The sequence below is a fragment of the Bifidobacterium [indicum] DSM 20214 = LMG 11587 genome, from assembly GCF_000706765.1.
Lineage (GTDB): Bacteria > Actinomycetota > Actinomycetes > Actinomycetales > Bifidobacteriaceae > Bombiscardovia > Bombiscardovia coryneformis.
Genome location: NZ_CP006018.1, coordinates 1,496,114 through 1,553,784, shown reverse-complemented (window position 1 = coordinate 1,553,784; position 57,671 = coordinate 1,496,114). Strand labels below are relative to the sequence as shown.

Below are 57,671 nucleotides of genomic sequence, written 5' to 3'. Positions count from 1 at the left end.
TGGGCGGCGGTCTTCTATTTCCTGGGAACCCTGATCGTGAAAAGGGTCGATATCAGCTGACCAATCCGCCGATTGGCGACGATCGGTTTGGGGACATGACACTGCAATTGGGTCTCTGTATCCGCGACCGATGAGGTGGCCTCCCGGGCGTCTGGACCGTTGCACGACCAGGCTTGGATCACCTCCCGAATGCCGACCCCTTCGTGTCACACAGCACCAATATGATGGTGGTATGCCAACTTTTACACGTGAAGAGATCAAGCATCTGGGCGATCTGGCCCGTATCGCTCTGACCGATGATGAGGCGGACCGTCTCAAAGGCGAACTCAACGTCATCGCCGAATCCATCGCCAAGGTCCAGGAAGTGGCCGGGGATGATGTGCCTCCCACGGCCAATCCCATACCCCTGGAGGCATACCTGCGCCCTGATGAGGCGGAGGAACCCCTGACCCAGGAGGAGGCCCTGTCGGGGGCTCCCGCCACCGAGTCGGGCATGTTCGTGGCACCGCGCATCCTGGGTGAGGAGTGAGTGAAGCAATGAGCACTACAGAATTGGTCAAGGAATCCGCCTCCGAGATGGCCCGGCAGCTGCGGGCCAAGGAGATCTCCAGCCGTGAATTGGTCCAGGCCCAGCTTGATGTGATCGAGGCTGCGGAGCCCAGCATCGATGCCTTCCTGCATGTCTCCGCCGACCAGGCACTGGAACAGGCCGATGCCATCGATAAGCGTCTTGCCGCCGGTGAAACCGAGGGCATGTCTGAATTGGCCGGCGTTCCAATCGCCATCAAGGACATGATTGTCACCAAGGGCATCCCCACCACAGCCGCCTCACGGATTCTCGAAGGCTGGGTGCCTCCCTACGATGCCACGGTCATCGAGAAGATCAAGGCCGCAGGTCTACCCATTCTGGGCAAGACCAACCTGGACGAGTTCGCTCAGGGGTCGTCCACCGAGCACTCAGCCTACAAGTCCACGCACAATCCCTGGGACACCGAGAGGGTGCCCGGCGGTTCCGGAGGCGGCTCCGCCTCTGCCGTTGCCGCCTTCGAGGCCCCTCTGGCTCTGGGCACCGACACCGGTGGCTCCATTCGCCAGCCCGGAGCCCTTACCGGCACGGTCGGTGTCAAGCCCACCTATGGTGGCGTCTCCCGCTTCGGAGCCATTGCCATGGCCTCTTCCCTGGACCAGATCGGTCCGGTGTCCCGGTCGGTCCTGGACTCCGCACTCCTGCAGGAGCTGATTGGCGGTTACGACCGTCGCGACTCCACCTCCATCCCCAAGCCGGTTCCGCCCCTGGCTGCCGCTGCCCGCGAGGGCATGAAGCGCGACCTGAAAGGCATGAAGGTCGGTCTGGTCAAGGAGCTGGGCGGTGAGGGTTACCAGCCTGGTGTCGAGGCCCGGTTCAATGAGGGAGTAAGACTCCTGGAGGACATGGGTGCCGAGGTGGTTGAGGTCTCCTGCCCCCACTTCCCCTATGCCCTGGCGGCCTATTACATCATCATGCCTTCCGAGGTGTCCTCCAACCTGGCCAGGTATGACGGCATGCGCTACGGCATGCGGGTCATGCCTCCGGAAGGGGTTGAACGGACCGCGGCCAACATGATGTCGGCAACCCGCGAGGCCGGGTTCGGTGATGAGGTCAAGCGACGCATCATCCTGGGTATCTACGCCCTTTCCGCCGGTTACTACGATGCCTGGTACGGGTCGGCGCAGAAGGTGCGCACCCTGATTATCAGGGACTTCGAACAGGCCTTCGAGAAGGCCGATGTCCTGGTCTCGCCCACCTCGCCCACAACCGCCTTCAAGTTCGGCGATAAGATGGACGACCCCCTGGCCATGTATCTGAACGATGTGGCCACCATCCCGGCCAACATGGCAGGCTCGCCCGCCATGTCGATCCCGGCCGGACTCAGTGATGACGGTCTGCCGGTGGGCTTCCAGTTCTTCGCCCCCCAGATGCGTGACGAGGTCATGTACAAGCCCGCTGCGGCCTTGGAGGCGGCTCTCCAGGAGCAGTGGGGCGGCCCGGTCTTCAAGGACCTCAAGGCCCCGTGGCTGGACGGCCTCACCAACGGATCTGCCAAGTAGGCATCGGAAGGAAACGGAATCACAATGGCTGAAAAACTCATGAAGTACGCCGATGCCGTGGCCAAGTACGACCCGGTGTTCGGCCTGGAGGTGCATGTCGAGCTCTCCACCAACACCAAGCTCTTCTGCCCGGCCCATATCGAGTTCGGCGGTGAGCCCAACTCCCAGCTGACCCCGGTGTCCCTAGGTCTGCCCGGCAGCCTGCCGGTGGTCAACAAGACCGCCATGGACTATGCCGTCAAGCTCGGTCTGGCCCTGCACTGCCAGATCAACGAGTGGAGCCAGTTCGCCAGGAAGAACTACTTCTACCCGGACATGCCCCGCGACTATCAGATATCCCAGTACGACAAGCCCCTGAACGGGGAGGGATACCTGGATGTGGAGCTGGACGATGGGTCCATCTTCCGCGTGCCCATCGAGCGTGCCCACGTTGAGGACGATGCCGGCAAGAACACCCATCTCGGTGGTGCCGACGGCCGTATCGAGGGCGCCGATCACTCCCTGGTCGACTACAACCGTGCCGGTGTGCCCCTGGTCGAGATCGTCACCAAGCCCATCGAGGGCGCCGGGGATCGCGCCCCCGAGGTTGCCGGGGCCTATGTGCGCGCCATCAGGGACATCGTGCGGTCCCTGGGCATCTCGCACGCCCGGATGGAGCAGGGCAATATGAGGGCGGACGTCAACGTCTCCCTTCATGCCGGTCCCGATACTCCGCTGGGTACCAGGTCCGAGACCAAGAACGTCAACACCTTCAAGGGCATCGAGAAGACCCTGACCTACGAGATTCGTCGTCAGGCAGCCCTGCTTGAATCCGGTGGGGAGGTCCTCCAGGAGACCCGCCACTGGGATGAGTCCACCCAGACCACGGCCGGTGGTCGCGTCAAGACCGACGCCAATGACTACCGTTACTTCCCCGATCCCGACCTGGTCATGGTTCATGTGACCAAGGACCATATCGAGGAGCTCAAGGCCGAGATGCCTGAGATGCCTCGTGAGCGCAGGGCCCGACTGAAGCAGGAGTGGGACTTCACCGATCGGCAGATGCAGGATGCGGTCAACGCTGATGCCGTGGACCTGATTGAGGAGACCGTCAAGGCCGGTGCCACGGCCGCCGGTGCACGCAAGTGGTGGCTTGGCGAGATTTCCCGTGAGGCCAATTCCCGCGGGGTCACCCTCCAGGAACTGCCCATTTCGGCTCAGGACGTCGCCGATGTGGAGCAGCTGATTGCGGAAGGGAAACTCAACGACAAGCTGGCCAAGCAGACCGTTTCCGGCGTGCTTGCAGGCGAAGGCGGCCCTGCCGAGGTCGTCAAGAAGCACGGATACCAGGTGGTTTCGGATGATGGTGCCTTGGATGCGGCCGTCGACCAGGCCCTCAAGGACAACCCCGATATCGTGGCCAAGCTCAAGAGCGGCAATATGAAGCCCATGGGCGCCATCATCGGTGCCGTCATGCGTGCCACCAAGGGCCAGGCCGATGCCAAGGCGGTCAACAAGATCGTCATGCAGCGCATCGCCCAGTGACCAATGTTTCGCGTCCCGGGGATTTTCATGGTTTTCCCAGGGGCGCGGGATATGATTAACTGTCATCGCGAGGTGGCGGTCATGGAGGTGACGTGATGTCGACAAGCGGCAGCGGTAATGAGGGACCGCAGACGGAACGTGGGGAATCAGATAATGTCGAAGGCAGACGGCTGCCTGACCGTATAGAGATTCCTGTCATTCGCGGCGAAATGGTGCATCTGCGCCCTGCGGCGATATCCGATTTGACCGCCATGGACCATCTGGAGGCCTTCTACAATTCGACGGGCATCACCGGCAAGGGGCCTGAGGCCGAGCGGGCGGTAGTCAATGCCTGGGTGCGCAGATCCGTGGCCTGGTCCAAGGGTCTGGCCCCCAAGGAGTCTGGTGTGGGGGACCCTGAGTCCAGGCGTACGCTGGCTTGGGCCATGGTGAGCGATGCCGACCCCAGCCAGAGCGGCGCACCCGATACCAGCAAAACCGGCGGTGTCATCGGCATGATATTTCTCATCGATGTTGACGGTTGGTCCCGTTCCGCGCGGATCCAGGTGGTTCTGGGGAAGGACTTCCGGGGGCGCGGATACTCCCGTGACGCCATGCCCAGGGTTATGACCTACGGGTATGCCGCAGCTCCTACTGGACTTGGGCTCCACCGTATCTGGGTGGCCGTGCCCGAGAAGAACACCAGGTCCATATCCGTATACCAATCACTGGGCTTCATGGTCTCGGGAACCTCCCGCGATGCGCTTTGGGACATCGAGAATGGCAAGTACCAGGATCAGATCGTCATGGATGCCCTGGCCGACGAGTACGACCCCATCCAATCCCTGAACGCGTTCGGAATGCATGTCATCGATGAGAACCCCGGTGTTGCCCAAACCTTGATTGCCCGTGGGTATACCACCGAGGACGGAAGGCGAATGACCGCTGCGGAAGCCCAGCGACATGCCTCCGAGATCGAAGCCGGCCTGGCGGGGAAGGCCGCAGACCGCGACGGTGCCCGAGGGACCGGAGAATCTGCTGATTCCAAAGTGGCGATACCCTCCTCGCCCTCCCCGTCCGAGGGCGCACCACAGATCGGGCCCCACGCGGGCGCCGATAAGTCAGAGGCGGAACACGGCGAAGAGGGCCAGACCCAGGAGGGCGGGGGTCACAATTCCTCCGACTGGGCCTACGGGTCCTCCAAGGCCAAGCGGTCCAAGCGGGCCTGGTGGCGAAACCTTGGTCACGGTCGTGACCGTTCCAACGGAGGTGGCCGATGAGCGCCGAGGATCTCGACAACTACGAAACCGATGCCGAGCTGGCCCTGTATAGGGAGTACCGCGATGTCATCAAGCTCTTCACCTATGTGGTCGAGACCGAGCGTCGCTTCTACCTGGCCAACAAGGTCGACTTCAACGTGCGCTCGGCCGGTCAGGATGTCTACTTCGACGTATGCCTCACCGATGCCTGGGTCTGGGATGTCTACCGTTCCAGCCGTTTCGTAAAGAATGTACGTATCGTCACGTTCAAGGATGTCAATGTGGAGGAGGTCCAGAAGACGGACATCGACATCCCCGACTCCCTATCCTGAGCCAAGGGTCGCCTCACTTGGCCCTGTATCGTACCCGGGCTTTCCGGGTCAGAGGGGCAGGGTGGTTGGTGCCTTGACCGCAGTTGATCCGATTGTCCCAGCAAAGGGATTGTATGGCTTCTGCGGATTCATCTCCGCGGTTGAGCGGGAAGGTTCCGGAATGGCTGGGAATCGTGAGGGAAGTGGTCAAATGATCCGCGGTTCCAGAGCCCTGGGTAGAATGAACATGAATTATCCGGTTTTCAGGAGGTTGGCAAGGTGAGCAAGCAGTCTGTGGTTATCGTCGGCGGAGGTCCTGCTGGACTGACGGCGGCATGGGAGCTGGTCAAGGACGGCGGAAACAACAAGTACGACGTCACGGTCCTTGAGTCCACCAATACCTTCGGCGGTATCTCGCGTACCGTCAAGCACAACGGGAACCGTATGGACATCGGCGGCCATCGCTTCTTCTCCAAGGACGATCGGATCATGGACTGGTGGAAGGAGGTGCTTCCCCTCCAGGGAGCCCCCTCCTACGACGACAAGAAGTTGGGTCGTCACCACGACCTGGAACCGGGTGGTCCCGACCCCGAGCAGACCGACAGGGTCATGCTCAAGCGCCACCGTGTCTCAAGAATCTACTGGAACCACCATTTCCTGGACTACCCCATCTCCCTTTCGCCCCAGACCTTGCAGGCAATGGGTTTCAAGCTGACCATGCAGGCCGGTTTCAGCTATCTGAAGTCCTTGATTCACAAGCTGCCTGAAGATAACCTGGAGAACTTCTACATCAACCGCTTCGGGCGCAAGCTCTATTCCATGTTCTTCGAGGGGTATACCGAGAAGCTCTGGGGCCGTCACCCCCGCGAGATCAGTGCCGACTGGGGTGCCCAGAGGGTCAAGGGACTGAGCATCATGGGCGTGCTCAAGAACGCCTTCCAGAAGCTCCTCCCCAAGAAGCGTGATTCCCGCGAGGTCGAGACCAGCCTGATTGAGGAATTCTGGTACCCCAAGCTGGGGCCCGGTCAGCTCTGGGAGACCGTGGAGCGCCGCAACGTCGAGCATGGTGTCCATGTCATCACCGAAGCCGAGGTGGTGGGACTGAACCAGGAGGATGGGCGTATCTCCTCCGTGGTCTACCGGGATGCCGACGGTCAGGAGGTCACCCTCAAGGCCGATCAGGTCATCTCGTCCATGCCGGTCAAGGACCTGGTCGAGGCCATCGCCCGTGAGGATCCCTCAGCCGACAAGGAGATGGTCCGCGTCGCAGACGGGCTGCCGTATCGTGACTTCGTTACAGTCGGTCTGCTCATCCGTCATCTGCGTATCCGCAACACCACAAAGATGAAGACCCTCGGCGATCCTCCCATTGTTCCGGATTGCTGGATTTACGTGCAGGACCCGGGCTACAAGATGGGCCGCATTCAGATTTTCAACAACTGGAGTCCCTACATGGTCGAGAAGGCGGACGACACCGTCTGGATCGGACTCGAGTATTTCTGCGAAGAGGGTGATGACTTCTGGAATATGAGCGACAAGGAAGCCACGGACTTCGCCATTAAGGAACTGACCAGGATGGGAATCATCAACGGTCCCACCGACGTGATGGACTCCCACCGTGAGCGGGTGGCCAAGGCCTACCCCGCATACTTCGACACCTACGACGAGATGCCCGGACTGGTCGAGTGGCTGGATTCCTTCGGAAACCTCTACTGCGTGGGCCGCAATGGGCAGCACCACTACAACAATCAGGACCACTCGATGGCCACTTCCATGGAGGCCGTCAAGAACATCAAGTCCGGTAGGACGGACAAGGCCAACGTCTGGAACGTCAACACCGAGCAGTCATATCACGAAGAGAAGTAATCGCCTGGGGCATCTTCAGGGGCCGTCCCAGCAGCTGGGAGAGGAAGGCCACGGCCCCCTCGAAGAGAACTGCGTACATCTCGTCCTCATTTGACGTGTCCAGGGCCATTTTCCTGTTGTCGATCACCGATGACATCCCATCACTGATCAGCCAGGCCAGTGTTTCGGTGTCGATTGCATCGGTCAGCACGGTCCGGGGCAATTTCCCCTGCTCCAACCAGCGGCTCAGGGCCTGGGCGAGGTGGGAGATTATCTTCGTCATGAACCCGTTTACCAGATTCGCGTTTGAACCCAGGTAGTTGTACCAGTTCTCGTTGTCGGCGAACGCCTCGCTCAGTTTCTGGATCCCGGCGATGAGCGGGATGGCAACACCGTCAAGGACATCCTGCACATCAAGGGAGGGGTCGTCCAGGATTTCGATGGCATCCTGGGCCTGGCGGTCGAAGTATGTACTCAGACAAGCATTGACCAGGTCGTCCTTGGACTCGAAGTAGTAATAGAAAACGCTCATGCCGACACCCTTGCCGTCGTTCATGGCCTTGATGATATCGCGTAGCGAGGTGGTGGTTACACCGTTTTGGGTGAAGAGCCGCATTGCGGTCTCCACGAATTCACGACGGCGGTCTGTGCGAGCTCTGCTTTTCTTGTCCACAATGGACAGTTTACGGCCTTAATGACACGCTGGGCCCGTGCTTGCGGGAATCCGGGCCTCGTTGTATTCTTTATTTAAGTTCGAACGGTTGAATCAGTATCGATCTTTCATTAGCGGTTTACCCGCATATTCTCAAGCTATTTGCCTGGTTTTATTCGGCATGGCGTAGGAAAGGCAATATAACAGTGGCAACAAGCCAAGATTTACATTCTATGAAACTGCCTGAGCTCAAAGAACTGGCCAGACAGTTGGGTTTGCGTGGCATCTCCACCATGCGTAAACCGGTCCTGATCGAGACCATAGAGGCCGCCCGTTCCGGTGGCGAGGCTCCGGCAGGCGTTACCGTCAGGACTCCGGAGTCCGCGCCCCAGGCCAGGAAAGATACAACCAGGTCCGATGCGGAAGTGTCCGTCAAGGAAATGGATCTGGATGGTTCCGACGAGGGGACCTCCGGCACGGAAAACCGGACGCAGAAGAGCTCGGACCGCCAGGACGGAAAGAAGATCGGTGATCTCTTCGATGTTCTGGGCATTGACGAGAACGCTGCTGCCCATAAGGACGGGCATGACAGCAGAGAGGGCAGGTTCCCCCACACCGTGGCCGATGAGGAGAACGTGATCATCTCCCGCCGCCGCCATCGTTCCACTGATTCGACGCGTGGCAATAGGGCCACCCGTTCCCGTAACGAGCGCGACCATGAGCGTGAGCCCGAGGGCAACGAAGAACACGGCAACGGAAGCGTGCGTAATCTGGACGATATCCTGGCCGCCCTGCCCGCGCGCAACGACCACTCCCGCAAGCGTTCCTACGAGGAAGGACGTGAGGAGGGCCGCGAGTACCGGCACAACTCCTTCGATCGCCGCAACCGCAATGAACGCAACGATCGTACCGATCGGAACGACCGGCACAACAGTCGCAACAACCGCCGCAACTCCCGTGACTTCGAGCCCAGGGAGGAGAGGCGAGAGAGCTTCAAGGCAGAGGACATGGTCCCTGTGGCGGGCATCATCGATGTGCTGGATTCCTATGCCTTCGTGCGCACCTCCGGGTACCTGCCCGGCCCCAACGACGTCTATGTTTCCATGGGTCAGGTCAAGAAGTATGGCCTGCGCAAGGGCGACGCCGTCCACGGCTCCATCCGCCCCCCGCGTGAGGGTGACCACCGTAATCAGAGGCAGAAGTTCGTTCCCCTGCAGGCCATCGACACCATCAACGGGATGAGCGTCGAGGATGCCGGTGACCGTCCCCACTTCAACAAGCTGACCCCCCTCTATCCGCAGGAGCGCATGCGGATGGAATCCCAGCCCACGAACATCACCGGTCGTCTGATCGACATCGTTGCCCCCATCGGCAAGGGCCAGCGAGGTCTTATCGTTTCGCCCCCCAAGGCAGGCAAGACCCTGACCCTCCAGTCCATCGCCAACTCCATCAGCGCCAACAATCCCGAGGTTCACCTGATGGTGGTCCTGGTCGACGAGCGCCCGGAAGAGGTCACCGACATGGAGCGCACGGTCCAGGGTGAAGTCATCTCCTCCACCTTCGACCGCCCGGCGACCGACCATACGACAGTCGCCGAGCTGGCCATCGAGCGCGCCAAGCGCCTGGTGGAGCTGGGCCAGGATGTGGTGGTCCTCCTTGACTCCATGACCAGACTGGCCCGGGCCTACAACATAGCGGCACCGGCCTCCGGACGTATCCTCTCCGGTGGTGTGGATGCCCAGGCCCTGTACCCGCCCAAGCGTTTCTTCGGTGCCGCCCGCAACATCGAAAACGGCGGATCCCTCACCATCATCTCCTCGGCCCTGGTGGAGACCGGGTCCAAGATGGACGAGGTCATCTTCGAAGAGTTCAAGGGAACCGGCAACATGGAGCTGCGCCTGACCCGTGACCTGGCCGACAAGCGCATGTTCCCCGCCATCGACATCAATGCTTCCGGCACCCGCCGTGAGGAACTGATCACCTCACCCGATGAGCTGGCCGTGGTTTACCGGCTGCGTCGTCTCCTGGGCGGCATGGAGACCGAGCAGGCCTACCAGACCCTGGTGCCGAGGTTGAAGAAGACGGCCACCAACCGCGACTTCCTCGCTGCCATCAACCAGTCCATGCTGGGTCAGAAGTAGCCTGCGCCGACCGGCCCATGCCGGTCACCAAGCGTCATTGCTGCAGGGTCGTCCCCATCCGTTGGAACCGGAAGGGGACGACCCTTGCTGTATCCGCGTTCTGCCAATCAGGTCAGGCGATAGACTGGGATGTTATGAACAACCAGGAAGCAGAGACTTCGATTCACGACCAGGTCGGGGCGGGGGACCCGGAGGTGGCGAATCGGGCCCGTGAGGTGGAAGAGCTCCGAGCCGGTGTGGACAATATCGATGCTGCGGTCATCCACATGCTGACCGAGCGTTTTCGGGTGACTAGGCAGATAAGCCACCTGAAGGCCGAGGCGGGTTTTGCCCCAGCGGATCCGGGGCGGGAGTCGGAACAGGTGGAGCGTCTGCGTTCCCTGGCCCAGGACGGCGGGTTGGATCCCGACCTGGCCGAGGCCTACCTGCACCTGGTGGCTGATGCTGCCAAGCGCATCCATTCCCGCGTGGCCGGGAGAGAGGCGTAAAGGGTATTCACTTACGACAGCCGCCAGACGGAGGCGGCTATCTCCTGGGACTTATGGAAAACAAGAGCGCCTGTGGAGCCGGGCGGGTTGCCGGCTCCACAGGCGCTCTTGGGTACCGTTTGCGGGGATGAGAATCGACCCCGGTCCGGTCTACTTCTTCGGCTTCTTGGCGGGGGGCTCGCCCAGCTGGCTGGCGGTCACCCGTATGCCCGCCTCCTCATCGGCGGGGCCGGTTGCATCTGAACCGTCCGACTCCTCGACAAGGTTCATGTCACCTGTCGCCCTCCCGGCCTCGGCCACGTCATCCAAGGCGGCCCTGACGGCATCCATGCCTTCGGGCGCCACACTCAGGGTGACCGAAAGGATGGGGGTCTTCATGGAGACCTTGGCCTCGGACTTGATTCTGCGCAGTGAGGCCAGGGCCTTCCCCGCCCAGGTCAGCAGCTCCGGGTCCTGTCCCTGTGCGGCCTCCCGGTATGCCTCTGCCTGAGGCCAGGTGGCGCGGTGTACGGAGCCTTCGCCCTGGTGCATCCACTGCCAGACCTCTTCGCTGGCGAAGGGCAGGAAGGGGGCAAGGAGGCGATCAACTGCATCCAGCACCAGCCCCAGGGTGGTCCGGGCGCTCAATACCTGGGCCTGATCGGGGGTCCTTCCGGTGGCCTCCGCCGTTCCGTAGGCGCGGTTCTTGGCCAGCTCAATGTAGTTATCGCAGAAGTTCCAGAAGAAGGATTCCACCGTTTCCAGGGCCTTGGAGTGCTCGTAGTCATCGAGGGCCTGGGTGGCCTGGTCAATCACCCGGGCAAGCCCGGCCAGAACCGCGCGATCCAGGGGAACGGTCACATCCGCAGGGTCCCAGGTGGCCTTGGCGGCCTGGCCCACATGATGGTTTTCGTCCTCACGACCTATGGCCAGGGCGAACTTGGTGGCGTTGAGCAGCTTGACGGCCAGACGGCGGCCGATCTTCATCTGCCCCTCGTCGTAGGTGGCATCCAGCCCGAGTCGGGCCGATGCGGCCCAGTAACGCACGGCGTCTGCACCATACTTCTTGATGGGTTCGTCGGGGACCACCACGTTGCCCTTGGACTTGCTCATCTTCTTGTGGTCCGGGTCCAGGATCCACCCTGACAGGGTTGCATTGCTCCAGGGCAGGCAGCCGTTTTCCAGGTGCGCCCGGTCGATGGAGCTGAAAAGCCAGGTGCGGATGATGTCCTGGCCCTGGGGGCGCAGATCCATGGGGAAGGTGGCCTTGAAGAGGGCCTGGTCTTCTTCACCCGGTTCGGCCCAGTGGGTCACGATCTGAGGAGTCAGGGAGCTGGTGGCCCAGGTGTCCATGATGTCTTTCTCGGCCGTGAAGCCGCCGGGCTGGTCACGCTGGGTTTCGTCGAAGCCCTCGGGCACGTCGGTGCTGGGGTCGATGGGGAGCCGATCCTCCGCTGGGGTGATGGGATGAGCGTAGTCGGTCTCGCCATCCTCGGTCACCGGATACCAGAGGGGGAAGGGGACGCCGAAGAAGCGCTGGCGGGAAATCAGCCAGTCACCGTTCAGGCCCTCCACCCAATTGCTATATCGAACCCGCATGAAGTCGGGGTGGAAATCAAGCTCTTTGCCCCGTTCCAAGAGCTCTTGGTTGAGCTTCTTGTCGGTGCCGCCATTACGGAGGTACCACTGGCGTGAAGTCACGATTTCCAAGGGCTTGTCGCCCTTTTCGTAGAAGTTGGTCATGCGCTTGGTGGGCTTGGGCTCCCCGTCCAGGTCGCCGGCCTCACGCAAGGCGTCCACGATGATCTTCCGCGCGGAGAAGGTGGTCTTCCCCGCGATCTGCTCGAAGATATCCTTGCCGCCCTGGTCGGTGATCCAGTCCGGCGTTGCCATGATGATTCGACCGTTGCGCTGGATGATGGAACGAGTGGGGAGCTTCAGGTCGCGCCACCATTCGACATCGGTCACGTCGCCGAAGGTGCAGCACATGGCTATGCCCGCGCCCTTGTCCATTTCGGCGGCCGGGTGGGCCAGAATGGGAACCTCCACCTTGAAGAGGGGGGAGTAGACCTTCTGCCCGAAGTACTGCTGGTAACGCTTGTCGTCCGGATGGGCGATCAGAGCCCCGCAGGCCGCCAGGAGTTCCGGCCTCGTGGTCTCGATGTAGATGGGGGTGCCGTCCTGGAAGCGGAAGGCCACCCGGTGGTAGAAACCGTCGTACTCACGCGACTCGAGCTCGGCCTGGGCCACGGCGGTCTGGAAGGTCACGTCCCAGAGTCCGGGGGCCTCCTTCTGGTAGGCCTCGCCCCGGGCAAGGTTCCGCAGGAAGGCCTTCTGGGCCACCCGACGGGGATGCTCGCCGATGGTGTGGTAGGTCTGCGACCAGTCGATTGAAAGCCCCAGGGAACGCCAGAGACTCTCGAAGAGTTTCTCGTCCTCTGCGGTCAGCTCCTCGCAGAGCTCGATGAAGTTCTGCCTGGAGACCGGAACCTGGTCCTTGGCGTTTATCTTCTTCCCGTCCGTGCCATGGAAGGGTGGCTTGAAATCCGGGTCGTACTTGAGGGAGGTATCGACGCGCACCCCGTAGTAGTTCTGAACCCTGCGCTCCGTTGGCAGTCCGTTGTCGTCCCAGCCCATGGGGTAGAAGACGTCATAGCCCCGCATCCTCTTGAAACGGGCGATGACATCGGTGTGGGTGTACGAGAAGACATGACCCACGTGCAGGTGGCCGGACACCGTGGGCGGCGGGGTGTCGATGGAATAGACGGACTTGCGGTCGCGGGAGTTGCGGAAGCGGTAGACCTCGGACTGCTCCCAGTCCTGGCACCACTTCTCCTCCAGGCCATCCACGCCCACCCTGTCGGGCAGGGGGGTCAGGCTGGCGTTGACGATTCCTTGGTTTTCAGCAGACATACCAGCATTTTATGGACGAACAATGACAAGGAGCCGGCGTCTGCCGGGCATGTCAGTGCCTGACCTCCAGGTTCCACAGGGGGAGGTACTGGTCGACCATGGTATGGGGCATGCCCTGAAGTCTGGAGGAGGCCAGAATCCGGGGGGTGCGGGCATAGAGCCAATCACTGGGGGAGAGGTCGCTGACCTGGCGTGCGTATGCCCCGAGCCGAGTCGCATACTCCTCCTGACTGGCCGAGCCGAGTACCTGATTCCAGGCGTCCTGGACTGCACGGTTGTCGAAGAGCATGGTGGTGTTGGGGTCTGCAAACCGGCCGATCTGATCATTATCCATGGTCAGGATGGTCATGTCGTAGTCGTGGCGGTTCAGGACCTGGTCGCGGAAGGTGGGGCGGTCCACCATGGTGACCCTGCTGGGTATCCCCACTGCCGAAAGTTGGGAGGCGATCATGTCTCCGATCTGCCTGCCGTAGGTGTCCTGATAGACCAGGCGCAGGCCGCCCTTGTAATAGGACTGGGAGTAGTAGGAGGCGAACTGGGAGGCCTTTTCGGAGTCGTGCGGGAAGGCCTGGAGCCCGGCATCAAAGCCCGGACTCATTTCATTCAGCGGCCCCCCCAGGGGTTTGGCGCCTCCGGCCTCAAGACTGGCCAGGGACTGGCGGTCAAGGGCGTAGCGGACAGCCTCGCGTACGTGCTGGTCGGAGAACAGGGAGTCGGGACTGTTGTTGAAGGCCAGGACCAGGTTGTTCTGACTGGGGCCGGTGGAGAGTTTGACCTCACTCCCTGCCCCGTCCGCCGCTTCCTCGGCCGGGGCCGCCTCGGTGGGGGTGAGGTCGACGATGGCGTCGAGGGTTCCCTTCTGCACCTGCTCGACCGCGTTTGCATCCTGGCTGTTGTAGGTCAGGACGACGGTCGCCGTTTTGGCCGTGTCCGGCCCCTTGTACTGGTCGTTTCTGGTCAGGGTCAGCGATGATCCCGGTCGCCAGTCCTTGACCTTGTAGGGGCCCGACCCTGCGGATGCGACGGAGTAGTTCACCTGGGCCTGACGGTCGTAGACAATACCTGCACGGCCGCAGAGGGCCCTGGGGAGGTGGGCATCGGGCTTGCTCAATCCGATGGTCAGGGTGGTGATGGACGGGGTGTTGACCTTGGCCAGGTTGGTCAGCCACTCATGTCCGACATACTGTTTTTCGACAATCTGCTGGAGGGACCAGAGGGCATCGGAGGAGTCCAGGACCCGTCCGTCCGCGAACCGTGCGTCGGCGCGGATATGGAAGGTGTAGATGAGTCCATCGGTGGAGACGTCCCAGCTCTGGGCCAGACCAGGGGCTGGATTGCCCTGTGGGTCGGGGGTGAGCAGGGTCTGGTAGACGTTCCCAAGGAGGGCCTGCTCGATCGGCAGGTCGGTTTCGGTACGGATGTCCAAGGACTGCGGGGCTTCGCGGGCGGCTATGTGGATGGTGTCATCGGATCTGAGGATTCCCAGGCGGGGATTGCCTCTGCCGATGATCAGAGGCCAGGCCAGATAGACACCGGCAGCCAGCATCGCAGCCACCAGGATGAAGATGATGCCTGGATTTGGAGGCCTTGCCCTTGTGCTTTGCCATGCTCCCGATTCTAACGGGGCGGCGGGTCAGTCCAGGATTCCGGCGCTGGGGCAGGTTGCGGACAGCGGGCAGTTCAGGCAATCCGGCTTGCGGGCATGGCAGGTCTGCCTGCCGTGGAAGATCAGTCGGTGGGAGAGGTCGGTCCAGTCCTCGGGAGGGAAACAGTCACATATCTCGTGCTCGATTTTGACGGGGTCGGGGTGGGTGCTGCGCCAGTCCGTCCTCCACCGCAACCGGCCCGTGACCCGAGTGACGTGTGTATCCACAGGGAAGCCGGGAATCCTGAAGGCATTGCCCAGGACCACGTTGGCGGTCTTGCGTCCCACTCCCGGCAGCTGGGTGAGCTCCTCCATGGTCTTGGGCACCGTTCCCTGGAAGTCGTCGACCAGCATCCGGGAGAGTCCCACCAGGTGCTCCGCCTTGGCGTGGTAGAACCCCACGGAGTGGATGATGTCCTCGATATCGAGGGGGTTCGCCCCGCCCATGGCCGCGGGGTCAGGGTAGCGCTCGAAGAGCTCCGGAGTGACCGAGTTGACCCGTTTATCCGTGGTCTGGGCACTCAGGACCGTGGCTACAAGAAGCTCGAAGGGGTTGTGGAAGTGAAGGGCGCAGTAGGCTTCCGGGTACACCTCCCGGAGGATGTCATATTCGGCGTGCATTCTGGCCAGGCGTTCGGCCTTGGACTCCCTTCCGCCGGTTCGCCTGCCTGCAGTGCCGTCCCCATCGGTATCGTTCTTGCCGGATTCTCTCCTACTGGTCACTGTCGTTCGGCTTCTTTTCCTCTGCCTTCCCCTTCCGGGGTGAGGCGGTTGAAGGTGCAGGACCCTGGGTTTGGGGGTCGCCCTGCGATGGGGGCTGTACCCGACCCCTGCCTGCCTTCGCTGATTCGGGCGGGTCAAACCGGTATCCCACGTTTCTCACGGTCCCGATCAGGTGTTCGTATTCGCCACCCAGCTTGGCTCTCAGACGGCGGATGTGCACGTCGACCGTTCTGGTGCCGCCGTAGTAGTCGTAACCCCAGACCTCCTGGAGGAGTTGGGCCCTGGTGAAGACCCTGCCCGGGTGCTGAACCAGGTACTTGAGCAGTTCGAATTCCTTGTAGGCCAGATCGATGGGGCGTCCGTGAACCCTGGCCGTGTAGCTCTCGGTATCCACCACCAGGTCACCGCAACGAACCCGGCCCGTGGGGACCTGATCCTCGGTGATGCGTTGATGCTGGTCGGCCTGGACCTGGGGGGTGTCCCGCTGGCAGACCAGGCGCAGGCGGGCCTCCACCTCGGCCGGGGAAGCGGTTTGGACCACCACGTCCGCCACGCCCCATTGGGCGTTGACCACGGTGAACCCTCCCTCGCTCAGAATCAGGATGATCGGTGTTGTCAGTCCCGAGGCGCGTAACAGGCTGCAGATGGTCTTGGCGTTCGCCAGGTCGTCGCTGGCATCGATGAAGAGGACGGTGTCCTCGGGCATCTTGACCAGTGAGGCGGCATCCAGGGGGAGGACCCTGACGCGATGGGAAAGGAGGGCCAATGCCGGCAGAACAGTCGCGGGATCCTTGGCAAAGGTCATCAGCGTCAGATCGGTCATGCCCCACCCTCCTTCATCGTGTGCAGTCCACTGTATGCGAACAGGATGAACAATTGTCATCATTGTACAATCAGGCTTGTCGCCGGTCTCACAATCCGATACAGGGTATTCCGTGCCGTGACCGTCCTCAGGGAGGGTGCCTGGCTTAGGATTGTTGATAACGACCGGTCAATGAAACCTGCCGAAACCGGCGAACAGGAGGATACGTGGTGGATACCGTCAAGCGGACCGGGGGTAAATCCCCCATGGTGGCCCAGCTGCTGGCCCTTGCCCTGCTGATTCTGCCCTCCCTGGCGGCCTGGGCGCTGGGAGTCCTTGGTGTGTCCGGTATCCTTCAGGCAGTTCTTGTGGTGGTCGCCATATTCGCCCTGGTGGCCTGCTGGCCCTTCGTGGGTCCAGGTATCCCCACCGATCCGGATAGGGGTATCGCCGCCCTGCTGGGTCTGATATCGCTGGCTCTTGTCTTCATCCTGCCCGGCTTTACGGGTCTGGAAGGGATCTGGAGCAGTGGGGGCGACCCGGGTTCCACCTGGCCCTTGGCCAGGCTTTGGTTGGAGTCCACCGGCCTCCTGCTGACCATCCTGGCTGTGGTCATGTTCGTCCGGCAGATGGCCCGGGAGAATCGGCGAATGGTGATTCGCGGCATCTCCGCCACCGCCCTTTCCGGTCTGGCGGTGGTCTGTGCGTCGGGATGGGTCCTTCTTCCCTCCCTCTGCTCGCTTGTCGCCGGTTCGATGGAGGCCGCCCCTCTGGCCGTGGTGCTGGTTGTGGTGGTCGGTCTGATTCTGCTGGTGGGGCTTGTCCTGGCCGGTAGGGAGTGGGGGCGGGATCTGGCTGTCGCGGATGCCGAAGAGGTCGAAAAGACCGGCCAGACCAATCGTGTTGGGCCTGCCTGGTTTGGGATGGCCCTGGTGCCGGTCATGCTTTCCGGAGCCTTGGTGGCGCTGTCCATTACGGCCCTGCACTTCCTGGTCTGACAACTCCCCTGTCTGTTAGTGGTTCAGGGGAGGATGCCCAGGTGCTCCATGAATATCTGGACGCCCATGGCGATAAGTATGATGCCGCCTGCTATCTGGGCCGGCTTGCACCATCGCGCCCCGAAGAGGTTGCCGATTCGCAGGCCGAGCATGGAAGCCAGGGCCGTCACCGTTCCTATGACCAGCACGGCCAGCCAGATATTGACATCCATCAGGGCCAGGCTGGCACCGACCCCGAAGGCATCGATGCTGGTGGCGATGGACAGGGGGAGCATGTTCCTCCAGGAGAAGGGTTCCTTGGCCTGGGTCGACGGCTGGTCCTCCTTGTAGGCGATCGCCTTCGATCCGGTCTCCTCTGAATCGGTTTCTTCCCGGCCTGCCTGGCCCTGTTCGGCTCCCTCCTCCTCATCGGGTTCGAAAACCGCCTCGCGAATCATATTGATGCCGATGATTCCCAATAGTCCCATGATGATCCAGTGATCAACCGCTGTTACATAATCTTCAAGCAGGGAGGCGGCGAAGTAACCGATCAGGGGGAACAGGGCCTGGAACCCTCCGAACCAGAGTCCGACCAACCAGTGATGACGTACTTCAAGCTTACGGACGGTGAGTCCCTTGCCTATGGACACGGCAAAGGAATCTGCGGACACGCCTAGGGAAATCAGTATGAGTCTGATGAACACAGCATTCCTCGAGATGTTCATCCCACAAGGGGATGGGCCTCGACCAGGTTTCCTCGAACCCGCCTACGCCTCGGGTGCGTTGACAGCGGAACTGCCGAATAGTCGGCTTTGAATTCGCTGAATGCTGTTCACTTGTCACGCCTACTAGATACAAGTGCTCAGTATACCCAACTGAGGCGGGGCGTGGCAAGGTGTTTTCGTCGACGGGCCGCCCTATTTATCCCGATATGTGACCGCGTAGAGCTTCCCATTCTGATATCGGGCCATGTAGACGTCAGAGACCTTCCTGATTCCCTTGTCGTTCAGGCTCTTCATCAGCCACTCCTCGTCCTTGCCCATCATGTCCAGCACATCGGGATCGGCCCGGCCGTCCAGGATTACCGGATAGCGCACGTCCTGGTCCTCCTTGGAGATGACCGTCAAACCGCCGTTCTGCTCGACGATGCATCGCTTGACGTCCCGTATATCGTTGATTCCCTTGGTCCGCAGCTTGAAATCAACCTCCTTGGCGGTCAGGTTCACCTTCAGGCAGTTCCTGACCAGGAGTTCCCCGTTTTTGATGATGGTGACCGGCTCCCCGTCAATGTACTTCCCCACGATGTGGATGTGGGTCTTGGCATACCTGGTCAGCAGAATCAGCGCAGCCCAGATCAGCAGGATGACGACATACTGGGCCATGGAAATGGAGTTGCTGTAGATCACGCCGCCGATGATGCCGCCCAGTACGTAGTTCTGCAACTGGTCCATGGGTGAGGTGGGGGCAAGGTTCCCCTTGCCGGTCACGTTGATCAGGAGGGTGATGAAGAGAAGACCGACAATCAGCTTCAGGGCCACGTTGACGTAGAAATTGATATCCATGGGTCACTCTCCAATCACGGTGATGTCGGGCTTGTAAAGGTCGGCCTTCTCCAGGAGGAACTCCGAGCCGGAACTGTTGAACACCAGGGTGTAGTAGCCCTTGGGTGTCTTGATGATCATGTCGTTGTTCCTGGAGGTGTCGTTGATGCTGATGGTCCGGGGGTCCACGTCCAGCTTGGCCGCCGACTTCTCGATGACGACGGTCAACTGGCCGCTCTGGACACTGGCCGTGCGCAGGTTGGTGAAGTCGCTGTACTGTATGGCGGCAGCCAGCAGGAGGAGGGTGCCCAGGATGATGGCCAGGTCCTTGAATTTCCGATCCCACTTACGTCGGGCATACATGACCAGGAAGAAGAGGAAAGCCAGGGCCAGGGCGACGATGATGACGATCTTGATCAGCCGCCAGTCGGTCTGGCCCCCTTTGAGATAGGTATAGGTATAAAAGGTCATAGCGGCTCCCTGCTATTACGGGCATCTCCTACTTCGCATGGTAGACGGGTCAAGAGGTAATCGATGGATTTGAGGCGGTGCGAGCGCCCTTGCTCGGCAACACTGTGAGCAGTTGCACATTCATCTGCGGATATGCAAGTGGTGTGCCGACAATACGGGGAATGTCGACACACCACTTCCGCCACAATGGGCGGTGAAATCAGAACGGTCCGTTGCCCTTACTTCTGGTTGGCCAGGCGCTCGCGAGCGGCCTTGATCTCGGTTTCGGCAGCCTCGGCATTGGTCCAGAAGTCGCCGGGCATGACCTCCTTGCCGGGCTCCAGGGCCTTGTACTGCTCGAAGAAGTGCTTGATCTCCTGCTTGTGGAAGTCGGAGACATCGTCGATGTCCTTGATGTCATCGAAGCGGACATCGGCGGGCACGCAGAGAACCTTGTCGTCGCCGCCCGCCTCGTCGACCATGTGGTACAGGCCAACGGCGCGGCACTCGATGATGCAGCCGGGGAAGACGGAGTTCGGAATCATGACCAGCGCGTCCAGGGGATCGCCGTCCTCGCCCAGGGTGTCCTCGATGTAGCCGTAGTCGTCGGGGTAGCCCATGGAGGTGAAGAGGGTACGGTCCAGCATGATGCGTCCGCTTTCGTGGTCCACCTCGTACTTATTGCGCGAACCGCGGGGAATCTCGACCAGCACGTTGAAGGTCTCTGCCATAGTCCTGTCTCCTTTGTCTGGCCGTGGCCACGCGGGCTCGGCCGAATCGGGTGTTTTCTCATACACAGCATAGCCAGGCGGGCGCACATTCGACCACATCCTTTCCGGGTTGAGAGCCTGGCCGGTTCCCGGGGTCATACTCAGGGTCCGCGGGGTGGAGGATGCCTGGCTGGATGACTTTCGAAGACAGTGCATTTCCGCCCCTGCTCCCAGCCTTGGCCATCCCTGGCCGAGGATTTCAATCCGAAGAAAAGGACGAAGATGAAACAAAGAAGACAAGGCCCCAGTCCGCTGGCTTTGGTGATTGCCCTGGTGGTCATGCTGGTGCCGCTGTCGCCGGCCATGGCGGGAGGTGGGTCCGGGCATGCCGGAGGCGGCGCAGTGGGGCATGGCGCCTTTTGGCAGGGCTGGGCCTACCGTGACGATGATTCGGGAGGGTTTGGTGGTTATACGGTAGCCAGTATCGACAAGGCCTTTGGGGTCATGCGTATCAGGGACGGGGCGAATGGCACCACGGCCCGGGTCAAGCGGGAGGCCTTGGAGGAGGCCAACAGGAACTGCATGGGCAGATTTGACCAGGCCCATCCCGACAGGGTCGGTCAGGGGAACTGCCGGGTCACCGGCGTGGGCGTCGTTGTCGGCATGAGTGATGGGCAACGGGTCTTCGACGGGGTGAGCATGGCCCAGCACTCCATTTGGATGGACAACTGGCGACGGTCCGTGGCGGTCCGGCCATACAGCAACCGGGGTGTCTCCTACCGAACAAGCCAGGCTTTTTGGGACCAGCCCGGAGATTCGCTGGATGGATTGGCCGAGCGGTATGCCGGCAACGAGCGCGGCATCTCCCTGGTGGTGATCATGCTTAACGACTTCGAACCCAGGCCGGCCGATCAACCGCCAACCCAGGCCGACAAGCAGGTCGAGCTGGGGACCAGTGCGGACCAGATGACGAATCAGACGCGGATTACCACGGATACAGGAGCCAACGGCCGTGAACTGGTTTTCCGAGACGACTTCCAGCCCATGGGGCAGCGCTACACCGTCGGCAACCAAAGGGTGGTTGACCTGACGGATGGGCAGGACCTGAGCGGTCGCTTTGACTTCAACACCGTGACCGGGGCCACCCCACCCGCGAATCGTGCCGTGGCCGTTTGGCGGGGAGGTGACATGCCGGCGAACCATGTCTGGCAGTGGGGCCTGGATGTGACCGTGCACCAGCCGACCACCAATATCCTGCAGGATACGGGTGCTGTCTGGTGGAAGGGGGTAACCCTTGAGGTCGAGCATCCTACCCCGACACGGAGCTTCTCCACCTGGGCACCCAACCCTGACAAGTCTTGGGTGCTCCGAAACCCTTCAACAGGCCAGTGGCGCACCGTCATCGATCCGGAACGCACCAACCGGACCGGAGCCGATGGTCATGTCTTTCTGGACGGTGACGAGGTCGGTGCCGTGGTCAACGCCACCGTGGATTCCGGCCTCATCCAGGCTCCCGACTTGCTTTCCTTGGATGACGACTGGTCCGCCGCCGACTATCTGGTTGATCAGGAAGGTGCCGAAAAGGTGCGGGTCTATGAGGCCAAAGGTGTAGCGGATGGTGATGGCCGTTACCGGCAAAGCAGCGTTTCGGACATCAGTGAGCATGGTGTTGACGTGACCGATCGGTTCGATATCACCGCTTCTGGAACGACGGTCAGAGCCAGGGCCAAGAGCGGTTACCTGGCGCGTCTGCAGAGGATGCCGAACCCCTTGCAGGTGACCATGCTGGTGCCGTTCGTCGTCAACTTCGCCAATGGTGGCGGGGCGGCGCAGGTCCGGCAGGATATGGGCAAGGGCCCGGGTGAAGAGGTGAACTTCTGTGCTGCCATGCCTGCCCAGCCGGGTGGGGACGGGTCCTTGACCAACAGGGGATTCCAGACCGTCAATGGGCAGACTGCTGAAACCAACCGTCCGGGTATCTGCGCCTACCTGCCTCCCGTCAGGAAGGACGTGGTCTCCGAGTCCAGCCAGGGAGGCACCCAGGGAAGTGTGGACGGAAAGATCGTCCATCCCGGCCAGCGACTGGAGTACCAGCTGGACTCACAGCCCTCCCTTCCCGCAAGCCTGGCCTATCCGGTCAAGGAGATTACCTTCACCGACACCTACGACCAGTGGTTCAGGCCGGACAAACAAACCCTTGAGATGATGGACCTTGCCAAGGGTAGGCCGATTCCCAAGAGCGGATACTCTACGCATTGGGACGATCGCCTGCACCTGGTCCGTGTTTCGCTGAAGGATGCGGGTCTGATTGGGCAGTGGCGGGCCTCGGGCAATCCCAGGGTCCAGCTTCGCTTCGAGGGAGTGGTGGATAAGGCGGCCCCGACCGATCATCGGGTGGACAACCAGTGGGTGCTCACCATCAATAACTCCCTGACCCCCTCGAATCGGGTCGTCAACCCGCCCCCGAAGGTCAACCCTGTCAAACGTGTTGTCAGCTCCCGCGATCAGACGGTCAACATCGATGGGCGGACCCTTCTCCAGGGGGATACGGGGGTTTACCGGATAACCATGGATGTCAGCCAGTCCGACCTGGCATACAAGGTATGGAGACTTGGCCTGGTGGATGACTTCGACGATGAGCACCTCAGCATTGATCCGGGCCACATCCGGGTCATGGGATCAGACGGGCAGGACTACACCGCTCGGTTCAACATTCAGATTCAGGGTGGGGTTGTGTACGCCTTCGCCAGGACCGTCGACACCTTCATCCCGGCAACCGGCCTGACTGTAAACGGCGATCCGCAGCCCGCGGATCTGGCGGCCTATGCTCGCAGAATCGGGCATAGCCCTCTGGGTGAACCGTCCATCGACCAGTCCCTGCTCGGGCGCACCTATGATCTCATCCTGCCGTACCGGGTCATCAGGGTCGGGCGCGGACAGGTGCTGAGGAACCAAGGCATACAGGTGTTGAATGACATCAGGCGCAAGACCAACGTCGTCTCCAACCCCCTGCAACCCCTCAATCCTGCCAAGGACGTTGTGGTGGCAGTGGGAGGCAGGGGCTCAGATGGCAGGAGCGTCTACCGTGACGATTCCTTCCTGTACAGGTTGGACTCAAGCATCCTTCCCCCAGGCAGGGCCTACCCCCAGGTGGACCAATGGCGGATTGAAGACCAACTGGTCCCTGCCGTGGATCGGTTTACGGGGCAGTGGGCCGTCTACGCCTCTCGGGACCTGTACCGGGGTGGCAAGGTTCTGGTTCATAAGGGTGGGCAACTGGCTGGTTCCGACTTTGATGCTTCGCCATTGGGCGGTGATCTCTTCACCCTGGTTTCCGGGTCGGATGGGAAGGTTGCGATTACCGCCACGGCAACATATCTGGCCATGGTTTCCGCCATGCCCGACCAGGAGGTGGGGTGGCGAGCCTACCTGCAGTGTCGTCGCCTGGTCACCGTCGATAGGCATGAGAACCGCTTCACCGAGTACTACCAGGACAAGGTGATTCCCTCCAATGCGGTGTGGACCAGGACACCGGAGCTGACCCCAGGCCTGCATGTGGAGAAGTTCGACAAGGTCAGCGGGTATCCGGATGGCGATCGGGACCATCCCAGCCAGGCCCTGCCTGTCGCCGGTGATACGGATATTGTCTTCCGCATCACCAACGATTCCGGCAAGGATCCGGGTACAGGAGGAGGTCCCCTTTTCCGGGCCAAGGATCTCACTCTGGAGGATTGGACGGTCAATGGCGGTGGCCGGGTCATTGACTTCAGGTATCCGCAGGGGTGGAATGACCTGATTCTCAAACCCGGACAGTCAGTGGACGTTCATGGAACCCTGGTGGGGGTGTCCGGACACCATACCGACAGGGCGAGGGTAAAGGGAAGTCCACTGACCACCTGTCCGGTCGATTCTCCTGACTCCATGCCGGATCAGGACGGCTCCCTGACCCGGACGGCCGCAGCCGGAGGATCCGAGCCGGTCGAGGGGCAGACCCTGTGCGCAGACACCGAGGTTGAGTCCAACCTTGATGACTGGAATGGGACCTCGTCAGGCTTGTCGGCAACAGGTGCCCAGGTTTCCCTGGCCCTGGTCCTGCTCACCATCTCGTCCTTCGTCGGGTTGGTCGTCCTCCTTCTCGTCAGGAAGAGGCGGAAGTAGCCGGTGATCCGAAAAGGCAGCCGGTTTTGACCCCTGGAGACCCCTACCCTTTTGCCCGTCCTGGCCCCTGCTCTCCAGATTTCCTCCGGGAAACCTCAGAGTGGTGAGCGATGGCGGGGGAAAAGAAAAACCTGGAATTCCTCAGAATTCCAGGCCACTGGTAGCGGGGTCAGGATTTGAACCTGAGACCTCTGGGTTATGAGCCCAGCGAGCTACCGAACTGCTCCACCCCGCGTCGGCTGTGTTGCACAGCAGTTATCCATCTTACGGATTGGTCGACTTTTGTCAAGTTTGGGCGATTGCGTGGGTCACCAATCGGAAGTCCCGGGGTCGCCGAAACCGGATAGGGGATAATGGACCTATGCCTATCACCGTCCCCACCGGGTTGCCTGCCAGGTCCATCCTGGATTCGGAGCGCATCTTTGCCCTGGAGACCCATGAGGCGGAACGTCAGGAGATGCGCCCGCTCAGGCTGGTCATCCTCAACCTGATGCCCAAAAAGGTGGAGACCGAGACCCAGCTCCTGAGGCTGATTTCCAAGTCGCCCCTCCAGGTCGACGTCGACTTCATGAAGACCTCCACCCATGAGGCCACCCACACCAGCCAGGATCACCTGGTCAAGTTCTACGAGAACCTGGATGCGCTCCGGAACAACTGCTACGACGGCCTTATCGTAACCGGGGCACCGGTAGAGCAGCTGGAGTTCGAAGAGGTCGACTACTGGGATGAACTGACCCGTATCCTGGACTGGGCCGGTAGCCATGTCTTTTCGACCATGTATCTCTGCTGGGGTGCCATGGCCGCCCTCTACCATCGGTACGGCGTCGCCAAGCACCTCCTCGACCGTAAACTCTTTGGGGTCTTCCCCCAGTACCTTCAGGACGAGTACTGCTTCATCACCAACGGGTTTGACGAGATTTCCCTTCAACCCCACTCCCGCCTGGCCGGTGTGGACGAGGACCAGGTGCGGGCCTGCCCGGACCTGCAGGTGCTGACCTGGGGCCCCCAATCTGGTCCCGGCTTGATCTGCACCCAGGACTTTTCGGAGATATTCTCCCTGGGCCACTGGGAGTATGACCGCGCCACCCTGGCCCAGGAATATCGCCGCGATACGGATAGGGGGCTCTGCAATGTCCCCTTCCCGACCAACTACTTCCCCCACGACGACCCCACCCTGGAACCCGTCTTTTCATGGCGGGCCCACGCCAACCTCCTTTGGCGCAACTGGCTGAACTGGGTATATGAGACCACTCCCTACGACCTGGCCATGGTTCCGGCCCTGCGTGCGGCCGGCAAGTTGGGCACGGACCGGTCCATCAGGCACGAGCCGGGTGCGCCCCGTCGTGACCGGTACCGCCCCCTGGGAACCGATGGATATGGGCTGGTCAGGGGAGGCTTCGACAAGGTCAATGAAGAGTTTTAATCTTCCTATCGGCCAGTTCCGGATGGAATTTTCGGTGCCCAATCTGATTTTCGTAACAAGCCTGTGAGGTGTCGGTTACGAGCAAGCGATGTGTTGGGCTACACTACCGATACGGTGCCGCTAAATAGAGCGTATCCGCGCTATAGTGAGCACTACGTCGTTTCAGGAGGCGATAGATGTTAGAGGCAATAGGGAGTGGGACAATCAGTCTGGCCATGGCCACGCCGAGCGAGCTCCCTTCCGTTGACGATTTTCTGCCTCCGGAGATCCTTTTCCAGGGGACGCCATTCGCCATGAACCGGATCATTCTGGTCAGGCTTGTCGCCATGCTGGTCATTCTTTTGGTCCTGGGCATTACGGCTTCCCGGGCCAAACTGATTCCCTCGCGCTGGCAGGGGGCTGTCGAGTGGGTTATCGAGTTCATTCGCGACTCCGTGGTCTACGACACCTTGGGCGAGGTACGTGGCAAGCGCTACGTACCCATGATCACGACCATCTTCCTGACCGTCCTGGTGTTCAACCTCTGCGGCATCATTCCTGGCATGAACATCGCGGCCACGGCCACGATCACCATGCCCCTGGTGTTCGCGCTCTGGACCTTCTGCCAGTACATGATCACCGGCATCCGGGAGCAGGGGTTCTGGGGCTACTTCAAGACCGAGCTCTTCCCCGCCGGGGTGCCCTGGCCCCTGTACATCATTCTTACCCCCATCCAGTTGCTTGAGATGATCATCGTCAAGCCGGCCTCCCTGACCATCCGGCTTTTCGCCAACATGGTCGCCGGTCACCTCCTGGTGGCCGTCAGCCTGGCCTTCACCCAGTTCTACGTCATCGAGGCCACCAACAAGCTTCTCGCCCTGGCGGGCGTCGGCTGGTTCGCTCTGGGCTTTGCCCTGACGGCCTTCGAGATTTTCGTGGCTGCCCTGCAGGCCTATATTTTCGCCATCCTTTCAACGGTTTATATCTCCATGAGTTACCCCGAGGAGGACTGAACCGATGAATCGCAACCGCAGACTCCGGTAAGGGGCATATCCTGGAGGCCCCGTACGGGCGTCTGACGTTTGCATCAATAGAGTTTTGCGGTACCGACAGGTTCACAGCGGTCGGTACCGTGCCAAGATCCAAGAACCGGCAACGGTTTAGGAAAGGAAAATAAATGGACATCATCACTCTTGCTGAGGTCTCCGGCAATCTGAGCATCCTGGGCTACGGCATCGCCGCCCTGGGTCCTGCCCTGGGACTGGGCATCGCGGTGGGCAAGACCGTTGAGAGCATGGCCCGTCAGCCCGAGATCAGCGGACAGCTGCGTACCACCATGTTCATCGGTCTGGCCCTGATTGAGGTGCTGGCACTGCTGGGCTTCGTGGCTCTCTTCATCGCCTGATTCCATGCGGCGGATGCATCGCCATGATGCACAAGATGGCATGGCTTCGATAGCGGAAAGGAGGAGCCAATGAACGCAGTAGCAGCCGGCAACGGGATAGAACTGTTCATCCCCAAGCTCTACGACATTGTATGGTCTTTGATCATCCTGCTCATTCTTGCTGTCTTCTTCTATAAGTTCTTCATGCCGAAGTTCCAGTCGATTTTCGATGAGCGCTCGGCCAGGATCGAAGGCAACATCCAGAAGGCCAAGAAGGCGAAGGATGATGCCGATGAGGCCAAGAAGAAGTATGAGGACCAGTTGGGCAAGGCCCGCGTGGAGGCTTCGCAGATTCGGGATGACGCCCGGGCCGAGGCATCCAGGATAGTCGCAGATGCCCGTAGCAGGGCCGAGACCGAGGCGAGCCAGATTACCGAGAACGCCCAGCGTTCCCTGCAATCCCAGCAGCAGCAGGCCCTGGTCTCCCTGAAAGGTGAGGTGGGTACCCTGGCCACCGCACTGGCGGGCAAGATCCTGGGTTCCCAGTTGCAGGACAGTGCCGTGCAGTCCTCCATGATCGACTCGATCATCGCGGATGCCGACAAGGACGAAGCGGACAAGCAGAAGGCAAGATGACTGACAGGCAGACTGCAGGATCATCGTTCACGCGGAAGGGGAGGTGAGATGCGAGGAGAGACTTCACTGGCCTCCGACAAGGAGACCCGCGACAAGTATGCACCCCGGCTGAAGAGCAAAGGGGAGGATGCTCTCCGTGTCGCCACGGAGCTCTATGCCTTCGTCAACCTGCTGGATGCCAACAAGACCCTGGAGAGGGCCCTGACCGACCCCTCCCGTTCGGCCGCCGACAAGCAGCAGGTGATCGACCTGATTCTGGGCCAGGAGGCCGACCCCCTGACCGTGGATATCCTCCACGACCTGGTGGCCCACCAGTGGAGCAGGATTGCCCACATCGCCAATGCCGCGGAGGACCTGTCCGTGGATGCGACGGCCTATTATGCCGACGCCCTGGGTATCACCAACCAGGTTGCCGGTGAGCTGGCAGAGATACACTCCGCCCTCCTGGGCATGCCCCTGGTGCTCTTCCGCCTTTCGGATGAGTACGGCAGGCCCGAGGCCCGGGTGAATCTGCTGAAGTCCCTGTTGGACGAGCAGGATATGCACCCGGTCACTGAGCAGCTCGCCCTGAACGCCACCCAGGATCTACGCGGGCGGCGCTTCCCCGACACGGTCATGTGGCTGGTCGACAGGTTCTCCGAACACATGGACCAGGTCATGGTCACCGTCACCACGGCGGTTCCCATGAGCGATGAACAGTCCAGCCGTATCCAGGATGTATATGGACGTAAGTTGGGTAAACCGGTCCATATCAATTCGGTTGTTGACCCATCGGTCCTTGGTGGCATGAAGGTCCAGTACGGGTCGGTCTCCACGGACGGCACGGTGGCGACCCAGCTGAAGCACCTGCGACGGCGGATGACGACGGCGGGATGAGGCCGGAAAGAGAATGACAGACTTGAACAAGAACGAAAATAAGGAGTGATCATGGCAGAAATGACCATTGATCCCGCCGTTGTGCGCAAGGCGCTCGACCAGTTCGTCGAGTCCTACCAGCCGACGAATACCCCCACCGAGGAAGTGGGCTACGTTCGGACGGCCGGCGACGGTATCGCGCACGTAGAGGGACTGCCCGGCTGCATGGCCAATGAGCTGCTGACCTTCGAGGACGGCACGCTGGGCCTGGCCTTCAACCTGGACGCCAGGGAGATTGGTGTGGTCATCCTTGGTGACTTCGCAGGGGTCGAAGAGGGCCAGGAAGTCCACAGGACGGGGGAGGTGCTCTCGGTCCCCGTCGGTGACGGCTACCTGGGACGCACGGTGAACCCGCTGGGTGAGCCCATTGACGGTCTTGGAGAAATCAAGAGCGAGGGTCGAAGAATACTCGAGGCCCAGGCTCCTGACGTCATGCACAGGCATCCCGTCGACGAGCCCCTGTCAACCGGCATCAAGGCCATCGACGCCATGACCCCCGTTGGTCGGGGTCAGCGCCAGCTGATCATCGGTGACAGGCAGACCGGCAAAACGGCTATCGCCATCGACACGATCATCAACCAGAAGCGGAACTGGGAGTCGGGCGACCCCAAGAAGCAGGTGCGTTGCATCTACGTGGCCATCGGACAGAAGGGCACCACGATTGCTTCGGTCCGTTCCTCCCTAGAGGAGGCCGGGGCCATGGAGTACACCACCATCGTGGCCTCCCCGGCTTCCGACTCCGCAGGGTTCAAGTACATCGCCCCCTACACCGGTTCGGCCATCGGCCAGCACTGGATGTACGGCGGCAAGCACGTTCTGATTGTCTTCGACGATCTGAGCAAGCAGGCGGAGGCCTATCGGTCCATCTCCCTCCTGCTCCGCCGCCCGCCGGGGCGTGAGGCGTATCCCGGAGACGTCTTCTACCTGCATTCGCGCCTGCTGGAACGCTGCGCGAAGCTCTCCGATGATCTGGGTGGCGGTTCCATGACCGGCCTGCCGATCATCGAGACCAAGGCGAACGACGTCTCGGCCTATATCCCGACCAACGTGATTTCCATCACCGATGGTCAGATATTCCTTCAGTCCGACCTCTTCAATGCCAACCAGCGTCCTGCCGTCGATGTGGGCATCTCCGTCTCCCGAGTGGGTGGCGCCGCCCAGACCAAGGCTCTGAAGAAGGTCTCCTCGACCCTGAAGATCTCCCTGGCTCAGTATCGTTCGCTTCAGTCCTTCGCCATGTTCGCCTCGGATCTGGATGCGGCCTCCAAGGCCCAGCTGACCCGTGGAGCCAGGCTGACCGAGCTGCTCAAGCAGCCCCAGTTCACGCCCTACTCCATGGAGAAGCAGGTTGTTTCCGTCTGGGTCGGCACCCACGGCAAGCTGGATGATCTGGACCTGGAGGACGTCCTGCCCTACGAGTCCGGCCTCCTGGATTACCTGGACCACAACACGGACATCCTCAAGACTATCCGTGATACCGAGGACTTCACCAAGGAGACCGAGCAGGCCCTGGAGAAGGCTGTGGACGAGTTCGCCAAGACCTTCGTGACCCACAACGGCAAGACCCTGGACGGTCGTCAGGCCGAGCAGGATGAGGAGGACCAGCCGGTCGCGGTCCAGCAGGAGAAGCTGGTCGCCGAGGGTGGCAAGAGCGGTAAGGCCGGGAAGCGGTAGATCATGGCCTCACAACTCGCATTCAAGTCAAGGATCGCCTCTACAAGGGCCTTGGAGAAGATCTTCAATGCCCAGGAGATGATAGCCTCCTCGCATATCGCCAAGGCCCGTACCGTGGCCCTGGATGCGAAGCCTTACTCCGATGCGATCTTCGATGCGGTCCAGGCTCTGGTGGCCCATACGGATGACATCCGTCATCCGATTGTCCGGAAGGACGAAAAGAACCCGCGTGTGGCCGTTCTGGCACTGACCGCCGACCGTGGCATGGCCGGTGCCTACACCTCCTCGGTCATCAGGGAGACGGAGTCCCTGCTGGAACGTCTGGACCGGCAGGGCCGTCAGCCTGAACTCTTCGTCTACGGACGTCGTGGCATCTCCTACTACAAGTACCGCAACCGGGACATCGCCAGAACCTGGGAGGGTGAAAGCGATCGGCCCGGGGTGAATGTAGCCAGGGAGATATCGGATGCTCTCCTGGAGACCTATATGACTCCGGCTGAAAAGGGCGGGGTCTCCGAGCTCTATATCGTGTTTACGGAGTTCATCAATATGGTCGTCCAGAAGGTACGCGTCCTGCGGATGTTGCCGCTGGAACTGGTTCGTCCCGATGAGGAGGATCCTCAACAGGCCGTGGATTCGCCCGAACCGGGAGACCAGGGCACGGTTGGCGAGCCCGGCAGTCACTATGCGGCCCTGTATGACTTCGAACCCAGTCCCCAAGAGGTATTGGATGCGGTTCTGCCCAAATACATCCAGTCACGCATCCACGAATGTCTGCTCACCTCGGCCGCCTCGGAGACGGCCAGCAGGCAGAACGCCATGCACACGGCAACGGACAACGCCAGAAGTCTGATCGACGATCTGACCAGGAAGCTCAATGCCTCCCGTCAGGCCTCGATCACCCAGGAACTTACCGAGATCGTCGGCAGTGCCGATGCGCTCAACAAAGAGGAAGAGTAGGAACGCCAATGGTTGCACAGCAAGCAGAGACGACCACAGCGAGCCACCAGCAGGATTCGGCCTCCAAAGGCCGGGTCACCCGTGTCCAGGGATCGGTCATCGATGTCGAGTTCCCGGCAGGCCACCTGCCGGATATCTACAACGCACTGACCGTCGATCTGAGCAAGTCCTCCGACACGGAGGGCGAGTCCCTGACCACGATCATGCTGGAGGTCGAGCAGCACCTGGGTGATTCCACGGTGCGTACGGTGGCCCTGAAGCCCACGGACGGTCTGGTCCGCGGTGCCACGGTCACCGACACGGGTGGCCCCATCGAGGTGCCCGTGGGTGATGTGACCAAGGGGCACGTCTTCGATGTGGCCGGAAACATCCTGAACAAGAAGGATGGCGAGAAGATAGAGGTCAAGGATCGCTGGCCCATCCACCGCAATCCTCCTGCCTTCGACCAGTTGGAATCCAAGACCCAGATGTTCGAGACGGGCATCAAGGTCATCGATCTGCTGACCCCCTATGTAGAGGGTGGCAAAATCGGTCTGTTCGGCGGTGCAGGCGTGGGCAAGACCGTGCTCATCCAGGAGATGATTCAGCGTGTGGCCCAGAACCACGGCGGTGTTTCGGTCTTCGCAGGCGTCGGAGAGCGTACCCGTGAGGGCAACGACCTGATCGGAGAGATGGAAGAGGCCGGCGTATTGGAGAAGACCGCACTGGTCTTCGGCCAGATGGACGAGCCCCCGGGGACCCGTCTGCGTGTCCCGCTGACCGCTCTTACCATGTCGGAGTACTTCCGCGACGTGCAAAACCAGGATGTGTTGCTCTTCATCGACAACATCTTCCGGTTCACCCAGGCCGGTTCCGAGGTCTCGACCCTGCTGGGCCGTATGCCCTCGGCCGTGGGCTATCAGCCCAACCTGGCGGATGAGATGGGTGCCCTCCAGGAGCGCATCACCTCGACCCGCGGTCATTCGATCACCTCCCTCCAGGCCATTTACGTGCCTGCGGATGATTACACCGATCCCGCACCCGCCACCACCTTCGCCCACCTGGATGCCACCACCGAGCTCAGCCGCGATATCGCCTCCAAGGGCATCTACCCGGCTGTCGACCCGCTGGCCTCGACCTCCAGGATTCTGGACCCCCGCTATGTCGGCCAGGCTCACTATGACTGCGCCAACAGGGTCAAGGCCATCCTGCAGAGGAACAAGGAGCTCCAGGACATCATCGCCCTGATCGGTATCGACGAGCTGGGCGAGGAGGACAAGACCACCGTCAACCGAGCCCGTAAGATCGAGCAGTTCCTGGGGCAGAACTTCTACGTGGCCGAGAAGTTCACCGGTCGCAAGGGTTCATATGTTCCGGCGGACGAGACCATCGAGGCCTTCACCCGCATCTGCGACGGCGCCTATGATGACGTGCCCGAGCAGGCCTTCTCCGGCATCGGCGGTATCGATGACCTGGAGAAGAAGTGGCATAACATGCAGAAGGAATACCAGGCATAATGGCAGGCACTGAAAAGACCTCCATGCAGGTCACCATCGTTTCGGCCGACAAGCCTGTCTGGTCAGGGCAGGCTCGGTCGGTCACGGTGCCGGCCACGATGGGTTCCATGGGTATCATGCCGGACCATGAGCCGATTCTCGCCCTGCTCAAGGAGGGGGATGTCTCGGTTCAGACCCCGGACGGAGGGAAACGGAGCTTCCACGTTGACAGCGGCTTCGCCTCTTTCGATACCAACATACTGACCGTGGCCGTTGACCACTCCATGGACGACCAACAGGGCTGAAATCGGTCCCGTCTGGCCGGTGGAGGCTCCGCTTCCACGGCCGGCCAATCCGGACCGTCGAGGGTCTGCCCCTGCCGGGCAGACCCTTTTCTGTTCCCTTATCAGGGCATCTTTGAATACCACGGGCGGACGGTCCGATGTTGGCTTGCTGATATATTGGCTCACGTGCGAATCATTGTTGCCGATTGCTCGGCTGAATACTCCGGACGACTCAACACCACCCTGGGTCCCGCCAAGCGGGTAATCCTGGTCAAGGCCGATCAGAGCTGCCTCATCTTCTCGGAACTCGGATCCTATAAGCCCCTGAACTGGATGTGCGCTCCCTGCACACTCAGGGAAATCGTTCCCGAGGAATGCCCCGACACCAGCCCGGACAATGGGGGAGACGGTGATTCCGGCGACAAGAAGGCGGGCGATGCTGATATTGCCGGGCCGGGAGGCGAAGAAGAGAGCCCGACTTCCGCAGAGGAGGCGGACCAGGCCGAATCCGCAGCGCCTGAAAGCCTGATTGCCCAGGAGCAGGATGAGAACCAGTCCGGCTCGGTTCGTAGGGTGCTCAGGGTGTCTGCCGGTAAGAACAGCGATGTGCTGACCATACGGCTCTACCAGATCTACTCCGATCAGACCTTTGACCTGGGTACGGACCCGGGGGTGGTCAAGGATGGAGTGGAGGCCCATCTTCAGCGTTGCCTGGCCCAGCAGATCGAACGGATCGGCGAAGGTGCCAGGTTGGTCAGGCGTGAGTATCCCACCCCGATAGGGCCTGTGGATATCATGGCCATTGACGGAGAAGGCATGCATGTGGCCGTTGAAATCAAACGAAATGGCGGCATAGACGGGGTGGAGCAGCTCACCCGTTACTGCCAGCTTCTCAACCGCGACCCTCTGCTGGCCCCGGTCCGTGGAATCTTTGCCGCCCAGACCATCACGCCCCAGGCCCGTACCCTGGCCGAGGATAGGGGATTCGAGTGTCTGGTGCTGGACTACGAGGAGATGAAGGGCACCGACGACGGCGAACTGACCCTCTTCTGATGGAATCGTCGCCACGACGGTCGGGTTGTGAGACGGATATCACACATATGTGATTTTCGGCCCGAAAGGGCCTGATATCACTAGATATAGTGACTAGACCCATGACACGCCACTACTGATGGTGTTGTGCTTTCTTGTGGGGCTGTGTACAGTGCAATCAACAGGTTCGGGTTGGACCCGGTTCGGATTACCGGAAAAGGTGAGCTGAACGGACTTCCGAACGAGTGAAGGATACAAACCCTACCATCATGGGGAAGGCGATTATGTCGATTACGGTCTACACCAAGACGCACTGTCCGCAGTGTGATGCCACCAAGCGTCAGTTGACCAAGCAGGGCTTGGACTTCGACCAGGTGGATCTGACCGCGAATCAGGAGCTGGTTGACCAGTTCATTGCCAAGGGCTTCAAGCAGACACCGATCGTGGTTACCGATGAGGATACATGGAGCGGATACCGTCCCGACATGATCAAGAAGGTAGCGGCGACAGCCAAGGTCTACGCCTGATCAACAGGACGAAGAAGGGCCCGGTTCATGGAATATGAACCGGGCCCTTCTGTATTTCTCCCAGGTTTCGTCCACTCGGCATTCGCCGCGCATGGTGGGGAAGTCAGGGAGCAGGTGGATAACACGATATCCGTTATTCATATAACCAGAAGCGCACATGGGAACCCCACGTCCCCTAGGATGGGCACCAGATACCGGCCCGCATCAGAGGAAGCCTCGAACAGGGTACCGGAAAGGAGTCTGATGGCATGAACTGGTCCTTCATGGCACAGAATGTGCATTTCTTCGTCAATGCAGCTTACATGACCGTCTTCTCATCTCCTTCTTTGGTGTGGTCTTCGCTCTTCTGGTCGGGTTGCTCTGTGCTGCCGCCGAGGTCTCGCACATCCCCCTGGTGGCCTCCGTCGCCAGGGTCTACATCGAACTCTCCCGGAATACGCCACTTCTGGTTCAGCTCTACTTCCTCTACTTCGGATTGCCCAAGCTGGGAATAAGCTGGAGTGCCCAGACCTGCGCCATCGTCGGCCTGGCCTTCCTGGGAGGATCCTACATGGCCGAGGCCATGAGGGGCGGGTTTGAGGCTGTGCCCAGGGTGCAGCGTGAATCGGCCAAGGTCCTTGGGTTTTCCCCAAGTCAGACTCTGATTCATATCATCCTCCCCCAGGCCTTGGGCAGTGCGATTCCCGGGGTGGTCGCCAACGTGATTTTCCTGGTCAAGGAATCTTCGGTGGTCTCCGCCATCGCCTTGGCCGATGTCATGTACGTGACAAAGGACCTGATGGGGATTTCATATGACACCTACGAGTCCCTGGCGCTGTTGATTGTCACCTACCTGATCATTCTCCTGCCCATATCGATCATCGGAACGGTCCTGGAAAGGAGGTTTGACTATGCACGGCGTTGAAATCCTCTTCCAGCCTGGCGTTTTCCCCCGTCTTTTCACGGGGCTCTGGGTGACTGTCTGGATAGCCGGCATCTCGGTCATCCTATCGATTCCGGTCGGTCTTCTGGTGGGGTGGCTGATGACGGTCCGAAACGGACTGGTACGTGCTGTCATGCGCATATACCTGGATTTCATCCGGATTATGCCCCAGCTGGCCCTGCTCTTCATCGCCTTCTATGGGTTCGCTCGGGCCTTTGACTGGAATCTGGATGCGACCGGGGCCTGTGTCCTCGTCTTCGTCCTCTGGGGTGGGGCGGAGCTGGGTGACCTGGTCCGCGGTGCCCTCGAATCCATCCCACGCAGCCAGTACGAATCGGCTTACGTGCTTGGTCTCAGCTCATGGCAGACCTTCCGGCGGATTATCCTGCCCCAGGCACTCCGGCGGATGCTTCCTGCCAGCGTCAACCTGGCCACGCGCATCGTCAAGACGACCTCGCTGGCGGCGCTTCTGGGTGTCATCGAGGTGATCAAGGTGGGGCAGCAGATCATCGATGCGAACAGGTTTGCGTACCCCCAGGCGACCCTGTGGATATACGGGGTGATTTTCTTCATGTATTTCTTCATCTGCTGGCCCCTCTCCCTGGTGGCGCGGCATCTGGAAAAGAGGTGGGCTCATGACTGATGGACAGGAAAACCGACCATCCGCCGGGACCGTAGACCAGGTTCAGCCTGGTGAGACGGATGGCAGGATGGGTCTGGCCGGATACCCGGACCCCTCGGGGCATACGGGGATCCCTGCATCGGCTCAGGGTCCGGTCCTGGAGGTTGAGCACCTGGTCAAGCAATACCCGGGGGCTGCCGAGCCGGTCCTGAACGATGTGTCCTTCCGGATACCCAAGGGGAAGGTCTTTGTGGTTCTGGGCCCGTCGGGGTCTGGCAAATCCACCCTTCTGAGGACCATCGCCGGTCTGGAACCCATCCAGGGCGGCAGGATTCTCCTGGATGGGGAGACCGTCGAGGCAGGCAGGCCCGGCAAGGGCGGGAAAGCGCCTGGGGGGGAGCCGGATCCCGGGATCCCGGAGCGCCGATCTTCGTACCAGGATTGGCATGGTCTTCCAGAGCTATGACCTCTTTCCCAACAAAACCGTCCTGGACAACGTGATTCTGGCACCGGTCCTGGTGCAGAAGCGAACCAGGGATGAGGCCCGCCAGGAGGCCTTGGAACTGCTGGCAAGGGTGGGGTTGGCCGACCGGAAGGATGCCTGGCCCAATGAACTCTCGGGTGGGCAGCGTCAGCGGGTTGCCATCTGCCGCGCGCTGATTCTCCACCCTGAAATCATGCTCTTCGACGAGGTGACCGCGGCTTTGGACCCGGAGATGGTCCGCGAGGTCCTCCAGGTCATTCTTGAGCTGGCCGACCAGGGATTGACCATGATGATCGTAACCCACGAGATGGCGTTCGCCAGAGGCATCGCCGACCACATCGTCCTCCTGGATGGGGGAAGGCTGGTCGAGGAGTCCGATGACCCCGAACGCTTCTTCACCAATCCGGCCACGGACCGGGCCAGGCAGTTCCTCTCCACCTTTACGTACGAGCGCAGGCGTGGTGACGGGAACGGGGGAGCGGACCGATAAGCAGATGAGCAAGTCGTCAGGTTTGCAGAGCCGGCGATTGCGATTTGAGATTTTCCGGAGGGCAACCTCCGGGAGCCGTCCATGAGGGCGGATGACCAATATGGAAATCAAGGAAAAGAGGGACTATGGCGGCAAAATCGGTGAGCCGATTGGTTCGAGCAGCGGTGGCGGTCGGAGCTTCGATCGTAATGATGGCCTCGGTTGCGGCCTGCGGTCCGTCCGCATCCGCACCCAGCGACGCGAAGGGTGACGAGGGCAAGTCGGCGGGCACATCCCAGTCGGCACGATCCCTGGATGCCATCAAGAAGTCGGGCAAGCTGAAGGTTGCTGTCTTCTCCGACAAGGCACCCTTCGGGTATGTGGACAAGGATGGGAAGTACCAGGGGTATGACGTGGTTCTTGCGGAGCGGCTTGCCAAGGACCTGGGTGTGGAACCCGAGTACACCTCGGTCGATCCGGCAGCCCGTGTGGATGTCCTGTCCAGCAACAAGGTCGATGTGACCCTGGCCAACTTCACGGTTACGGACGAACGGGCCCGCAAGGTGGATTTCGCCAAGCCCTACATGAAGGTCTTCCTGGGTGTGGTCTCCCCTGAGTCGGCTCCCATCCAGAACGTCGAGGACCTGGAGGGGAAGACCCTGATTATCGCCAAGGGCACCACCGCCGAGCCTTTCTTCGAGAAGAACTACCCCAAGGTGAAGCTCCAGAAGTATGACCAGTACGCCGACGCGTACAGTGCCCTGCAGGACCACCGTGGAGACGCCCTGAGCACCGACAACACCGAGGTCCTGGCCTGGGCCAAGGCCAACAAGGGATTCACGGTCGGCATCACCAAGCTGGGCGACGAGGCCACAATCGCTCCAGCCGTTCAGAAGGGCAACAAGGCCCTCCTTGATTACATCAATGAGGAGATCGCCAAACTGGGGAAGGAGAACTTCTTCCACAAGGACTATGAGAAGACCCTGGCTCCGGTTTACGGTGAGGCAGCCAATCCCGATGACATCGTCATCGAAGGCGGAGTGGGCTGAAGCCTGAAATGACCGGTACCTGTATCCGCCTATGAGCGGATATGAAGGAGACCGGATACGGAAAAGGCCGGAGATCCCACCCAGATTCATAGGGTGGGACCTCCGGCCCTTTATCGGTGTTGGCTGCTAAGACGGTCCTGTCAGTATGCGGCCAGGATATCGACCACGAAGATCAGGGTGGAGTTTGCGGGTATGCCAGACTTCTCCTGATCCCCATACCCCAGATCCGGGGGAACGATGACCAGGACCTGTGAACCTACGGTCTGGCCTGCCAGCCCCTGCTGCCAGCCCTTGACGACCTGATCGAGGCTGAAGTCCGAAGCCTGGCCTCTGTCCCAGGAAGAGTCAAACTGCTTGCCGTCGCTGGCGAGCCAGCCCGTGTAATTGGCGCTGACTGTCTGGTGCTCGCCCACTTTGGCTCCCTTGCCCTTGATCAGGGTCTGGGAGACCAGCGTATTGGTCGGCTTGTAGTCGTTCAGATCCAGGGAGGGCTTGCCTGTATTGCTCAGGCTGATTTTGGGCAGGTCGGCGGGGATGTCCTTGACCTTCTCGCCCTCGGCCCGCTTGAGGTCCTTGGTCTTGGAAACGAAGGTTAGAGCCATGATGTAACTGGACCCCTGGCTGTCCTTGCTGCTGCCCGACTGGCCGCCTTCCTGCTGGTCGTCGATGCCGATGGCGATTGTGGTGTTGATCTTCTGGCCCCGGAAGACGTCATAATAGGCGGGGATCGAGGTCTTGTCGATTACGATGGAGCACTCCGGCTTTTCCTCATCCCAGGTGGAGTTGATTTCCTTGCCGGTCTTGGAATCGATGGCAACGCTCCGGGTGCAGACCCTGTCCCCGTCCTGAATCACATCCCCGTCACCCTCCTGGATGACCTGGTGGGACTGGTTCTCCACCTTGAGGGGGGTGTCAAAGCTGATTTCGGGTTTCGAACCCGGCTTCCCCTTGGCCGAGATACCGCTCATCGTGTCGGAGGCGGACTTGGGGGCATCGGAGCTTGACGAGCAGGCGGAAAGGCCTGCACAGAGGGCCAGAGCGGTCGCAGCACAGACGAACTGGCGGATGGTGTCGCTTTTCCTGTTGAGTTTGGTCATAAGGCCCAAGTCTAGGGGGTAATGGAGATTTTGCCCCATGCAAAAAAACGATTATAAGTCCATGACTGTAGAATGTCGATGTTATGGAGCAAGAAACTGAAGGAACCGAACGCGCATCCCGGCCTGGTAAGCCGTCGCGACGCAGCACAATCATGCGTGGGGTGATCACGCCGATCTTCGGGTTGCTGGCTGTGACCTGCATTGTGCTGGGTGTCATGAATGCCACGGTATGGAAGCCCTCCCCCCACGTTGACGCGCAGGGCAAGACGGATACTCGATATGTGGTGACCGATCCGGGAGTGCTGCCCTTGGTCGACAATCGCGTCAGTATCCGTGCCACACCTGAGCGGACCAGGGGGAAGGCCCAGGTCTGCATGGCTCTGACCACGGCCCAGGACGCAGCCGGTTGGACGGCAGGCCAGGATGTGACCCGGGTCAAGGGGCTTGATGACTGGGAGACCCTTGACCTTTCACGGGGCAAGACCGCGGCCAAGCAGGCCAAGGATGGCGCTGATGGTGTCGCTTTCGCGGATTCCGATATGTGGCGTCAGGTCAAATGTGGTGGCGCCTCGACGGTGATGACGATCGAGGCCGACAGGCCTGATTTGGTCCTGCTGGTCGATACGCAACCAGGAGCAAGTGCCGACCAGCAGGGGGCCAAGGCCTCCGCAGCCCAATCGGCCGTGAAGCTGCAGCTTTCCTGGGAACGTAGCAAATTGCCTGATTTCGCCATCCCCTTCTACTTCAGTGGCGGCCTTCTGGTTATCATGGCGGTTCTCTCCGCCACGGTCTTTGCCATGGACCCTGCCAAACGTCGTAAGAAGCAGGCTGCATCGGTGAAGGAGCAGGAGCCGGAAGTGACCGTGGCCCAGGCTTTGGGCAGCATGGTGGCACCCGGATTGGGCAAGAAGAGGAAGAGTACAGGCCGGCATCGTCGGCACGCTGTCGAAGGTTCCACCCAGGTGCCCGGCTCGGGTACCGTACCCAATGGGCAGGCGCCGCAGGTGATTGATCCTACAGCCAGGAATATGGTCGCCACTCAGACGACTTCACAGCAGGGCACGGCCAATGTTGAGGGGCAGGGCCAGAGTCAGCCCCAGGGGTGGTCTCAGGTTCCGCCCCAACCAGGGCAAACGGAACGCTCTCAAGGCTTCACCGGCAGTGCTCCGTCCCCCATGGGAGGAGAGAAGGCGGTTGCGGATTCATCTGAGACCACCCAGTCCGAAGCGTTCGAGCCGGGCAGGTCAGTCACCGGTGACCGTGGTGCGGATGACATCTCACAGACCTCGGTCATTTCCCTGGAGGAGATGAGTTCCTATCTGGCCAGGCTGGCAAATGAGGGGAATATCAAGCAGGACGGTGAGGAGCAGTCATGAGCAGGATGCAACGAGTCGTAACCAGGTCCCTGGCGGCGTTCATGTCCTTGGGGTTGCTCTCATCCCTGGCGGCCTGCCAGGGCCAGGTGCCCCAGGTTCAGAAGCCCGGTGCCGCACCCGCGGGTGTCGCCACCAGTGCCCCAAATCTGACGACCAAGCAGGAAGCCGCGATTCGCAAGGACATAGGGCAAGTACTCGACAAGGCCAACGAGTCCAAGGACCCGACTGGCCTGGATGCGCGGGTCACCGGTCCTCAGCTGCAGATCAGAACCAGTGAGCTTGAAATCGCCAGGGCGACAGGAAATCTGAATCCCAAGACGACCATTCCCACAACCATCGCCCAGACCGTTATACCGGGCGATCCGGGGTGGCCGCGTTCGGTCTTCGCCATCACGACGACCACAGAGGATCAGCAGTCCAAGCGCCTCCTGGTCCTCAACCAGGAATCGGCCCATGAGAACTACAAGCTCTGGGGGGTCGCCAGACTCTTCCAGGGGGCCCAGTTGCCCAAGTTCCCCGTGGACACCATCGGTGCCCAGATGGGCACTCCGACCGACGAGGGCCTCAAGGCGACTCCGGCCGAGGCGGTCCGTCGATATGCAGATGTGCTGCAGAATCCTGGCTCCAGTCAGTATGCCAAGGAATTCGCCCAGGATGATTTCCGCACCTCAATGGACACCCTGACCCAGGCCGTTCAGAAGGGGATTGAAGCCAATCGTGGCTCGCAGGAGCAGACCTTCGCGCCTCAGGATGGAGAAATCCGGGTCATGCACTCCTCAGAAGGCGGTGACCTGGTGGTGGCGCAGATCAACTCTGTCTGGACCCGGCGTGCGGGGGAAGGACGGGAGTCCTCTCCGGCATCGGATTCCGAGAAGGCCCTTTTTGGTGACGGAAAGGCCACCAGCACGATGAAGGTCACCTATGTCAACGTCGTAGCCCTGTATATTCCCTCCTCAACCTCCCAGGACCCGATTCGGGCGGTGGGTGCGGAACGAGAGCCCATCAAGGTGGAAGCGGTCTGAACCGGTGAGATTGCGGTGGGTGAAAGACGCCCGGACCGACTAGATTGAGTGGGAGAGACTTAACCGGGGTAGGGGTCGGAAGACTCAAGGAGATACGAACATGGTGAGCAATGACAGGCAGGGTCAGCCCGGTGTTTCACTGGCGGGTGCAGTCGATTTAGGTGCGCTCAAGCACCAGGTGGATGCCCAGCCGGGCCAGACCGGTGGGGCTCCGGCGGCCGGCGGATATGTAGTTGATACCACCGAAGCCAGTTTCCAAGCCATGGTGCAGACCTCCGCCACCTTCCCCATCCTTCTCCTGCTCTGGGTGCCGACCGATGACAGGCTGTTCCCCCTGGCTACCAAGCTCGGGCAGGTGGTCAACGCCCAGGAGGGGAAGATTCAGCTTTCCCGTATCGACATCGCCTCCAATCCGCAGATTGCCCAGACCTTCCAGGTCCAGGGCGCTCCCGCCCTCTTTGCACTACTGGCTGGACGCCCCATGCCCATTCTTGAAGGGCTGCCCACGGATGATGAACTGACGCAGATTACAGATCAACTCATCCCTCAGGTCATCCAGATGGCTCAGCAGGCAGGTATTACAGGCACGGCGCCATACCAGGAGACCAGCCAGGAGGGATCTTCGTCCGCCGAGGACCAGGGTGGGCAGGAGCAGGCCGTACCGTCATCCCACCAGGAGGCCAACCGACTGGCCCAGGAGGGTGATTATGCGGGTGCCGCCGAAGCCTACGCCAAGGTGATTGAGGCTGATCCCAATGATGACCTGGCGCGGCGTGAACATGCCAAGGCTCTCCTCATGGACCGTTCCTCCGCGGCTGACGTCCGCCAGGTGCGGCAGATGGCGGCTGATGCCCCTGACGACCTGGATGCCCAGTTGGCCGTGGCTGACGTGGACATGATTGGTGGTCAGATTCAGGATGCCTTCGACCGCCTTTTGGACTTTCTCGGCAGCCACCGCGACCAGATGGAGCCGATACGTCAGCGGCTTCTGGAGTACTTCACGATTCCTGAGCCTGCCGACCCCAGGCTGGCCAAGGCGCGTCGTCGGCTTTCCACGATGATGTACTGACGGTTGTTCCTGGGCGGTTGTGTCAGGATATAGAAAACCCGGTCCCTGCGGACGGTGTCCGGGGACCGGGTCGGGTTGTTGATTACCTCGTCATCGAACTCTTGGAACTCTTACGTGACCGAAGACGGGCCTGGCAGACAAGACCGACAAGCGCTATGGCCAGGGCCGTAAGCACCAGCCCCAGGAGTGCCGGACCCGTGGACGCCAGAGTACCCACCCAGGGCCCTCGTGCGGTCGTGCCGGGGTTGCCTGTAGTCGTTTGACTGACCGGGTTCTCCGGAATCAGCGGGTTGACGGGGGTCGGGGGTGTGTCCGGGTTGACCGGTGTATCTGGGTTGACCGGTGTGCTCGGAGTGGTGGGTGTGTTCGGCACCACGGAGGTTACCGGTGCAGTTACCGGTGCCCACTGGGCGTACACGGTGGTGTCCTGTCCTATGTGCTGGGTGAAGTCCACGGGTGTGCCGTTCTGTGCTTCGGTGGACCACCCTTCGAAGGTGTACCCGGCCCGGGTCGGGGCCGTCGGCTCGTTGGGTGTCCGGTCTGCGCGGACGGTCTGGGAGGACACGGCGCTGCCGCCCTGGCTGTCGAAGGTCAGGATGTAGAGCGGGGTCCACCGGGCGGTCAATACGATGTCCTTGTTGACCCTCGTGCTGGCGAAGTCGAACAGGACTTCCTTCGGGGTGGTGCTGGTGTCCGTGGAGCCGTCGCCCGCGGTGGTGTTGGAATTCGTGGAGTCTTCTTCTGCGGTGTCGTCCGAGTCGAGGAGGTTCCTGGTCAGGGTATCGCCGGGGTTGGTGAGGTTCCTGGTCAGGATGTCTCCCATACCGGTGAAGTTCCTGCTAAGGGTGTCGTCCGAGTCATCGGGGGTTTCGTCCGGAGTGGCGGGATTCACCTTCATGTACCAGCCGTCGAAGTCGTGCTTGTACCGGATGGGATCGGGTACCCTGCTCGCCAGATTTCCCGAGTACACCAACTGATCGGGAATCCAGGAAGACGCAGGCTCGGTACCCAGTTCGAAGCGAATCTGGTAGATGTCCCGTGCCGACAGGTCTCTGCGCGGCCGGTCGGTTACGGTTCCTTCGTAGTACCATGCGCCTTCTCGCGAGCTCTCCTCCCAGAAATCGAAGCGGTGGGGTTTGTCCAGGACCGGGACTTCCCAGACCACCTCATAGTTGCTGGCGTCGTAGTGCCCCTGGTTTACTATCCTGCTGATGTCCGACTCCGCGTATCTTCCATCTGGACGAATGGGCAAAGGCAGAGCCAGTTTGGTGCCGGGTAACTCATGCCGGTCTGTAACAATCTCCTGACCGGATATATCGATCGTGGCTGCTGATGACTCGAAAGTCTTGAGAGGGCTTGCATCGGAGATATGGTTCTCACTGAGTTCGACGTTTTGCAGTGAGGGCAGGCCGCTGAGGGCCGCCAGCGGCCTGACATCAGTGATCTGATTATTGGACAGGTCCAATTCTGCGAGCTCTTTCATGTTCGTGAAGGACTCGAATCCGTTCGGACTCTTCAACCCTGCACTGTTGATGGAAATCTGCTCCATTTTTTCCAGCTTGGACAGGGGCGAGAAATCGGTGACCACGGGGGACATCGGCATATCCTCGTCAGTCATGACGTACAGCCAGAATGCTGTGGTTTCTGTCAGTGCGGAGAGGGGGCGCAGGTCAACTGCGGGCTTGTCCGTTCGAACCGACTCGTCTTGGGTGTAGTCGTAGTCCAGTGAGATGGTTCTGATGTTTTTGAGGATCTGTATGCCGTTGAGGTTCCATACGTCGTTGAGGGAGACGTCGTAGTTGAATTCCTTGTCGATGTCGTCCTGGGTGAGGATGTCCTGGGGTTCCTTGTCGGCTGCGGCTGCGAGCTGTTCGGCGAGGTCCTCGTCGGGGAAGCACTGGGTGTAGGTCGAGGTTCCGGGTTCGCAGACGACCTTCTCGAGTTCGGGGAGGGGCGTCTTGGTCTCGTCCGGGTCCGGGGTGGTGGTCCCGGTGGATCCGTTCTGGTCGTCGCCGGGGTTGTCGGTGTCGCTGATCCACCGTCCGTACAGGGGGGTGTTCTCCATGACGGGTTTTCCGAAGTCGAAGCGTTCGCCTCCTATCCGGGGGGAGGTGTACCAGCCCACGAAGCGGTATCCGGGGCAGGCGGGGTCTGCCGGCTTTGTGACGGTGCGGCCCTGGGCGACCTGCTGCCCGGTGGTGGGCTGCGGGTCCACCGGCTGGTTAGGGGTGAAGGTGACCAGCCTGGGCTCGGCAGTCACCACCTCCAACTGCACGGTTCCTTCAAAGTAGTGGTCTCGGTCCTCGTCGTAGTCGTTTTCGAATCTGAAGGAGCGGGTGCCACCGGCTGCCGGCGCGGACCAGATGAGGTTGGTGCCGACCTGTTCCATACCTTCCGTTGGTTCGATGTCGATCGGGGTGACGGGTGCCCCGTTTTTGCCGATCGGGAGGGGCATGCTGACGGCCTGGTTGGGGTCGTCCCGCAGGTCCTCACGGCCCAGATATATGGTCTGATCCGATACATCGAGGTCGCTGGGTTGCAGGTCTTTCAGGGGAGACAGGTCGAAAATGTGATTATTCGACAGGCTGATGTACCTGGCGTTGGTGTAGTTCCTCAGGGGCGTGATATCGGAGATTGCGTTATCGCCGAGGTCCAACTCCGTGATGTTCTGTGTCAGAACAGGGTTGCCCAAGGGGGTCAGGTCGATAATACCGCCGTCACCGAGGTTCAGCTCGGTGAGGGCCGTGAGGTTTTCGATGCCCGTCATGTTGGAAACCCCGTAGGCAGAGAGGCGCGTTAACCCGTCCACATCAGCCTGTGTCATGATATCTGTTGGAGTCTTGGCATCGGGCTTGACATGCTCTGCCACCTGTTCCGCCAGTCTACGATCAGGGAAGCAGTCGGCGAAGGTGGAGCTCCCGATTACGCAGCCTGAGGTATCGGCAGGCGCAGGTTCGGTCCCGTTCCCGTCTTCATATCCGAAGGCCGATTTGTTGGTTGCGGTCATTCCGCCGGCCAGGACAGTGGCTAGTGCCACGGCCGCCGCCAGCGGACGTAATTTGATAGAGACTGACATTTGTAATTCCCCTTTTGCCTGTTTCTCTGTTTTGGGGACGCGAAATCTGGGGTTTCGACTCGATTACACGGTCGAACCCACAATTCAACATCCCCTGTTATCCCTGCCTGTCAGAATACACGATTTCGCTAAAGGGCCCTCGCATGAGTCAATCATGTTGTTAAATCCCTCACAAAAGAGTTTTTGTTGGGGTGAGAGGCGGGGAAGTGACTGCTTGCTTCCGGGAGAATATGCGATGGTCTCGGGTTGCACCCCTTGATATACGAAACCCGGTCCCTGCGGACAGTGTCCGGGGGACCGGGTCTTTGGCTCAGGCGAATGCCTGAAGTACCGGGGCTATTCAGCCTGGATTGGATCCTTGTTTAGCGCGGCACCGAGCTCCTTCGTGACCGAGGGCGGGTCCAGCAGACAAGGCCGCAAATGGCTATGGCCAGTGTGGCAAACACCAGCCCCAGGAGAGCCGCACCCGTGGATGCCAAGGTGTCCACATGGGACCCTCGTGGTGCTGGATCAGTCGTTTGGATGATTGGGTTCTCGGGAACCAGGGGATTGCCGGGAGTCGGAGGGCTGATCGGTGTTGTTACCGGTGCCCATTGGGCGTATACGGTGGTGTCCTGTCCTATGTGCTGGGTGAAGTCGACGGGTGTGCCGTTCTGTGCTTCGGTGGACCATCCTTGGAAGGTGTACCCGGCCCGGGTCGGGGCTGTCGGCTCGTTGGGTGTCCGGTCGGCGCGGACGGTCTGGGAGGACACGGCGCTGCCGCCCTGACTGTCGAAGGTCAGGATATAGAGCGGGGTCCACCGGGCGGTCAGCTCGATGTCCTTCTTGACCCTTGTGCTGGCGAAGTCGAACAGGACCTCATCCGCGGCGGTGCCCGAATCCGCCGAACCGCCGCCTGCGGTGCTGTCGGAGTCGCTGGAGTCGCGGAGGTTCCGGGTCAGGACGTCGCCGGGTTCGGCCAGGTTCCGTGTCAGGACGTCGCCTGTGCCGGAGCGGTTCCAGGGCCAGATCGGCATGTCGTCCTCGTCCTCGTCCGTGGGGTCGGGGGTGTTCTCCATGTACCAGCCGTCGAAGTCGTGCTTGTACCGGATGGGATCGGGGACCTTGCTCGCCAGATTCCCCGAGTACACCAGCTGATCGGGAATCCGTGAGGATGTGGGTGCGGTGCCCAGATCGAAGCGGATCTTGTATATATCCCGCCCGGTCACATCACCAATCGGCCGGTCGCTTACAGTTCCTGTGTGGTCCCAACCGCCTTCTCGGTGGCTTCCATCATAGAATGTGTAACTGTGGACTGTATCCTGGACCGGGACATTCCAAACAACCCCATGGTTTTTAGGATCATAGTGGCCTTCAGCTGTAATCATTCCGATTTGCCGCCTATCAAGGTAGCAACTCCTGCCGTCCGGAAGCGTGGGCAGGGGCAGGGTCAGTTTGGTACCGGGGAATTCGTGCCGGCCTACGATGATTTCTTGATCACATACTAAAATCATGGCGATTGATTTATCGACGAATGGTATGAGAGGACTCGCGTCCAAAATACTGTTGCCGTCGAGGTTGAGCTGCTTCAGTGAGGGCAGGCCGCTGAGGGCCGCCAGCGGACCGGGATCAGTGATCTGATCATAGCTCAGCTCCAATTCCCTGAGCTCTTTCATGTTTGCTAAGGACTCGATTCCGTTCAGGCTTTTCAATCCTGCATTGCTGATGGAGAGGTTCTCCATCTTTTCCATCTTGGACAGGGGCGAGAAATCGGTGACCAGGGGGAAGACAGGCGTGTTCTTGTCGGCTGTGCCGGTCAGCAGGAGTGATGTGGTTTCGGTCAGTGCGGAGAGGGGGCGCAGATCCACCGCAGACTGGCCGTGCGTGTAGTCGTAGTCCAGTGAGATGGTCTTGATGTTTTTGAGGATCTGTATGCCGTTGAGGTTCCATACGTCGTTGAGGGCGACGTCGTCGTTGAACTCCCGGTCGATGTCGTCCTGGGTGAGGATGTCCTGGGGTTCCTTGCCGGCTGCGGCTGCGAGCTGTTCGGCGAGGTCCTCGTCGGGGAAGCACTGGGTGTAGGTCGAGGTTCCGGGTTCGCAGACGACCTTCTCGAGTTCGGGGAGGGGCGTCTTGGTCTCGGTCGGGGTCCGGGGTGGTGGTCCCGGTGGATCCGTTCTGGTCGTCGCCGGGGTTGTCGGTGTCGCTGATCCATCGTCCGTACAGGGGGGTGTTCTCCATGACGGGTTTTCCGAAGTCGAAGCGTTCGCCTCCTATCCGGGGGGAGGTGTACCAGCCCACGAAGCGGTATCCGGGGCAGGCGGGGTCTGCCGGCTTTGTGACGGTGCGGCCCTGGGCGACCTGCTGCCCGGTGGTGGGCTGCGGGTCCACCGGCTGGTTAGGGGTGAAGGTGACCAGCCTGGGCTCGGCAGTCACCACCTCCAACTGCACAGTGCCGCCAAAGCCAGAGAGGCTGTCAAAGTCGCCGAATCTGAAGGAGCGGAGGCCGTTGGCTGCTGGTGCGGACCAGATGAGTTCGGTGGCGGTCTGCTCCATGCCTTCCGCCGGCTCGATGTCGCTTGGGGTGACGGGTTCCCCGTCCTTGTCGATCGGGAGGGGCATGCTGACGGCCTGGTTGGGATCGTCCCGCAGGTCCTCACGACCGAGGAATATATCTTGACCGTACGCTCTCATGGTTCTGGGATGCAGGTCTTTCAAGGGTGACAAATCGAAAATTTGGTTGCCCGACAGGTCTATGTACTCGGCATTGGTGTAGTTCCGCAGGGGAGTGACATCGGAGATTGCGCTAAGAGAGATTTCCAGCTTCGTGATGTTCTGTGTCAGAACAGGGTTGTCCAAGAGGGTCAGGTCGGGAGTAAGGCCATCTTGGATGTGCAACTCGGTAAGGCCGGTGAGGTTTTCGATGCCCGCCAGGTTGGCAACGTCGTTGGTATAAAGGCGCGTTAGCCCGTCTATATCAGCCTGCGTCAGGATATCCGTTGGATTCTTCCGGGGCGTGATGTACCGGGCCACATCTTCCGCCAGCTCCCGATCGGGGAAGCAGTCGGCGATGGTGGAGGTTCCGATTATGCAGCCTGAGGTGTTGGCAGGGACGGTCCCGGTCCCGTCTTCATCTCCCAGGGCCGATCTGTTGGTTGCGGTCATCCCACAGGCCAGGACGGCGGCCATTGCCACGGCAGCCGCCAGCGGGCGCATCTTTATGGAGACTGACACTTGTATTTTCCCCTCTTACCGGTTTCCTGTTCCGGGAATGCGAAACCGGAGGTTCCGACTCGATTGCGCAGTCGAACCCGTATTTCACACCCCTGTTTTCCCCCAGCTGCCAGAATACACGATTTCGCAAAGGGGCTCGCACGCGGCAATCATGTCATTGAACCCTCACAATAGAGCTCCGGCGGAGTCGGGCGACGATGAAGCGGTTCCTGCCCACAGGAAGGTATGCGCTGACCCTGGGTTGTGTCGCTCCTTATATATAGAGAACCCGGTCCCTGCGGACGGTGTCCGGGGGACCGGGTCATTGGCCCGGGCGGTTGCCTGAGGTGCCGGGGCTATTCGGCCCGGCACGGGTCGTCGTTCAGCGAGGTACCGAACTCCTTCGCGACCGGAGGTGGGCCTGGCAGCCAAGGCAGCAGAGCACTATGACCAGTGCGGCAAACATCAGTCCCAGTAAATCGGAACCCGTGGAGGCGAGGGTACCCAGTCGGGACCCCCTTGATGTCGTAACGTACTTCCCGGTAGTCATTCGACTGACCGGAGAGTCAGTGCTGATCTGACTGGTTGAGTTCCCGGAAGCCAGGGGGTTATCAGGGGTCGGAGGAGTACCTGGATTGACCGGGGTGTCCGGAGTAACGGGTGCTCCCGGGTTGACTGATGTATCCGGGTTGACCGGTGTGGTGGGTGCCTCCGGCACTACGGGGGTTACCGGTGCCGTTTCAGGGGTCCATTGGGCGTATACGGTGGTGTCCTGTCCTATCAGTTGGGTGAAGTCCACTGGTGTGCCGTCCTGTGCTGCGGTGGACCAGCCCTGGAAGGTGTATCCGGCCCGGGTCGGGGCTGCCGGCTCCTTGGGAGTCTGGTCGGCGCGGACGGACTGGGAAGACACGGCGCTGCCGCCCTGGCTGTCGAAGGTCAGGATGTAACGCGGGGTCCACCGGGCGGTCAGCTCGATGTCCTTCTTGACCCTTGTGCTGGCGAAGTCGAACAGGACCTCATCCGCAGCGGTGCCGGAATCGGTCGAGTCGTCGCCCACAGTTGTGCTGGTGTCTGTGGATTCGTCGTCTGCAGTGTCGTCGGCGCCAAGGAGGTTCCTGGTCAGGATGTCGCCCGTGCCGGAGAGGTTCCTGGTCAGGATGTCGTCGGAGTCAGCGGGGGTCTCGTCCGGGGTGGCGGGGGTTTCCTTCATATACCAGCCGTCGAAGTCGTGCTTGTACCGGATGGGATCGGGTACCTTGCTCGCCAGATTCCCCGAGTACACCAGCTGATTGGGTATCCGGGAAAGTGTGGGAGCGGTGCCCAGATCGAAGTGAATCTGGTATATATCCCGCCCGGATACATCATCAGTAGGCCTGTCGGTTACGATTCCGTCGTAGTACCACGAGCCTTCTTGATAACCCTCATCCCAGAATTCGTAACTGTGAACCGTGTCCTGGACAGGGACGTCCCAGACCACCTCATAGTTGCTGGAGTTATAGTGGCCTTTATCCGAAATCGAATGGATGTTTTCTTCCCCGTTGAAGATGTACTTGCCGTCTGGACGAGTAGGAAGAGACAGGGCCAAGGTGGTGTCGGGTAATTCGTGCCGGCCTACGATGATTTCCTGATCAGATATGGAAATGTAGGCGGGTGACTGTTCAAATGGTTTGAGGGGACTCGCATCCAAGATAGCGTTCCTTCTGAGGTCGATACCCGACAGTGCGTGCAGGCTGCTGAGGGCTGACAGCGACCTGACATCAGATATCTGATTATTGGACAGGTCCAAGTCATTGAGCTTGGTCATGCCCGTGAAGGACTCGAATCCGTTCACGTTCTTCAATCCTGCCGTGTTGATAGTGATCGTTTCCATCTTCACCAATTTGGATAGAGGCGTGAAATCAGTGACCAGGGGGAAGGCCGTCGTGTTCTCGTCAGTAGTACCGGTCAGCAGGAACGACGTGATTTCGGTCAGCTCCGAGAGTGGACGCAAATCCACCGCAGATTGGCCCTGTGAATAGTTGTAATCCAAAACAATGGACTTGATGTTCTTCAGAATCTGTAGGCCGTTCAGATTCCACGCATCAATCAGGACAAGGTTATCAGCGAATTCCCGGTCGATGTCGTCCTGGGTGAGGACGTCTTCGGGATACTTCCAGGCTTTGGAAGCAAGCTGCTCGGCAAGATTCTCATCAGGGAAGCACTGGGTGTAGGTCGAGGTTCCGGGTTCGCAGACCACCTTCTCGAGTTCGGGGAGGGGTGTTTGGTTGTCGCCCGCATCGGACCCGTCCGTTGACTCATCCTGGCTGTTGCCGGAGTCATCGGTGTCGCTGATCCACCGTCCGTACAGGGGGGTGTTCTCCACGATGGGTTTTTCGAAATTGAAGGGTTCCCCTCCCACCCTCGGGGAGGTGTACCAGCCGACGAAGCGGTATCCGGGGCAGACCGGATCGGCGGGTTTCGTGGCGGTCAGGCCATGAGCGACCCGTTGTCCGGTGGTGGGCTGCGGGTCCACCGGCTGGAGGGGGGTGAAGGTGACCAGTCTGGGCTCGGCGGTCATCACCTCCAGCTGCACGGAACCTTCAAAGAGGTAGGTCAGATCGTCACCGCCATCAAAGTTGAAGGAGTGGGGGCCTCCGGCTGCCGGTGCGGACCAGATGAGTTCGGTGCCGATCTGTTCCATACCTTCCGCCGGTTCGATATCGGTTGGGGTGACGGGTTCCCCGTTCTTGCCGATCGGGAAGGGCATGCTGACGGCCTGATCGGGATTGCCCCGAAGATCCTCACGACCCAGATATATGTGCTGATCGGAAGCCTTCAAAGTGTGGGGATGCAGGTCTTTCAGGGGCGACAGGTCTGAAATATGGTTGCATCTCAGATTTATGTACTCGAGGTTGGTGTAGTTCCGCAGGGGCGAGATATCGGTGATTTCATTCTCGTCGAGTTCCAACTCCGTGATGTTCTGTGCCAGAACAGGGTTGTCCAAGGGGGTCAGGTCGGTAATACCACCGATGGCGACCGCCAGATCGGTGAGGGCGGTGAGGTTTTCGATGCCCTCCAGGTTGGAGACCCCCTCAGCGTAGAGACGTGTTAACCCGTCTACATCAGCCTGCGTCATGATGTCTGTTGGAGTCTTGGCGACGGGCCTGACCCTCTCCGCGATTTGTACTGCCAGGTTGTAATCAGGGAAGCAAGAGGCGAAAGTAGAGCTCCCGACCACGCAACCCGAGGTATCGGCACGGACAGCTTCGTGCTCGTTCTCTTCTTCTCCGAAGGCCGATTTGTTGGTTGCGGCAATTCCGCAGGCCAGAACAGTGGCTACTGCCAGGGTCGCCGCCAGCGGGCGTATCTTTATAGAGACTGACACTTGTAGTATATTCCTTTTCACCGGTTTCACTATTTAGAGGGTGAGGAACCAGAGGATTCGACTCGATAAGGTTGTTGAACCCACACTTTCAACATCCCTAATTAACCCCGAAAGTAAGAATACACGATTAAACGGAAGGCAAATTACACCTGGTAGCTGTGCAGTCTGGCTCCTTGCAACCGAGTTTGTGTTTCGGATGGTGCCGTGTTCGCTGCTGTCAGCGGTTGTCCGGGTTTCCTTCGGTTCGGTTGTGCCCGAAATTGCTCATGAAATGGGGGCCGCTTTCCGTGAGCTCCCTATCGAAGTCGTCTGCCCATAGGCTGAAGGGTTTGTTGGCCAGGCCGTCGTTGGAGAATCTGGGATCGTCGGTGATCTCCGTCAGACAGAAGTCGGGGATGGTCAGATCGGTGACGGGGCCGCTGCGTTCCACCTCGGCGACAACAAGCGGCGCATTCTCTCCGCCGAAGACATCCAGGTTCCACCAATCCTCATCGAGCCAGATACCGTAACGGTTCTTGATGATTGGGGATCCGCCTCTGAGCATGAGCTCTTGGGCGATGCCGATGTCGATGGCGCGTTCCGCCTCGTACCGTGTTCCGCCGACTGATGGTCCCTTGGCCGTCATGGAGGCGGCGGTGAAATGGTCGCCTGTTTCCAGGAGCGTATGCAGGGCATCGGTGTGGCTGTTCATATCAAGTGCGTGGTCGTCGGCCTGGAGGCGTATTCGGAGGGCGTAGTTGTCTTCGTGCACGTAGTAGCTCTGCACTATCAGGGTGGGGGTCTCCCCGTTCGTCAGCTTCTCCGGTAGGTTCCGGCAAAAGAAGCGGCGCTCAAACTCGAAGTCCTTGTGTTCCTCTTCCAACGGCATTCCTTCATGGTACGTGGTGGCCTCTGACAGCGCCATTCACCGGTGGGCAGTGGTCGGATATGGGAACCCGGTCCCTGCGGGTGGTAACCGGGGGACCGGGTTCATTGCCAAGGCAGCGATCTGATGCCTTGGGACTCTTCAGAGCGAGCTCGGAGCAGCGACTAGCGCGGCATCGAACTCCTGCGTGACCGAAGGTGGGCCTGGCAGACAAGGCCGCACAGCGCTACGATCAGTGCGGCAAACACCAACCCCAGGAAATCGGAACCTGTGGATGCCAGTATGCCGGACAGGGAGCCTGGTGCTGCCGTGCCGGGATTGTAATCACCAGGGTTTCCGGGAGTGATGAGATTCGCGGGGGTCGGGTCCAAACGCCAGTGTGCGTACACGGTGGTGTCCTGCCTCAGCGGTTGGGTGAAGTCCGCGGATTCGCCGTCCTCCGCTTCGGTGAACCAGCCTAGGAAGGTATGGCCGGCCCGGGTCGGATCTGTCGGTTCATCGACCGTTTCGCCGTCGCGGACGGTCTGGGAAGGCACGGCGCTGCCGCCCTGACTGTCGAAGGTCATGGTGTAGAGCGGGGTCCACCGGGCGGTCAGGACGATGTCTCTGTTGATCCTCGTGTTGTCGAAATCGAACGGGTCCTCCTCCGCGGTGCTGTCTGAGTCACTGGGCCCCTCACCCGTTGTGGTGTCGGAGTCGGTCGGACTCTTGTCGTCGCTGCCGCCAGAAACAAGGAGGTTCCTGATCAGGATGTCTCCCGGTTCGGCGAGGTTCCTGGCCAAAGCGTTGCCGGAATCAATGAGGGTTCCGCTCGAGTTGCCAGGGGAATCAGATTTGTTTCCGCTTGAGGAGCGGCTGGGGGTAAGGGGTTCCTCGTTCAGGTACCAGCCGTCGAAGGCGTGCTTGAAACGGACGGGATCGGGCACCCTGTTCGCCAGATTCCCCGCATAAACCAGTTGGTCGGGAATCTGGGCAGGAGAGGTGCTCCCGGTACCCAGGTCGAATTCGATCTTATATATATCTCGCGCCGAAGATTTGTCGTCAAGGGGACGATCCGTTACGGTCCCATCGAATTCCCATGAGTCGAGGCGGGACCCGCCTTCCATGAAATCGTAGCTATGGACGCTGTCAACGACCGGTGCGTCCCAAACCACCGCATAATCGCTGCGCTTGTGATAACCGTTGCCACTTATGGAGTCGATATCCGTTTCGGCATATTTGCCGTCTGGGCGGATAGGAAGACTAATGGCCATGGCCTCTCCGGGTAGCTCATGTCGAGGTACGACGGCTGTCTGGTTGATGGCACTGAGCTCAATGGGGCTCTTGGAGAGATCCTTGAGGGGGGACATATCGAAGATGCGATTGCTCTCGAGAGAAAGAAGCTCCATACGGGGCAGGTCTTTCAGGACTGCCAGTGGCTTGACGTCGCTGATCTGGTTACCTTCCAGCTCCACTTCCGTCAGCCTTGGCATATCTGTAAAGGACTCGAATCCCTTCAGGTCTTTCACACCGGCCTCGTCGATATAGAGTTCGCTCAGTTTTTTGAGCTTGGACAGAGGCGTGAAATCAGTGACCAGAGGATCCATCTCTGTTTCCGCGTCCCCCGATCCGGACAGCCAGAATGACCAAATTTCAGGCAGCTCAGCTACAGGACGCAAATCTACCGCGACCTGGCCTGAACGCGGTGACTTTTGGTCCGGATAAGAGTAATCCAAATTAATGTACGCAGCCTTCTTCAGGATCTGTATGCCGTTCAGATCCCAGACATCGGTCAGGGAAATATCCCTGAACTGCGTGTCCACGTCCTCCACGGTGAGTACCGCATCGGGTTCTTTTTCAATTGAAGATGCCAGTTGCTTGGCAAGATCGGGGTCGGGGAAGCACTGGCTGTATGTCGAGACTCCGGGTTCGCAGACGATCTTTTCGAGTTCGGGGAGCGGCGTTTGGTCGTCGTCCGAATCGGGGGTGCCTGGTCCGGGGATGTCGGTTTCGTCGTCATTGTCGTTGTTGGGGGTATCGCTGACCCACCGCCCATACAGGGCAGTGTTTTCCAAGATGGGCTTTTCGAAGTTAAAACGAACCCCTCCCATCCCTCGTGCGGACGTGTACCAACCCACGAAACGGTATCCGGGGCAGACGGGATCGGCCGGCTTTGGCACGGGTAGTCCCAGGCCTATCTGTCGCCCGGTTGTGGGTTGTGGGTTTACCGGCTGGGAAGGGGTGAAGGTGACCAGTCTGGGTTCGGCGGTCACCACCTCCATCTCCACGGTCCCCTGGAACTCGTAACTCTTGTCGTCGGCAGCCTCGCCGAAAGAGAATGACCGGGTGCCACCGGCTGCCGGTGCGGACCAGACGAGGTCGGTGTTGGTCTGTGTCATACCTTCAGTCGGGTTGATTTCACTTACGGCGACAGGCTCGCCGTTTTTCCCAAGCGGAAGGGGTATGCTGATGGCCTGATTGGGATTGTCGCGTATGTCCTTGCGGTCCAGGTATACGGTCTGCTCCAGTACGGTCAGTTCCTTGGGGTGAAGGTCCTTCAAAGGTGAAATATCGGAAATCCGGTTGAACATCAGGTCGATGATGTCAGCATTGGTGTAGTTCCGTAGAGGCGAAACATCGGTGATTTCGCATTCTTCGATGTACAGACGCTTGATGTTTCGGCTAAGAACGGGATCGTCCAGCGGGCTCAGGTCCGAGACTCCACCGGTATCGATGCTCAGCTCGATGAGGGAGGTGAGGCTTTGAATACCTTCCAGACTGGAGATTTGGTCGAGAGAGAGCTTGGTTATCTGATCCACATCGGCCTGGATCATTATGTCTGAGGATTTCACGCCTTTACGTGGAACCGCCTCCGCTACCTGTACTGCCATTCGGTGGTCGGGGAAGCACTCTGCGTAGGTCGAACTTTCTATCACACAGTTGGAGGTGCCGATTCGGGTACTTCCATCCCCGTCTTCTTCGCCAAAGGCCATTTTCACGGTTGCGGTCACCCCGCAACCCAGGAGCATGGCTACGGACAGAACCGCAGCCAGCTGTCGTATTTTCACAGAGACTGACACTTGTAGTATTCCTTTTTCCGGTTTCACCATCGTTATGGGCGTGGAACCAGGGGATTTGGCTCAATTGCGCAGCCAAATCCAACCCCCAACATCCGTAATAACCCCACCTCATAGGATACACGATTTGGCAAACGTGTTGTTACGTTCCTCACATTTCAGGTCTTAAGGTGCGGTGGGGCGGGTCAATCCAGAAGCATGGTGACGAATGTGAAGACCGCTTGAGGAGCGAAGGCGGAATCACTACAGTGGAACGCAACCCGAGGGAAGAAGTCGGGGTTAGGTGGTGGCTTCGCGGGATTGTGGATGGTGCAACGGCGCGTCTGAGACGATTCTGCGGAGTCCTGCCATTGCGTGCCGTACCGGTTCTCGTTGCTTTCCTTCGCTGACACACCGCGGGGAAGGCCGTATCGTGCGACACCTGGCCATACGCCGGGTGCGATTTTCGGCAAGGTGTCCTAAGATGGTTCCTGTTGTCCGTCCTTGGACGGTCGTAATCGGGTTCGTAGCTCAGTGGATAGAGCGTCTGTCTCCGGAACAGAAGGTCGAGGGTTCGAATCCCTTCGAGCCCACTCCATTTCGGTTTCCTTTATATCGTGTTTCTTTTTTCAAGTCTGGCTCAGGTATTGCCGTGGACCCTTCTTATTCCTTGAATGAAATGCTCCGAGCTGGCTTATCGGTGGGCCCATACATGGTCACTGCTCGGCATCAGGATTGCTGGCGGTTTATAGTTGGAGGCAATTCGTCCGGGATTCCCCGGTCGACCACTGGCCCCTGCCCGACCGCCTGCTGGACGGCGCTGGAGGGTCTGCACAGGAGGAGGACGTTCATGGACGAGGGTCTTGAAGAGATCGGCACGCCGTATGCACCCCAGGCCTTGGGTGCCTATAGTCAGGCGGTCAGTGCGAACGGGTTCGTTTTCGTTTCCGGACAGCTCGGTATTGACCCGGAGACCGGCGAACTGGTGGAGGGCACGGCCGGTGACCAGGCAGCCCAGGCCCTGAAGAACATCAAGAGCATACTCGATGCCGCCGGTACCGGAATGGAAAAGGTGGTCAAGGCCACGGTCTACATGCGCAATGTTGAGGATTTCACCGAGGTCGATAAGGCCTATTCCCAGGTCTTCATCGGCTCCGTGCGCCCCGCCCGCGTGGCCTTCGGCAACAATATGATTCCCAAAGGCGCCCTGGTCGAGATAGATGTGATTGCCCTGGCCTGAGTCAGGTTCGGGTTCGACAGCCGTCTCGTCGCCAGGACCGTTAGACTTGGGGTCATGAGTCCTGAAGCACTTGCCCGTATCATTTCCTCAACCGCCGTCGAATTGGCCCAGGCGGGCCGCCTGGGTGACCTGGACGCCTCCATGGTCCCTGCCGCCGAAGACCTGGCCGTCATGCGGCCCAAGGACCGTTCCCACGGGGACTGGTCAACCAATATCGCCATGCAGTTGGCGAAGAAGGCCGGCATGAACCCCCGTGATATGGGGCAGACCCTGGCTGAGGCCCTGGCCCAGGCCGACGGAATCTCCGGTGTGGAT

Annotated in this window: 44 protein-coding genes, 2 tRNA genes and 3 pseudogenes (2 of these 49 running past the window's edge); 32 read left to right on the top strand and 17 right to left on the bottom strand. The window is 60.3% G+C overall.

Going from position 1 to position 57,671, the window contains the following annotated elements:
* The 7 genes from BINDI_RS06315 to BINDI_RS06285 form a co-directional block, all read left to right on the top strand.
* Positions 1-60, top strand: the final stretch of a protein-coding gene (locus BINDI_RS06315) for an ABC transporter permease (RefSeq protein ID WP_033491174.1). The gene continues 885 nt to the left of window position 1, outside the view; only the last 60 of its 945 coding nucleotides appear in the window; the start codon falls outside the window, past its left edge; the stop codon is at positions 58-60.
* A 172-nt stretch (positions 61-232) separates the two neighbouring features.
* Positions 233-529: an Asp-tRNA(Asn)/Glu-tRNA(Gln) amidotransferase subunit GatC gene (gene gatC / locus BINDI_RS06310; protein ID WP_033491175.1), complete on the top strand. Its 297-nt coding sequence runs from the start codon at positions 233-235 to the stop codon at positions 527-529.
* Positions 530-537: 8 nt separating this feature from the next.
* The gene (gene gatA / locus BINDI_RS06305) at positions 538-2,088 is read left to right on the top strand and encodes an Asp-tRNA(Asn)/Glu-tRNA(Gln) amidotransferase subunit GatA (protein ID WP_033491176.1); all 1,551 of its coding nucleotides are present in this window, start codon (positions 538-540) and stop codon (positions 2,086-2,088) included.
* Positions 2,089-2,112: 24 nt separating this feature from the next.
* Positions 2,113-3,612 (top strand): Asp-tRNA(Asn)/Glu-tRNA(Gln) amidotransferase subunit GatB, encoded by a 1,500-nt coding sequence (gene gatB, locus BINDI_RS06300; protein ID WP_033491177.1) that lies wholly within the window; start codon positions 2,113-2,115, stop codon positions 3,610-3,612.
* Positions 3,613-3,707: 95 nt separating this feature from the next.
* Complete coding sequence (locus BINDI_RS06295) at positions 3,708-4,871, top strand: GNAT family N-acetyltransferase (RefSeq protein WP_033491178.1); 1,164 nt, start codon at positions 3,708-3,710, stop codon at positions 4,869-4,871.
* Positions 4,868-5,182, top strand: a complete 315-nt coding sequence (locus BINDI_RS06290; RefSeq protein WP_033491179.1) for a DUF2469 domain-containing protein — start codon at positions 4,868-4,870, stop codon at positions 5,180-5,182. The genes BINDI_RS06295 and BINDI_RS06290 overlap by 4 nt, the downstream gene beginning before the upstream one ends.
* A 258-nt stretch (positions 5,183-5,440) precedes the next feature.
* The gene (locus BINDI_RS06285) at positions 5,441-7,027 is read left to right on the top strand and encodes an NAD(P)/FAD-dependent oxidoreductase (RefSeq protein WP_033491181.1); all 1,587 of its coding nucleotides are present in this window, start codon (positions 5,441-5,443) and stop codon (positions 7,025-7,027) included.
* Here BINDI_RS06285 and BINDI_RS07205 read toward each other — a convergent pair.
* A complete protein-coding gene (locus BINDI_RS07205; protein WP_146208247.1) occupies positions 6,993-7,679 on the bottom strand; it encodes a TetR/AcrR family transcriptional regulator in 687 nt (228 codons plus the stop codon). The two genes, BINDI_RS06285 and BINDI_RS07205, sit on opposite strands and share 35 nt — an antisense overlap.
* A 185-nt stretch (positions 7,680-7,864) precedes the next feature.
* Here BINDI_RS07205 and rho point away from each other — a divergent pair, with 185 nt between their 5' ends.
* Together rho and BINDI_RS06270 are read left to right on the top strand one after the other, a co-directional pair.
* Positions 7,865-9,799, top strand: coding sequence for a transcription termination factor Rho (rho, locus tag BINDI_RS06275; RefSeq protein WP_033491182.1), 1,935 nt, complete (start codon positions 7,865-7,867; stop codon positions 9,797-9,799).
* A 134-nt stretch (positions 9,800-9,933) separates the two neighbouring features.
* On the top strand, positions 9,934-10,287 hold the full coding sequence (locus BINDI_RS06270; RefSeq protein WP_033491183.1) for a chorismate mutase: 354 nt from the start codon (positions 9,934-9,936) through the stop codon (positions 10,285-10,287).
* 150 nt (positions 10,288-10,437) lie between these two features.
* Here BINDI_RS06270 and valS read toward each other — a convergent pair whose 3' ends face one another.
* From valS to BINDI_RS06250, 4 genes are all read right to left on the bottom strand, one after another.
* Positions 10,438-13,179, bottom strand: coding sequence for a valine--tRNA ligase (gene valS, locus BINDI_RS06265; protein ID WP_033491185.1), 2,742 nt, complete (start codon positions 13,177-13,179; stop codon positions 10,438-10,440).
* 52 nt (positions 13,180-13,231) lie between these two features.
* Complete coding sequence (locus BINDI_RS06260) at positions 13,232-14,725, bottom strand: ABC transporter substrate-binding protein (RefSeq protein WP_041031350.1); 1,494 nt, start codon at positions 14,723-14,725, stop codon at positions 13,232-13,234.
* A gap of 87 nt (positions 14,726-14,812) precedes the next feature.
* Positions 14,813-15,445, bottom strand: coding sequence for an endonuclease III (gene nth / locus BINDI_RS06255; RefSeq protein WP_033491302.1), 633 nt, complete (start codon positions 15,443-15,445; stop codon positions 14,813-14,815).
* 91 nt (positions 15,446-15,536) lie between these two features.
* Complete coding sequence (locus BINDI_RS06250; RefSeq protein WP_033491189.1) at positions 15,537-16,370, bottom strand: winged helix-turn-helix transcriptional regulator; 834 nt, start codon at positions 16,368-16,370, stop codon at positions 15,537-15,539.
* 206 nt (positions 16,371-16,576) lie between these two features.
* Here BINDI_RS06250 and BINDI_RS06245 point away from each other — a divergent pair, with 206 nt between their 5' ends.
* The gene (locus tag BINDI_RS06245; RefSeq protein WP_033491190.1) at positions 16,577-17,347 is read left to right on the top strand and encodes a hypothetical protein; all 771 of its coding nucleotides are present in this window, start codon (positions 16,577-16,579) and stop codon (positions 17,345-17,347) included.
* 23 nt (positions 17,348-17,370) lie between these two features.
* Here BINDI_RS06245 and BINDI_RS06240 read toward each other — a convergent pair whose 3' ends face one another.
* The 4 genes from BINDI_RS06240 to BINDI_RS06225 form a co-directional block, all read right to left on the bottom strand.
* Positions 17,371-18,030, bottom strand: a complete 660-nt coding sequence (locus BINDI_RS06240) for a manganese efflux pump MntP (protein ID WP_081830884.1) — start codon at positions 18,028-18,030, stop codon at positions 17,371-17,373.
* A 213-nt stretch (positions 18,031-18,243) separates the two neighbouring features.
* Positions 18,244-18,888: a DUF421 domain-containing protein gene (locus BINDI_RS06235; protein WP_033491193.1), complete on the bottom strand. Its 645-nt coding sequence runs from the start codon at positions 18,886-18,888 to the stop codon at positions 18,244-18,246.
* 3 nt (positions 18,889-18,891) lie between these two features.
* Positions 18,892-19,338, bottom strand: a complete 447-nt coding sequence (locus tag BINDI_RS06230) for a DUF3290 family protein (RefSeq protein WP_033491195.1) — start codon at positions 19,336-19,338, stop codon at positions 18,892-18,894.
* A 218-nt stretch (positions 19,339-19,556) separates the two neighbouring features.
* Positions 19,557-20,048, bottom strand: a complete 492-nt coding sequence (locus BINDI_RS06225) for an inorganic diphosphatase (RefSeq protein WP_033491197.1) — start codon at positions 20,046-20,048, stop codon at positions 19,557-19,559.
* A gap of 261 nt (positions 20,049-20,309) precedes the next feature.
* Here BINDI_RS06225 and BINDI_RS06220 point away from each other — a divergent pair, with 261 nt between their 5' ends.
* Complete coding sequence (locus BINDI_RS06220; protein ID WP_033491199.1) at positions 20,310-24,185, top strand: LPXTG cell wall anchor domain-containing protein; 3,876 nt, start codon at positions 20,310-20,312, stop codon at positions 24,183-24,185.
* A 158-nt stretch (positions 24,186-24,343) separates the two neighbouring features.
* On the opposite strand, the gene BINDI_RS06215 is transcribed toward BINDI_RS06220, so the two are convergent.
* Positions 24,344-24,420, bottom strand: a tRNA-Met gene (locus BINDI_RS06215).
* Between the two features lie 126 nt (positions 24,421-24,546).
* On the opposite strand from BINDI_RS06215, the gene BINDI_RS06210 reads away from it, so the two are divergent.
* The 15 genes and pseudogenes from BINDI_RS06210 (at position 24,547) to BINDI_RS06140 (ending at position 38,020) form a co-directional block, all read left to right on the top strand.
* Complete coding sequence (locus BINDI_RS06210; RefSeq protein WP_033491201.1) at positions 24,547-25,608, top strand: homoserine O-succinyltransferase; 1,062 nt, start codon at positions 24,547-24,549, stop codon at positions 25,606-25,608.
* Positions 25,609-25,784: 176 nt separating this feature from the next.
* Positions 25,785-26,600 (top strand): F0F1 ATP synthase subunit A, encoded by an 816-nt coding sequence (gene atpB, locus BINDI_RS06205; protein WP_033491203.1) that lies wholly within the window; start codon positions 25,785-25,787, stop codon positions 26,598-26,600.
* Positions 26,601-26,764: 164 nt separating this feature from the next.
* Positions 26,765-26,992, top strand: a complete 228-nt coding sequence (gene atpE, locus BINDI_RS06200) for an ATP synthase F0 subunit C (RefSeq protein ID WP_015022486.1) — start codon at positions 26,765-26,767, stop codon at positions 26,990-26,992.
* A gap of 69 nt (positions 26,993-27,061) precedes the next feature.
* Positions 27,062-27,607: a F0F1 ATP synthase subunit B gene (locus tag BINDI_RS06195; RefSeq protein WP_033491206.1), complete on the top strand. Its 546-nt coding sequence runs from the start codon at positions 27,062-27,064 to the stop codon at positions 27,605-27,607.
* Between the two features lie 48 nt (positions 27,608-27,655).
* The gene (locus BINDI_RS06190; protein ID WP_033491208.1) at positions 27,656-28,483 is read left to right on the top strand and encodes a F0F1 ATP synthase subunit delta; all 828 of its coding nucleotides are present in this window, start codon (positions 27,656-27,658) and stop codon (positions 28,481-28,483) included.
* Between the two features lie 51 nt (positions 28,484-28,534).
* Positions 28,535-30,196, top strand: a complete 1,662-nt coding sequence (atpA, locus tag BINDI_RS06185) for a F0F1 ATP synthase subunit alpha (protein WP_033491210.1) — start codon at positions 28,535-28,537, stop codon at positions 30,194-30,196.
* Between the two features lie 3 nt (positions 30,197-30,199).
* Positions 30,200-31,156 carry a F0F1 ATP synthase subunit gamma gene (locus BINDI_RS06180; RefSeq protein ID WP_033491212.1) on the top strand — a complete coding sequence of 319 codons (957 nt, stop codon included), beginning with the start codon at positions 30,200-30,202 and terminating at the stop codon, positions 31,154-31,156.
* An 8-nt stretch (positions 31,157-31,164) separates the two neighbouring features.
* On the top strand, positions 31,165-32,652 hold the full coding sequence (gene atpD, locus BINDI_RS06175; protein ID WP_033491213.1) for a F0F1 ATP synthase subunit beta: 1,488 nt from the start codon (positions 31,165-31,167) through the stop codon (positions 32,650-32,652).
* Positions 32,652-32,936: a F0F1 ATP synthase subunit epsilon gene (locus tag BINDI_RS06170; protein WP_033491214.1), complete on the top strand. Its 285-nt coding sequence runs from the start codon at positions 32,652-32,654 to the stop codon at positions 32,934-32,936. The genes atpD and BINDI_RS06170 overlap by 1 nt, the downstream gene beginning before the upstream one ends.
* A gap of 165 nt (positions 32,937-33,101) precedes the next feature.
* Positions 33,102-33,968, top strand: a complete 867-nt coding sequence (gene nucS / locus BINDI_RS06165; protein ID WP_033491215.1) for an endonuclease NucS — start codon at positions 33,102-33,104, stop codon at positions 33,966-33,968.
* 263 nt (positions 33,969-34,231) lie between these two features.
* Positions 34,232-34,474, top strand: coding sequence for a glutaredoxin-like protein NrdH (gene nrdH / locus BINDI_RS06160; protein ID WP_033491216.1), 243 nt, complete (start codon positions 34,232-34,234; stop codon positions 34,472-34,474).
* A 248-nt stretch (positions 34,475-34,722) separates the two neighbouring features.
* Positions 34,723-35,378: pseudogene (locus BINDI_RS06155) on the top strand (amino acid ABC transporter permease).
* Positions 35,365-36,039 carry an amino acid ABC transporter permease gene (locus BINDI_RS06150; protein ID WP_033491219.1) on the top strand — a complete coding sequence of 225 codons (675 nt, stop codon included), beginning with the start codon at positions 35,365-35,367 and terminating at the stop codon, positions 36,037-36,039. Before BINDI_RS06155 ends, BINDI_RS06150 begins: the two are co-directional and overlap by 14 nt.
* Before the next feature lie 67 nt (positions 36,040-36,106).
* Positions 36,107-36,992 (top strand): annotated as a pseudogene (locus BINDI_RS06145) (amino acid ABC transporter ATP-binding protein).
* 125 nt (positions 36,993-37,117) lie between these two features.
* Complete coding sequence (locus tag BINDI_RS06140) at positions 37,118-38,020, top strand: cysteine ABC transporter substrate-binding protein (RefSeq protein WP_033491221.1); 903 nt, start codon at positions 37,118-37,120, stop codon at positions 38,018-38,020.
* A gap of 140 nt (positions 38,021-38,160) precedes the next feature.
* On the opposite strand, the gene BINDI_RS06135 is transcribed toward BINDI_RS06140, so the two are convergent.
* Positions 38,161-39,117: an FKBP-type peptidyl-prolyl cis-trans isomerase gene (locus BINDI_RS06135; RefSeq protein ID WP_081830834.1), complete on the bottom strand. Its 957-nt coding sequence runs from the start codon at positions 39,115-39,117 to the stop codon at positions 38,161-38,163.
* Positions 39,118-39,200: 83 nt separating this feature from the next.
* Here BINDI_RS06135 and BINDI_RS06130 point away from each other — a divergent pair, with 83 nt between their 5' ends.
* The 3 genes from BINDI_RS06130 (at position 39,201) to BINDI_RS06120 (ending at position 42,584) form a co-directional block, all read left to right on the top strand.
* Positions 39,201-40,493 carry a hypothetical protein gene (locus BINDI_RS06130; protein WP_148301994.1) on the top strand — a complete coding sequence of 431 codons (1,293 nt, stop codon included), beginning with the start codon at positions 39,201-39,203 and terminating at the stop codon, positions 40,491-40,493.
* Between the two features lie 5 nt (positions 40,494-40,498).
* Positions 40,499-41,515, top strand: coding sequence for a DUF8094 domain-containing protein (locus BINDI_RS06125; protein ID WP_033491308.1), 1,017 nt, complete (start codon positions 40,499-40,501; stop codon positions 41,513-41,515).
* Between the two features lie 100 nt (positions 41,516-41,615).
* Positions 41,616-42,584: a tetratricopeptide repeat protein gene (locus BINDI_RS06120; RefSeq protein ID WP_033491223.1), complete on the top strand. Its 969-nt coding sequence runs from the start codon at positions 41,616-41,618 to the stop codon at positions 42,582-42,584.
* An 82-nt stretch (positions 42,585-42,666) separates the two neighbouring features.
* On the opposite strand, the gene BINDI_RS06115 is transcribed toward BINDI_RS06120, so the two are convergent.
* The 6 genes and pseudogenes from BINDI_RS06115 to BINDI_RS06080 form a co-directional block, all read right to left on the bottom strand.
* A complete protein-coding gene (locus BINDI_RS06115) occupies positions 42,667-45,660 on the bottom strand; it encodes an InlB B-repeat-containing protein (RefSeq protein WP_041031349.1) in 2,994 nt (997 codons plus the stop codon).
* 362 nt (positions 45,661-46,022) lie between these two features.
* Positions 46,023-47,507, bottom strand: coding sequence for an InlB B-repeat-containing protein (locus BINDI_RS06110; protein WP_041031348.1), 1,485 nt, complete (start codon positions 47,505-47,507; stop codon positions 46,023-46,025).
* 364 nt (positions 47,508-47,871) lie between these two features.
* A pseudogene (locus tag BINDI_RS07740) lies at positions 47,872-48,195 on the bottom strand (InlB B-repeat-containing protein); the annotation flags it as partial.
* A 1,039-nt stretch (positions 48,196-49,234) separates the two neighbouring features.
* Positions 49,235-52,216 carry an InlB B-repeat-containing protein gene (locus tag BINDI_RS07720; protein ID WP_033490747.1) on the bottom strand — a complete coding sequence of 994 codons (2,982 nt, stop codon included), beginning with the start codon at positions 52,214-52,216 and terminating at the stop codon, positions 49,235-49,237.
* A gap of 217 nt (positions 52,217-52,433) precedes the next feature.
* Positions 52,434-53,084 (bottom strand): CYTH domain-containing protein, encoded by a 651-nt coding sequence (locus BINDI_RS06085; protein WP_033490745.1) that lies wholly within the window; start codon positions 53,082-53,084, stop codon positions 52,434-52,436.
* 161 nt (positions 53,085-53,245) lie between these two features.
* Positions 53,246-56,140, bottom strand: coding sequence for an InlB B-repeat-containing protein (locus BINDI_RS06080; protein WP_033490743.1), 2,895 nt, complete (start codon positions 56,138-56,140; stop codon positions 53,246-53,248).
* A gap of 496 nt (positions 56,141-56,636) precedes the next feature.
* Between BINDI_RS06080 and BINDI_RS06075 the strand changes: the two genes are divergently transcribed.
* From BINDI_RS06075 to argS, 3 genes are all read left to right on the top strand, one after another.
* A tRNA-Arg gene (locus BINDI_RS06075) sits at positions 56,637-56,709 on the top strand.
* A 257-nt stretch (positions 56,710-56,966) separates the two neighbouring features.
* A complete protein-coding gene (locus BINDI_RS06070; RefSeq protein ID WP_033490741.1) occupies positions 56,967-57,356 on the top strand; it encodes a Rid family detoxifying hydrolase in 390 nt (129 codons plus the stop codon).
* Between the two features lie 54 nt (positions 57,357-57,410).
* Positions 57,411-57,671 carry the beginning of an arginine--tRNA ligase gene (gene argS, locus BINDI_RS06065; RefSeq protein ID WP_033490739.1) on the top strand. It continues 1,497 nt past the right edge of the window, so the window shows 261 of its 1,758 coding nt (coding positions 1-261); it begins with the start codon at positions 57,411-57,413; the stop codon falls past the right edge of the window.

What these genes read in the sequence shown, in the direction of transcription:
- BINDI_RS06195 (WP_033491206.1), top strand. Translation starts at nt 27,062, where the DNA reads ATGAACGCAGTAGCAGCCGGCAACGGGATAGAACTGTTCATCCCCAAG.
- gatC (WP_033491175.1), top strand. Translation starts at nt 233, where the DNA reads ATGCCAACTTTTACACGTGAAGAGATCAAGCATCTGGGCGATCTGGCC.
- BINDI_RS06115 (WP_041031349.1), bottom strand. Translation starts at nt 45,660, where the DNA reads ATGTCAGTCTCTATCAAATTACGTCCGCTGGCGGCGGCCGTGGCACTA.
- atpD (WP_033491213.1), top strand. Translation starts at nt 31,165, where the DNA reads ATGGTTGCACAGCAAGCAGAGACGACCACAGCGAGCCACCAGCAGGAT.
- atpB (WP_033491203.1), top strand. Translation starts at nt 25,785, where the DNA reads ATGTTAGAGGCAATAGGGAGTGGGACAATCAGTCTGGCCATGGCCACG.
- BINDI_RS06170 (WP_033491214.1), top strand. Translation starts at nt 32,652, where the DNA reads ATGGCAGGCACTGAAAAGACCTCCATGCAGGTCACCATCGTTTCGGCC.
- BINDI_RS06135 (WP_081830834.1), bottom strand. Translation starts at nt 39,117, where the DNA reads ATGACCAAACTCAACAGGAAAAGCGACACCATCCGCCAGTTCGTCTGT.
- nrdH (WP_033491216.1), top strand. Translation starts at nt 34,232, where the DNA reads ATGTCGATTACGGTCTACACCAAGACGCACTGTCCGCAGTGTGATGCC.
- BINDI_RS06210 (WP_033491201.1), top strand. Translation starts at nt 24,547, where the DNA reads ATGCCTATCACCGTCCCCACCGGGTTGCCTGCCAGGTCCATCCTGGAT.
- BINDI_RS06225 (WP_033491197.1), bottom strand. Translation starts at nt 20,048, where the DNA reads ATGGCAGAGACCTTCAACGTGCTGGTCGAGATTCCCCGCGGTTCGCGC.
- BINDI_RS06150 (WP_033491219.1), top strand. Translation starts at nt 35,365, where the DNA reads ATGCACGGCGTTGAAATCCTCTTCCAGCCTGGCGTTTTCCCCCGTCTT.
- BINDI_RS06085 (WP_033490745.1), bottom strand. Translation starts at nt 53,084, where the DNA reads ATGCCGTTGGAAGAGGAACACAAGGACTTCGAGTTTGAGCGCCGCTTC.
- BINDI_RS06235 (WP_033491193.1), bottom strand. Translation starts at nt 18,888, where the DNA reads ATGGATATCAATTTCTACGTCAACGTGGCCCTGAAGCTGATTGTCGGT.
- gatB (WP_033491177.1), top strand. Translation starts at nt 2,113, where the DNA reads ATGGCTGAAAAACTCATGAAGTACGCCGATGCCGTGGCCAAGTACGAC.
- atpA (WP_033491210.1), top strand. Translation starts at nt 28,535, where the DNA reads ATGGCAGAAATGACCATTGATCCCGCCGTTGTGCGCAAGGCGCTCGAC.
- atpE (WP_015022486.1), top strand. Translation starts at nt 26,765, where the DNA reads ATGGACATCATCACTCTTGCTGAGGTCTCCGGCAATCTGAGCATCCTG.
- BINDI_RS06230 (WP_033491195.1), bottom strand. Translation starts at nt 19,338, where the DNA reads ATGACCTTTTATACCTATACCTATCTCAAAGGGGGCCAGACCGACTGG.
- BINDI_RS06250 (WP_033491189.1), bottom strand. Translation starts at nt 16,370, where the DNA reads ATGACCGATCTGACGCTGATGACCTTTGCCAAGGATCCCGCGACTGTT.
- BINDI_RS06270 (WP_033491183.1), top strand. Translation starts at nt 9,934, where the DNA reads ATGAACAACCAGGAAGCAGAGACTTCGATTCACGACCAGGTCGGGGCG.
- BINDI_RS06190 (WP_033491208.1), top strand. Translation starts at nt 27,656, where the DNA reads ATGCGAGGAGAGACTTCACTGGCCTCCGACAAGGAGACCCGCGACAAG.
- BINDI_RS06120 (WP_033491223.1), top strand. Translation starts at nt 41,616, where the DNA reads ATGGTGAGCAATGACAGGCAGGGTCAGCCCGGTGTTTCACTGGCGGGT.
- BINDI_RS06130 (WP_148301994.1), top strand. Translation starts at nt 39,201, where the DNA reads ATGGAGCAAGAAACTGAAGGAACCGAACGCGCATCCCGGCCTGGTAAG.
- BINDI_RS06290 (WP_033491179.1), top strand. Translation starts at nt 4,868, where the DNA reads ATGAGCGCCGAGGATCTCGACAACTACGAAACCGATGCCGAGCTGGCC.
- BINDI_RS06140 (WP_033491221.1), top strand. Translation starts at nt 37,118, where the DNA reads ATGGCGGCAAAATCGGTGAGCCGATTGGTTCGAGCAGCGGTGGCGGTC.
- BINDI_RS06295 (WP_033491178.1), top strand. Translation starts at nt 3,708, where the DNA reads ATGTCGACAAGCGGCAGCGGTAATGAGGGACCGCAGACGGAACGTGGG.
- gatA (WP_033491176.1), top strand. Translation starts at nt 538, where the DNA reads ATGAGCACTACAGAATTGGTCAAGGAATCCGCCTCCGAGATGGCCCGG.
- BINDI_RS06125 (WP_033491308.1), top strand. Translation starts at nt 40,499, where the DNA reads ATGCAACGAGTCGTAACCAGGTCCCTGGCGGCGTTCATGTCCTTGGGG.
- BINDI_RS06180 (WP_033491212.1), top strand. Translation starts at nt 30,200, where the DNA reads ATGGCCTCACAACTCGCATTCAAGTCAAGGATCGCCTCTACAAGGGCC.
- BINDI_RS06260 (WP_041031350.1), bottom strand. Translation starts at nt 14,725, where the DNA reads ATGCTGGCTGCCGGTGTCTATCTGGCCTGGCCTCTGATCATCGGCAGA.
- valS (WP_033491185.1), bottom strand. Translation starts at nt 13,179, where the DNA reads ATGTCTGCTGAAAACCAAGGAATCGTCAACGCCAGCCTGACCCCCCTG.
- BINDI_RS06070 (WP_033490741.1), top strand. Translation starts at nt 56,967, where the DNA reads ATGGACGAGGGTCTTGAAGAGATCGGCACGCCGTATGCACCCCAGGCC.
- BINDI_RS06220 (WP_033491199.1), top strand. Translation starts at nt 20,310, where the DNA reads ATGAAACAAAGAAGACAAGGCCCCAGTCCGCTGGCTTTGGTGATTGCC.
- nth (WP_033491302.1), bottom strand. Translation starts at nt 15,445, where the DNA reads ATGCACGCCGAATATGACATCCTCCGGGAGGTGTACCCGGAAGCCTAC.